This is a genomic window from Salipiger marinus, assembly GCF_035481585.1.
GTDB classification, from domain to species: domain Bacteria; phylum Pseudomonadota; class Alphaproteobacteria; order Rhodobacterales; family Rhodobacteraceae; genus Salipiger; species Salipiger marinus.
On sequence record NZ_JAYKSL010000002.1, the window covers coordinates 1 to 53,419 of the forward strand.

At 65.3% G+C, this 53,419-nt stretch carries 65 protein-coding genes and 1 other RNA gene (1 of these 66 cut by a window edge); 10 read left to right on the forward strand and 56 right to left on the reverse strand.

The window, feature by feature from the left end; genetic code table 11:
* The 3 genes from VK682_RS03055 to VK682_RS03065 all read right to left on the reverse strand — a co-directional run.
* On the reverse strand, positions 1-1,111 hold a 1,111-nt coding region (locus VK682_RS03055; RefSeq protein ID WP_324781395.1), incomplete at its 3' end, for a hypothetical protein.
* Between the two features lie 45 nt (positions 1,112-1,156).
* Positions 1,157-4,549: a TipJ family phage tail tip protein gene (locus VK682_RS03060; RefSeq protein ID WP_324781396.1), complete on the reverse strand. Its 3,393-nt coding sequence runs from the start codon at positions 4,547-4,549 to the stop codon at positions 1,157-1,159.
* Complete coding sequence (locus VK682_RS03065) at positions 4,546-4,965, reverse strand: C40 family peptidase (protein WP_324781397.1); 420 nt, start codon at positions 4,963-4,965, stop codon at positions 4,546-4,548. The genes VK682_RS03060 and VK682_RS03065 overlap by 4 nt, the downstream gene beginning before the upstream one ends.
* A gap of 74 nt (positions 4,966-5,039) precedes the next feature.
* Here VK682_RS03065 and VK682_RS03070 point away from each other — a divergent pair, with 74 nt between their 5' ends.
* On the forward strand, positions 5,040-5,378 hold the full coding sequence (locus VK682_RS03070; protein ID WP_324781398.1) for a hypothetical protein: 339 nt from the start codon (positions 5,040-5,042) through the stop codon (positions 5,376-5,378).
* A gap of 69 nt (positions 5,379-5,447) precedes the next feature.
* On the opposite strand, the gene VK682_RS03075 is transcribed toward VK682_RS03070, so the two are convergent.
* From VK682_RS03075 to VK682_RS03280, 42 genes are all read right to left on the reverse strand, one after another.
* Complete coding sequence (locus VK682_RS03075) at positions 5,448-5,933, reverse strand: hypothetical protein (RefSeq protein WP_324781399.1); 486 nt, start codon at positions 5,931-5,933, stop codon at positions 5,448-5,450.
* Between the two features lie 41 nt (positions 5,934-5,974).
* The gene (locus tag VK682_RS03080) at positions 5,975-6,400 is read right to left on the reverse strand and encodes a hypothetical protein (protein ID WP_324781400.1); all 426 of its coding nucleotides are present in this window, start codon (positions 6,398-6,400) and stop codon (positions 5,975-5,977) included.
* Entirely contained in the window at positions 6,397-10,683 is a 4,287-nt protein-coding gene (locus VK682_RS03085; protein ID WP_324781401.1) for a phage tail tip lysozyme, read from the reverse strand. The genes VK682_RS03080 and VK682_RS03085 overlap by 4 nt, the downstream gene beginning before the upstream one ends.
* A complete protein-coding gene (locus VK682_RS03090) occupies positions 10,683-10,982 on the reverse strand; it encodes a DUF1799 domain-containing protein (RefSeq protein WP_324781402.1) in 300 nt (99 codons plus the stop codon). Before VK682_RS03090 ends, VK682_RS03085 begins: the two co-directional genes overlap by 1 nt.
* A gap of 65 nt (positions 10,983-11,047) precedes the next feature.
* On the reverse strand, positions 11,048-11,425 hold the full coding sequence (locus tag VK682_RS03095; protein ID WP_324781403.1) for a hypothetical protein: 378 nt from the start codon (positions 11,423-11,425) through the stop codon (positions 11,048-11,050).
* A gap of 149 nt (positions 11,426-11,574) precedes the next feature.
* A complete protein-coding gene (locus tag VK682_RS03100; RefSeq protein WP_324781404.1) occupies positions 11,575-12,501 on the reverse strand; it encodes a phage tail tube protein in 927 nt (308 codons plus the stop codon).
* Positions 12,498-12,698, reverse strand: a complete 201-nt coding sequence (locus VK682_RS03105) for a hypothetical protein (RefSeq protein ID WP_324781405.1) — start codon at positions 12,696-12,698, stop codon at positions 12,498-12,500. Before VK682_RS03105 ends, VK682_RS03100 begins: the two co-directional genes overlap by 4 nt.
* A gap of 1 nt (position 12,699) precedes the next feature.
* Entirely contained in the window at positions 12,700-13,134 is a 435-nt protein-coding gene (locus VK682_RS03110; RefSeq protein WP_324781406.1) for a phage tail terminator protein, read from the reverse strand.
* A complete protein-coding gene (locus tag VK682_RS03115; protein WP_324781407.1) occupies positions 13,134-13,556 on the reverse strand; it encodes a gp436 family protein in 423 nt (140 codons plus the stop codon). Before VK682_RS03115 ends, VK682_RS03110 begins: the two co-directional genes overlap by 1 nt.
* Positions 13,553-13,819 carry a DUF2312 domain-containing protein gene (locus VK682_RS03120; RefSeq protein WP_324781408.1) on the reverse strand — a complete coding sequence of 89 codons (267 nt, stop codon included), beginning with the start codon at positions 13,817-13,819 and terminating at the stop codon, positions 13,553-13,555. Before VK682_RS03120 ends, VK682_RS03115 begins: the two co-directional genes overlap by 4 nt.
* Positions 13,807-14,166, reverse strand: coding sequence for an Acb2/Tad1 domain-containing protein (locus VK682_RS03125; protein WP_324781409.1), 360 nt, complete (start codon positions 14,164-14,166; stop codon positions 13,807-13,809). The genes VK682_RS03120 and VK682_RS03125 overlap by 13 nt, the downstream gene beginning before the upstream one ends.
* A 69-nt stretch (positions 14,167-14,235) precedes the next feature.
* The gene (locus tag VK682_RS03130; RefSeq protein ID WP_324781410.1) at positions 14,236-14,724 is read right to left on the reverse strand and encodes a hypothetical protein; all 489 of its coding nucleotides are present in this window, start codon (positions 14,722-14,724) and stop codon (positions 14,236-14,238) included.
* 10 nt (positions 14,725-14,734) lie between these two features.
* The gene (locus VK682_RS03135) at positions 14,735-15,691 is read right to left on the reverse strand and encodes a major capsid protein (protein WP_324781411.1); all 957 of its coding nucleotides are present in this window, start codon (positions 15,689-15,691) and stop codon (positions 14,735-14,737) included.
* 10 nt (positions 15,692-15,701) lie between these two features.
* Complete coding sequence (locus tag VK682_RS03140) at positions 15,702-16,043, reverse strand: hypothetical protein (RefSeq protein WP_324781412.1); 342 nt, start codon at positions 16,041-16,043, stop codon at positions 15,702-15,704.
* Positions 16,044-16,055: 12 nt separating this feature from the next.
* Positions 16,056-17,201 carry a hypothetical protein gene (locus VK682_RS03145; protein ID WP_324781413.1) on the reverse strand — a complete coding sequence of 382 codons (1,146 nt, stop codon included), beginning with the start codon at positions 17,199-17,201 and terminating at the stop codon, positions 16,056-16,058.
* Positions 17,202-17,494: 293 nt separating this feature from the next.
* Entirely contained in the window at positions 17,495-18,064 is a 570-nt protein-coding gene (locus tag VK682_RS03150) for a phage virion morphogenesis protein (protein ID WP_324781414.1), read from the reverse strand.
* A 104-nt stretch (positions 18,065-18,168) separates the two neighbouring features.
* Positions 18,169-19,680, reverse strand: a complete 1,512-nt coding sequence (locus VK682_RS03155) for a PBECR2 nuclease fold domain-containing protein (RefSeq protein WP_324781415.1) — start codon at positions 19,678-19,680, stop codon at positions 18,169-18,171.
* 62 nt (positions 19,681-19,742) lie between these two features.
* Positions 19,743-21,140: a DUF935 domain-containing protein gene (locus tag VK682_RS03160; protein WP_324781416.1), complete on the reverse strand. Its 1,398-nt coding sequence runs from the start codon at positions 21,138-21,140 to the stop codon at positions 19,743-19,745.
* Positions 21,141-21,353: 213 nt separating this feature from the next.
* Positions 21,354-23,009 carry a phage terminase large subunit gene (gene terL / locus VK682_RS03165; RefSeq protein ID WP_324781417.1) on the reverse strand — a complete coding sequence of 552 codons (1,656 nt, stop codon included), beginning with the start codon at positions 23,007-23,009 and terminating at the stop codon, positions 21,354-21,356.
* 16 nt (positions 23,010-23,025) lie between these two features.
* Positions 23,026-23,319, reverse strand: a complete 294-nt coding sequence (locus VK682_RS03170; protein ID WP_324781418.1) for a ubiquitination-like system serine protease family protein — start codon at positions 23,317-23,319, stop codon at positions 23,026-23,028.
* The gene (locus VK682_RS03175) at positions 23,316-23,822 is read right to left on the reverse strand and encodes a DUF1804 family protein (RefSeq protein ID WP_324781419.1); all 507 of its coding nucleotides are present in this window, start codon (positions 23,820-23,822) and stop codon (positions 23,316-23,318) included. Before VK682_RS03175 ends, VK682_RS03170 begins: the two co-directional genes overlap by 4 nt.
* Positions 23,806-24,057 carry a hemolysin XhlA family protein gene (locus VK682_RS03180; RefSeq protein WP_324781421.1) on the reverse strand — a complete coding sequence of 84 codons (252 nt, stop codon included), beginning with the start codon at positions 24,055-24,057 and terminating at the stop codon, positions 23,806-23,808. Before VK682_RS03180 ends, VK682_RS03175 begins: the two co-directional genes overlap by 17 nt.
* An 11-nt stretch (positions 24,058-24,068) precedes the next feature.
* Positions 24,069-24,797 (reverse strand): hypothetical protein, encoded by a 729-nt coding sequence (locus VK682_RS03185; RefSeq protein ID WP_324781422.1) that lies wholly within the window; start codon positions 24,795-24,797, stop codon positions 24,069-24,071.
* A gap of 12 nt (positions 24,798-24,809) precedes the next feature.
* On the reverse strand, positions 24,810-25,724 hold the full coding sequence (locus tag VK682_RS03190) for an N-acetylmuramoyl-L-alanine amidase (RefSeq protein ID WP_324781423.1): 915 nt from the start codon (positions 25,722-25,724) through the stop codon (positions 24,810-24,812).
* Positions 25,725-25,793: 69 nt separating this feature from the next.
* Positions 25,794-26,162, reverse strand: coding sequence for a Mor transcription activator family protein (locus VK682_RS03195; RefSeq protein ID WP_324781424.1), 369 nt, complete (start codon positions 26,160-26,162; stop codon positions 25,794-25,796).
* 7 nt (positions 26,163-26,169) lie between these two features.
* Complete coding sequence (locus tag VK682_RS03200; protein ID WP_324781425.1) at positions 26,170-26,604, reverse strand: phage protein GemA/Gp16 family protein; 435 nt, start codon at positions 26,602-26,604, stop codon at positions 26,170-26,172.
* The gene (locus tag VK682_RS03205) at positions 26,601-26,792 is read right to left on the reverse strand and encodes a hypothetical protein (protein WP_324781426.1); all 192 of its coding nucleotides are present in this window, start codon (positions 26,790-26,792) and stop codon (positions 26,601-26,603) included. Before VK682_RS03205 ends, VK682_RS03200 begins: the two co-directional genes overlap by 4 nt.
* A gap of 12 nt (positions 26,793-26,804) precedes the next feature.
* Positions 26,805-26,960 (reverse strand): hypothetical protein, encoded by a 156-nt coding sequence (locus VK682_RS03210; protein WP_324781427.1) that lies wholly within the window; start codon positions 26,958-26,960, stop codon positions 26,805-26,807.
* Positions 26,957-27,640, reverse strand: a complete 684-nt coding sequence (locus VK682_RS03215; RefSeq protein ID WP_324781428.1) for a DUF7168 domain-containing protein — start codon at positions 27,638-27,640, stop codon at positions 26,957-26,959. Before VK682_RS03215 ends, VK682_RS03210 begins: the two co-directional genes overlap by 4 nt.
* Positions 27,641-27,646: 6 nt before the next feature.
* Positions 27,647-27,709, reverse strand: an RNA gene (locus tag VK682_RS03220) — hammerhead ribozyme type II.
* Positions 27,708-27,977, reverse strand: coding sequence for an HU family DNA-binding protein (locus VK682_RS03225; protein ID WP_324781429.1), 270 nt, complete (start codon positions 27,975-27,977; stop codon positions 27,708-27,710). Before VK682_RS03225 ends, VK682_RS03220 begins: the two co-directional genes overlap by 2 nt.
* Before the next feature lie 58 nt (positions 27,978-28,035).
* Complete coding sequence (locus tag VK682_RS03230; RefSeq protein ID WP_324781430.1) at positions 28,036-28,695, reverse strand: DUF3164 family protein; 660 nt, start codon at positions 28,693-28,695, stop codon at positions 28,036-28,038.
* A gap of 1 nt (position 28,696) precedes the next feature.
* Positions 28,697-29,062: a hypothetical protein gene (locus VK682_RS03235; protein WP_324781431.1), complete on the reverse strand. Its 366-nt coding sequence runs from the start codon at positions 29,060-29,062 to the stop codon at positions 28,697-28,699.
* Positions 29,047-29,631, reverse strand: coding sequence for a hypothetical protein (locus VK682_RS03240; RefSeq protein WP_324781432.1), 585 nt, complete (start codon positions 29,629-29,631; stop codon positions 29,047-29,049). The genes VK682_RS03235 and VK682_RS03240 overlap by 16 nt, the downstream gene beginning before the upstream one ends.
* The gene (locus tag VK682_RS03245) at positions 29,628-30,371 is read right to left on the reverse strand and encodes an AAA family ATPase (RefSeq protein WP_324781433.1); all 744 of its coding nucleotides are present in this window, start codon (positions 30,369-30,371) and stop codon (positions 29,628-29,630) included. The genes VK682_RS03240 and VK682_RS03245 overlap by 4 nt, the downstream gene beginning before the upstream one ends.
* A 66-nt stretch (positions 30,372-30,437) precedes the next feature.
* On the reverse strand, positions 30,438-32,771 hold the full coding sequence (locus VK682_RS03250) for a Mu transposase C-terminal domain-containing protein (RefSeq protein WP_324781434.1): 2,334 nt from the start codon (positions 32,769-32,771) through the stop codon (positions 30,438-30,440).
* Positions 32,768-33,232 carry a hypothetical protein gene (locus VK682_RS03255; RefSeq protein ID WP_324781435.1) on the reverse strand — a complete coding sequence of 155 codons (465 nt, stop codon included), beginning with the start codon at positions 33,230-33,232 and terminating at the stop codon, positions 32,768-32,770. The genes VK682_RS03250 and VK682_RS03255 overlap by 4 nt, the downstream gene beginning before the upstream one ends.
* Entirely contained in the window at positions 33,232-34,065 is an 834-nt protein-coding gene (locus VK682_RS03260) for a ParB/RepB/Spo0J family partition protein (RefSeq protein ID WP_324781436.1), read from the reverse strand. The genes VK682_RS03255 and VK682_RS03260 overlap by 1 nt, the downstream gene beginning before the upstream one ends.
* A 147-nt stretch (positions 34,066-34,212) precedes the next feature.
* Entirely contained in the window at positions 34,213-34,338 is a 126-nt protein-coding gene (locus VK682_RS03265; protein ID WP_324781437.1) for a hypothetical protein, read from the reverse strand.
* Positions 34,325-34,606 (reverse strand): hypothetical protein, encoded by a 282-nt coding sequence (locus tag VK682_RS03270; protein WP_324781438.1) that lies wholly within the window; start codon positions 34,604-34,606, stop codon positions 34,325-34,327. Before VK682_RS03270 ends, VK682_RS03265 begins: the two co-directional genes overlap by 14 nt.
* Positions 34,603-34,899, reverse strand: a complete 297-nt coding sequence (locus VK682_RS03275; RefSeq protein WP_324781439.1) for a hypothetical protein — start codon at positions 34,897-34,899, stop codon at positions 34,603-34,605. Before VK682_RS03275 ends, VK682_RS03270 begins: the two co-directional genes overlap by 4 nt.
* The gene (locus tag VK682_RS03280; protein WP_324781440.1) at positions 34,896-35,189 is read right to left on the reverse strand and encodes a helix-turn-helix domain-containing protein; all 294 of its coding nucleotides are present in this window, start codon (positions 35,187-35,189) and stop codon (positions 34,896-34,898) included. The genes VK682_RS03275 and VK682_RS03280 overlap by 4 nt, the downstream gene beginning before the upstream one ends.
* 148 nt (positions 35,190-35,337) lie before the next feature.
* On the opposite strand from VK682_RS03280, the gene VK682_RS03285 reads away from it, so the two are divergent.
* Together VK682_RS03285 and VK682_RS03290 are read left to right on the forward strand one after the other, a co-directional pair.
* Positions 35,338-36,057 carry an XRE family transcriptional regulator gene (locus VK682_RS03285; protein ID WP_324781441.1) on the forward strand — a complete coding sequence of 240 codons (720 nt, stop codon included), beginning with the start codon at positions 35,338-35,340 and terminating at the stop codon, positions 36,055-36,057.
* Between the two features lie 568 nt (positions 36,058-36,625).
* Complete coding sequence (locus VK682_RS03290) at positions 36,626-37,027, forward strand: S26 family signal peptidase (protein WP_324781442.1); 402 nt, start codon at positions 36,626-36,628, stop codon at positions 37,025-37,027.
* A 20-nt stretch (positions 37,028-37,047) separates the two neighbouring features.
* On the opposite strand, the gene VK682_RS03295 is transcribed toward VK682_RS03290, so the two are convergent.
* Positions 37,048-37,662 (reverse strand): hypothetical protein, encoded by a 615-nt coding sequence (locus VK682_RS03295; RefSeq protein WP_324781443.1) that lies wholly within the window; start codon positions 37,660-37,662, stop codon positions 37,048-37,050.
* 610 nt (positions 37,663-38,272) lie between these two features.
* Between VK682_RS03295 and VK682_RS03300 the strand changes: the two genes are divergently transcribed.
* Positions 38,273-38,626, forward strand: coding sequence for an aminotransferase class I/II-fold pyridoxal phosphate-dependent enzyme (locus VK682_RS03300; protein ID WP_324781516.1), 354 nt, complete (start codon positions 38,273-38,275; stop codon positions 38,624-38,626).
* A gap of 33 nt (positions 38,627-38,659) precedes the next feature.
* On the opposite strand, the gene VK682_RS03305 is transcribed toward VK682_RS03300, so the two are convergent.
* Genes VK682_RS03305 through VK682_RS03320 form a run of 4 tightly spaced genes read right to left on the reverse strand, consistent with a single transcriptional unit; the run spans position 38,660 to position 42,318 of the window.
* Complete coding sequence (locus VK682_RS03305; protein ID WP_230796256.1) at positions 38,660-39,607, reverse strand: ABC transporter substrate-binding protein; 948 nt, start codon at positions 39,605-39,607, stop codon at positions 38,660-38,662.
* A gap of 8 nt (positions 39,608-39,615) precedes the next feature.
* Complete coding sequence (locus VK682_RS03310) at positions 39,616-40,395, reverse strand: ABC transporter ATP-binding protein (RefSeq protein ID WP_207543561.1); 780 nt, start codon at positions 40,393-40,395, stop codon at positions 39,616-39,618.
* The gene (locus VK682_RS03315; protein WP_089844847.1) at positions 40,395-41,201 is read right to left on the reverse strand and encodes an ABC transporter permease; all 807 of its coding nucleotides are present in this window, start codon (positions 41,199-41,201) and stop codon (positions 40,395-40,397) included. Before VK682_RS03315 ends, VK682_RS03310 begins: the two co-directional genes overlap by 1 nt.
* Positions 41,194-42,318 (reverse strand): aryl-sulfate sulfotransferase, encoded by a 1,125-nt coding sequence (locus VK682_RS03320; RefSeq protein ID WP_230796254.1) that lies wholly within the window; start codon positions 42,316-42,318, stop codon positions 41,194-41,196. Before VK682_RS03320 ends, VK682_RS03315 begins: the two co-directional genes overlap by 8 nt.
* A 134-nt stretch (positions 42,319-42,452) precedes the next feature.
* Here VK682_RS03320 and VK682_RS03325 point away from each other — a divergent pair, with 134 nt between their 5' ends.
* Positions 42,453-43,478, forward strand: a complete 1,026-nt coding sequence (locus tag VK682_RS03325; RefSeq protein ID WP_089844849.1) for a substrate-binding domain-containing protein — start codon at positions 42,453-42,455, stop codon at positions 43,476-43,478.
* Positions 43,479-43,499: 21 nt separating this feature from the next.
* On the opposite strand, the gene VK682_RS03330 is transcribed toward VK682_RS03325, so the two are convergent.
* The 4 genes from VK682_RS03330 to VK682_RS03345 are packed head-to-tail and all read right to left on the reverse strand — an operon-like array spanning position 43,500 to position 47,511.
* Positions 43,500-44,705, reverse strand: coding sequence for an ROK family protein (locus VK682_RS03330; RefSeq protein ID WP_230796253.1), 1,206 nt, complete (start codon positions 44,703-44,705; stop codon positions 43,500-43,502).
* Positions 44,706-44,713: 8 nt separating this feature from the next.
* Positions 44,714-46,006, reverse strand: coding sequence for a TRAP transporter large permease (locus VK682_RS03335; RefSeq protein WP_230796252.1), 1,293 nt, complete (start codon positions 46,004-46,006; stop codon positions 44,714-44,716).
* Entirely contained in the window at positions 45,996-46,529 is a 534-nt protein-coding gene (locus VK682_RS03340; RefSeq protein WP_089844853.1) for a TRAP transporter small permease, read from the reverse strand. Before VK682_RS03340 ends, VK682_RS03335 begins: the two co-directional genes overlap by 11 nt.
* A 13-nt stretch (positions 46,530-46,542) precedes the next feature.
* Entirely contained in the window at positions 46,543-47,511 is a 969-nt protein-coding gene (locus tag VK682_RS03345) for a TRAP transporter substrate-binding protein (protein WP_324781445.1), read from the reverse strand.
* A 176-nt stretch (positions 47,512-47,687) separates the two neighbouring features.
* On the opposite strand from VK682_RS03345, the gene VK682_RS03350 reads away from it, so the two are divergent.
* From VK682_RS03350 to VK682_RS03370, 5 genes are all read left to right on the forward strand, one after another.
* Complete coding sequence (locus tag VK682_RS03350) at positions 47,688-48,431, forward strand: 6-phosphogluconolactonase (RefSeq protein WP_230796250.1); 744 nt, start codon at positions 47,688-47,690, stop codon at positions 48,429-48,431.
* Between the two features lie 9 nt (positions 48,432-48,440).
* Positions 48,441-49,454 carry an N-acetylglucosamine-6-phosphate deacetylase gene (locus tag VK682_RS03355; protein WP_324781446.1) on the forward strand — a complete coding sequence of 338 codons (1,014 nt, stop codon included), beginning with the start codon at positions 48,441-48,443 and terminating at the stop codon, positions 49,452-49,454.
* Positions 49,397-50,533, forward strand: a complete 1,137-nt coding sequence (locus tag VK682_RS03360) for a Gfo/Idh/MocA family protein (protein ID WP_324781447.1) — start codon at positions 49,397-49,399, stop codon at positions 50,531-50,533. Before VK682_RS03355 ends, VK682_RS03360 begins: the two co-directional genes overlap by 58 nt.
* A 111-nt stretch (positions 50,534-50,644) precedes the next feature.
* Positions 50,645-51,106, forward strand: coding sequence for an Rrf2 family transcriptional regulator (locus tag VK682_RS03365; RefSeq protein WP_324781448.1), 462 nt, complete (start codon positions 50,645-50,647; stop codon positions 51,104-51,106).
* Positions 51,096-51,986 carry an NAD(P)/FAD-dependent oxidoreductase gene (locus VK682_RS03370; RefSeq protein ID WP_324781449.1) on the forward strand — a complete coding sequence of 297 codons (891 nt, stop codon included), beginning with the start codon at positions 51,096-51,098 and terminating at the stop codon, positions 51,984-51,986. The genes VK682_RS03365 and VK682_RS03370 overlap by 11 nt, the downstream gene beginning before the upstream one ends.
* A 25-nt stretch (positions 51,987-52,011) precedes the next feature.
* Here the strand turns inward: VK682_RS03370 and VK682_RS03375 are convergent, their stop codons facing one another.
* Both VK682_RS03375 and VK682_RS03380 read right to left on the reverse strand, forming a co-directional pair.
* The gene (locus VK682_RS03375; protein WP_089844866.1) at positions 52,012-52,482 is read right to left on the reverse strand and encodes a 6,7-dimethyl-8-ribityllumazine synthase; all 471 of its coding nucleotides are present in this window, start codon (positions 52,480-52,482) and stop codon (positions 52,012-52,014) included.
* A gap of 23 nt (positions 52,483-52,505) precedes the next feature.
* On the reverse strand, positions 52,506-53,419 hold the 3' portion of the coding sequence (locus VK682_RS03380; protein ID WP_324781450.1) for a flavin reductase. The gene runs 55 nt beyond the window's last position; only the last 914 of its 969 coding nucleotides appear in the window; the start codon falls outside the window, past its right edge; it ends in the stop codon at positions 52,506-52,508.

Genomic DNA, 53,419 nt, shown 5'->3' on the forward strand with positions numbered 1-53,419 from the left:
GGCCGTTCATCACATGGTGGTTGATGTCCAGCGCCAGCGTCTCATGAACGCGCGGGCGCCGCACGGTGGGCGCCGGTTTGCTGCTTCCGTCCTGATCGCTCGCCGGAAAATAGACGTTCCCCGCGCGGTCGATCCGCTGCAGCACCTTGTCGTCCCGGTCAACCACGGTGAGGACGTTTTCAGAGAAGTCGCCATCGATGTCCGTCACGCGATAGGTGTCGGTGCCCATGCCGCCCGGAAACGCCATGCTGCCATCGCGCCGAAGAAGCTGCGCCACCAGATCGTTCTGCCCAACAACGGCCCATATGGCCTCCGAGAAGTCGGGATCGAAAACGTCCTCATCGGGCTCGGAAATTACAAGTTGCCCCTCAAGGTCATAGATGACCAGCGCCGTCCCGTCCGCATCCGCCACTGCGTAGGAGAACCCGGCAAAATCGGGATCGAGGGTCTGGATCCGCATCTCAATAGACTCCGTGCGCACGTCCAGCGCCTGCACGGCGGCGGCATCGGCCTTGCCGCCCACCACCCCTGTCAGCGCGTCGAGGTCATCCTGCCCCGCCTTGGTGGCGATGGCCGCCTCTGCTGCGGACATGGCCGCCTGCGAGGCCTTGGTGGCAATCGCCGCCTCTGCCGCGTCCATGGCCGCCTGCGAGGCGGCGCCGAGATTGGTGCGCGCCGTCCCGGCGAGCGGCCCCGACAGCTCCTGCAGCGCGCCGCTGATGCTGAGCTTTGCGCCAAGCCCGCCGCCGTCCACCCAGGTCCATTGCCCCGCGCTGGTGCCGAAGGCGGTATAGCGCCCGGCATTGTTAACGGTCTCGCTGGTCTGCGGATCGGTGTGGCTGCCGGTATCCTCGGGGCTGACCTCGGCCTGCTGGCCGATCGCCTCTGGCGCCAGGGCTGCCAGCGCCGTCCAGGTCGGGCGCAGGACGCTGGCATAAGAGGTGGCCCGGTCCAGTTCGGCCAGCCGGTCAGCCAGCGCGCCGGAGGCGAGCAGCAGCAGGGCGAGGGTGTCGCGTGGCAGTACGCCGAGCGTGCCGCCGTTATGTCCAAGCAGGTCCTCGGCATTTGCGAGGCTAGGAAGGTCGATGGTTCTGGCGCCGGCGTCAGGCATTGCGGCTCTCCATGTCAGGATTTGTGGGGAAGACGCGGCCGGGCATCACAGCACCTCGGCGGCGTAGGGGCCAGCCAGCGGGCCGCCGACTGAATTGGAGGAGACGGGCTCGACATACCAGCTGTAGGTTCCGGCGGGCAGGCAGCCGGCCGTCTCCAGAAACAGCACCGCGTCATCGACCTGCAGGTCGCCGTCGCTGCTGGCAGCCCAGCCGAAGGCAGTATTTCCTGACAGGGCGGTCAGGCGCTCGCGCTGCGGCCCGGATGCCGTGACTGCGTCGCCGGGCACGTCGGTGCTGCCGAACAGCATGGGCGTGACCGAACCTGCCGTGATCGCGGCAGTGAAGGCGATCCGATAGCTGCGGCCGGCGGTCAGGGAGACGCTTTGCCGGATGGTGTCGGCGGTGCCGGCGACATGCGCAGCTTGGCCCCCGGTCACCGCCCAGCCCGCCTCGGCCGTCCAGGCGCCGGCGGTGTCGAAGACGCTGTTCGACAGCAGGTTGCTACGCGTGGCATCGCCGTCGAAGAGGTTGAACACCGCGCCCGGGGTGGTCGGGGTGACCCCGCCCACGGCATGAGTGTCGCGGTCCAGCACATCGCCCTCGGGCACGCGGTAAAGCCGCAGGCCGGTGGTCACCGGATCGCTGCCCATCACAATCGCGAATTGCGCAAAGCCCAGCCCGCCGGTGACGGTGACCGCATCGGTCGCCAGTGCGGCCGGGATGGCGGGATCGTTGGCCCCCACGGTGATCGAGATGGTGGCCGAATATGGTCCTTCGGTGCCGCCGACCGCGATCGCCTTCGCCCGCAGCTCGACCAGCTGCTCTGTTTCATAGCCGGTGATGGTGGCGCCGCCCGCCGACACCGGCACGATCAGCACGGTCCAGTCGGGAGCCCCGACCACCCGGTGCTCGATCTGGTAGCTCACCAGCAGCGCACTGGACCCGGTGCCCGGCGCAAGCAGCGCGGTGATGTCGCGCGGCTCCGGATCAGGATCGGGGTCCTCCCATTCATCCCCGGCGCCGCTGCCAAAGGAAAACTCCAGATCCAGCCCTGAGCGGATCGAGGTCCAGTAGGGCGCAGCCGGGGTCGGGGCGACGTAATCTACAGTTTCGCCGGTCCGCCCGGTCCAGGGAGGCGGCACGTAGGCGTCGATCAGCTCATCGATGATCGGCGCCGCGTCCACCATCCGGACGATGGAGGAAAAATCCTCCCCCGCCTCGATCCCTTGAATGATCACCGGCATGCTTTCCTCTGCCGCCGGCCCGAAATGGACCAGATCACCAACGGCAGGCATTGGGCCTTCGCCAGTCAGCAGCAGCGTGGCGGTCTCGCCAACGCTGGGCCAGACGCTCCGCAGTACCGACTGTCCGATCGTGTCGGTCTCCGGATCAGCCAGATGGCGGAAGCGCAGCGCATAGTCCTCTCCCGCTTCCATGGTGACCCGTTCGTCCAGCACCACCGCGCGGCCTTCAACGGCCATCACCCGGCCCGCCCATTGCACGGAGCTCAGGATGTCGTTGCTCATCATCACCAGATCGCCGGTGGTGGCGACGCGCACGCCATGTTCCTGCGTCACCTCATGCACCTCGGTGCGGTGCAGCAGCTCATAGGCGCGGCGCGTGGCCTCCCGGGCGATCTCATCGGGATCGGTCTTGCCGGTCAGCACTAGCTCTTCGGTGAGCGATATCGGCCCCTCATAGCCCGGCCAGCGCACGATGCGCTCGGTCTGGCGGTAGTCGTCGGTGGCATCGCGGAACTGCACCCGGAAGGCATGCGGTGGCTCGAAATAGCTGCGCGTGGTCCGGAAACCTTCGGCATTGCGGGGGTTGATGTGATCGATGACCAGCGACTGCGGCCGATCGATCACCACGCCCCAGCGGGTGCCATCATGGCGCGGTGCCGCCCGGCCTGCCGCCGCGATGACGGTCAGCGCGTCGCGCAGGCTCATGCCGTCCTCGTCGAAGACGTGGTCGAACTTCAGATCCTTCAGCCGACAGAAATCATGCCAGTCCTGCAGCAGCTCCAGATCGATCTCGGCGTCGGGCACGGGCCGCGGATTGGCTGGCGACTGCAGCGCCAGACGGAAATACGAGGCCGGGTTGCTGGTGGCGCGCGTCACCCATTCCCCGGCTTCGTGATCCCAGTCGAGAAATAGCCGCGCCGCCAGCGCGTTGAAGTTGTCGATCTGGCCATTGAACTGGTGGGTGGCCTTGGCCCGCATGGCGACCAGCGTGACCGGCTCCGGATCGATGATCGGCGGTTCGGTGCGGATGGTCTGCACCGCTGCCAGAATGCAGGTCTCCAGATAGCGATCGTTGCCGGGTGGATCGTTGAGCAACGTCACCTCGATCTTCCAGCGTCCGCGCGAGGGCAGGTTCCAGGTGTACTGCCGGAAGAAGGCCTCCCGCTGCCGTCCCAGGAACGAAAGCTGCGTGACATCCTGCCAGGGCTCGCTGTCGAGCTGGCGCTGCCTGATCCTGACCCTCACGTCATTGTCGCGCTTATCGCCCTCGCGGTTGAAACGGATCAGGCCATATGGAAAGTGGAAGATGAGCGATGCTGCAGCGGCATCGCGTCCGGTGGAGCGTATGACGGGCGTCTCGATGCTGGGCCCGTCGATCTGCTCCCCCGCGTCATCGGTGGGCCACGGGCGAACCAGTTCCGTCCCGACCCGCTCCTCGTAGATCTGCCATGGGTACAGATCCAGCGCGGTGGTGCCCGGCACGCCTGTCAGGATTTCGGTCTCCACCTCGTCATAGTCGTCGATCGAGGTGTCACCGAAGCGCAGATCGCTGAGCTCAACCGCACCGGTGCCGAAATGGAACGCCGCGCGGATATACTGCAGGTCACCGACGATCTCGCTCCAGCTGGAGGCGGCGAAAGGCGGCGCATAGCGGATCTGGCCCATAATTTCCGGAACGGTGCCATCGGGGCGCATCTCGTTTCGAAACCCTGTGACCGTGTAGCGGGCGGCGGGCGACTTGTCGGGCTCGACCGGCGGGATCAGGGCGTTGATCGCGAGATTGCCGAGGGCGGTGGCGCCGAGGACGATCAAGCCTTCAGCCACGGTTGTACTGACACCGAGCGCGGGCGCGAGAAGCCCGCCATAGGTCGCGGCCAGCGCCAGAGCCGCGACCGCGACAACGATGGTCAGCACCGACCGCAGGCCTTCATCGCCGGGCACCACCCGCATCACCACCCGCACCCCGGGACGCGGCCGGGCCAGATGCCAGACGCCGGGATCGACCGTCTGGCTGCCGCGATCGGTGACCAGCGTCACGCGGACACGGTGCCGCGCTGCCTCCGGCAGGCCCGGCAGCGCGAAGGACACCATCTGCGCGATGGTCATCTCACAGGGCAGCTCCAGATCGATCCGGCCGGCGCCGGGATCGAGCATCGGCGCGGCGATGACAGGGACTTTGTTCGGCTGGTTCATCGTGCGAGCCCTACAAGTTCGACATGGCGATAGGTTCCGGACAGCCGCGTCTTCCAGCAGCCCCGGTCAAAGGGCTCGACCTTGGCGCAATCCCGCGCGGCCAGATGCAGCATGAGCCCGTGGCGGACGACGACACCCACATGGCTCTGGAACCGGCCACGCCGGAAGACCGCCAGATCGAAGGCGATGGCGGGGCCGTTCACCGGCAGCCAGAGCGGGGATGCCGCTTCGCCTGCCACCAGCGCTGCGATTTCGGCATGCTCGCCTGCAGCCCCTTCGCCGAGGTATTCCGGCAGGCTGATCCCCAGCTCTTCCCGGTAGACAATGCAGGCCAGCCCCCAGCAGTCGCAGCCGAGGCGGCTGCGCCCGAACTCGGCATAGGGGATGCCCACGAAGCGGTTGACCCAGTCAGTCATAGAAAGAATCCTTGAACTGGCTTTGCTTGCGTCTTCGAATGCGTCGACAAGACGAAAGCGGAGGAAAGCGAACGATGACCGAAAAGAAGCGACGGGATTGGACCGCACGGGATTTTGACCATCTTGAGTTCCGCATTCGGTGCATAGAAGTGATCTTGCAGAACGTGCTTGCTGTGATGGCGACTAAGAGCCAGCTCGTGCGCGCTCCCTTGGAAGACATGCTGGCCACCACAAAAGCACTCTCCACGCAAAACGATCCACAGAGCGAAGAGGAATACAGGAGGCTCATGGTTTCGGCTGGCGTGACTGCCATGATTGAAGCGATTGATCAGCAAATGGTCGAGGAACTTGGTGGCAAGCCTCTAGCTCCTCGACCGACATTTTCAGTTGTGCCTCGATCGTCGGACGACTGATCCGCGGGACAGTTTTCTTGCCACCAAAATTGGCCAATAATCCTTTGAACGATATCATGCTCTCTCCTGTCATTGGTGCATCCCCGGATACCAGGAACGCGACAGGCGCCCCTTCGGGAACGGCTCGTTTTCCCGCTCCTCGCGGGTATAGGTCAGGGTGATTTCCGTCCCGGTGATCGCGACCGAGGTGATCTGCAGGCCGGTCGCCTCCTGTTCCACCAGATCGGGCGACGAGGCATAGACCTGCGCGAGGCAGATCGTGGCCAGATCGGTGTAGGACCGGGCCAGCTTCGAGATCTCGGGGCTGAGGTTGTCGAGCACCAGCGATCCCGCCGCCGGCGCGTCCTTCAGGTCAGAAGGCAGTATCGCCGAGGCGACGATGAAGAGGTAAGGCTCCGTTTCGGGATCGGCGCCGCGCCAGGTGGAGCGCGTGCCGCGGATTTGCCCCGCCGGCGTCTGCTCGATCAGATCGGCACTGTCCGTCGACAGCCGGATCGGCACCGACAGCGCGGGATGCGTGATCTCGATCAGCACCACGGGTGTTTCGTCAGACATCGCCGCATCAGCGGCCAGACGAGCATTCAGACTGACACGTCTCATGAGGGCATCACCACGATTGAGAAAGAGAAACGGAATTCGATGCCGACAACGCTCTGTACAGGTGCCTCGTCGCCGAAGGAGACGGTCCAGAGCTTTGACAGCAGCAGCGGCTGGCCTTCAGGGGTCAGCAGCGGGCCGCCGGTGGGGGTCAGCAGCGCCCAGCCATCGGTGGTGGGATCGGGCATCCGGAAGAGCGTGCTGCCGAAACGGGTCTGGTTTTCCCAGAACTGCTCGAAGACCGCGACCTGCCAGCGGCTCAGCAGGATCGACAGCGATACCGTCTGCGGCACGGCCGAAAACCGCCGCCGCCAGCGCGGCGGACCGGTCTCACCCCGGCGCTTCAGGCGCGGGTCCGCCCAGGTCCGGGACCAGGTGTTGCGCTCGGGGCGCGGCAGCTCTGCGGGCCAGACGGGATACGTCATCGCCGCACCGGCCCGGACTTCACGCCCATCCGCTTCAGCTGCTTGTTCATCGGGTTGCCCGGCTGCCGGATCGCCGCCGCCCCCTGCTGCCCGACCGTCATGATCATCTGCCGCCCGCCGCGCCCGTCGGGCTGGATCTCGGACTGGATCTCCTGACCGGAATAGTTGTTGACGGTGATCGGGATCGGGCCAAACGCCTGCTGCGGCGCGGGGGCGGAATTCGCGAGCACTGGCACGCTGGCGACAGACTGCACATAGCCGCCGGCCTGATAGCCGCGCAGGACACCCTTGCGCAGGGCCTCAAGGTTCCTGACACCTATCCGCCGGGTGGCGGGCGCGTCGAACACGAATTCCTCTTCATGGACGACCCCGGCCACGCGCGACGGATCGCTGCCGCCCGTGGGTCCGCCGTCCCGGAAGCCGGGGATGCCCACGGCGCCCGCAATGCCCGAGGCGACGGTCCAGAGCAGGCTTCCGCCACCGCCGCCACCGGCCATGCCCGATCCGATGCTGGACAGCAGGGACCCGATGCCCGTAGCCCCTTCGCCCAGGGCGCCAAGATCGGTGGTGGCCGTGCTGGCGGCACTGGCGAACTTGGTCATCGCCTGCTCAGCTCCGCCAAGCCGCCCGGTCCAGTTATGGGCGCCGGTGGGATCGGCAGCGGTCCAGCCTTGCGGCCGCTCGAACCCGACAAAGGCCGCAGTGGCATCCTTGACGTTGGTGGCCGCAAGCAGGCGCTGCAGCACGCCATTCTCCGAGCCCTGAAGCTCGCTCCAGACATGGCCCAGCTGCGCCTCGACATTGCCAAGTCCGCCCCTGCCGCCAACCGTGTTGAGAAGGGCCTCTCCACGCCCGGCGTGGTGCTGGAAAAGCCCGAAGGACGTGCCGCCATCGCCAACAGCCGTGGGGTTGAAGGCGCTTTCCGCCGAGACGTTGCCCATGATCGCCGCGACCTGATGCGGTGCCAGCCCCTTGTCGCTGAAGAACCGCCAGACCTGTGACTGCACCTCCTGCGATCCCGGAAGACTGCCACCTGTCAGGATCGAGCCGGGCGAATTGGCGGCAGCCCCGGGCATCTGGCCGGCGGCGCCCCCGAACCCCATGGTGCCGGCGGTGATGGTGACACTGCCGGCAGAGACGGTCATCGCGGCAACCGATGGCCCCGCAGTGGCAGCGCTGGCCAGTTCGCCGGGCGCATCCTTGCCACCAAAGATCCGGGAGATGATCCCCTCGAGCCCGCCGACATCGCTCAGCGTGCCGTAATCCGTGCCGAGGATCGCGTTCTTCAGCGGGTTGCTGACAGCAATTTCGGTGAAAAGGCCGGTCATTTCAGAGGCGAGGCTTTCCAGCGCCCCCGAGACATCGCCGGTGCTCAGCTTTCCGACGATGCCGTCGATCGCGGCCTCAGCCGAGCCCTGCACCTTGCCCCAGGCATCGCGCTGCCGCTCAAGGCTGCGCTCCAGGTCGGACAGCGCGACTTCGGTCTGACGGATTTCCTGAGCCTGCGCGCTCTGCGGATCAAGCTTCATGGAGCGGATGTTCTGCTCAGCCCGGGCCAGCGCGAGGGTGCGGGCCTGAACCGCAGCACTCTGCCCGATCAGGCCGATTTCCACCCGCAGCATGGCAAGGCGTTCACGCTGGCTGCGCAGATGCTCTTGCCCGGCCTCCGTGGCCCGCGCCGTCCGGTCGGCCTCGGCTGTCGCGGCATAGGCGCCGCGCAGCTGATCCAGCACTTCCAGCAGGCGGGTCTTTTCCTCGCCCTCCGCTGCCGCGGCTGCCGCGACCAGCGGGCGCAGGGCAAGCTCTTCCTCCAGCAGCCGGTTCGCCTCGGCGGAGCTGATAAGCCCGGCGGAGACCAGCCCGGTCAGGCGCTGGCGGATTTCCATCTCCGCCTGCATATCCGCCGCCTGCTGCCGACCTGCCGCGATTGTCTCCTCGATGACCCTGCTGCGGGCCCGGTGGACCTCCGCCTCAAGGTCCAGGATGTTGATCTCATCTTCGGCCAGCTTCAGCCGTGTCCGCCGGGCCTCCAGCTCCGCCCGGAACAGCGGGTTGCGCTCATTGGCGATCTGGATGTCCAGACGGTCCAGTTCGAGCGTGCGTTCCTGACGGTTGATCAGCGCATCGAGGGCGCGGGACTTCGCCTCGATCGAAGCACCGATTTCACCACGCTGGAAATCGTCCAGACCTGGAGCGTTCTGACCGGCCTCGAGCGACGCGATCTCGTTGCGAAGCTGCTCTTCCTGCTGAAGGCGGGCATTGGCCGGCGATGCCCCGGCAACATCCAACGAGTTTCGGCCCCTGGCCTCGGCCGCCGCGCGGCTTTGGCGAAAGCTGGCACGGGCGCGGGTCGACGCAAGTTCGAGCTCGGCTTGCGCGAGTTCGGCTTGTGCCTCGGCGCGCCGTTGCTCCCTGTCATCATCGGAAAGGCGAAGATATTTTCTGCCGCCATCAAGATCTTGAAGCCGCTTCTGGGCGGCTGCAATGCGGTCTTGCAGCTCCTCTTCTCGGCTTGGCCCGCTGAACACACGATTGATCGCACCACCGATGGCATTCCCAGCATCCGAGGCGGCTGTCTTAACATCATCCCAAGCACGACCAAGGAGCGTGGTTGCCTCTGCCGCATCGACAAGCCGGGGCTGGAGAGCGTCCAGCAGCAGTGTCTGAGCTTCGGTGCCGCGGTTCTGCTCAGCCAGGTTTCGCACCTGCCGCATGGTGGCCGCATCGATCAGCCCGTATTTCCGGTAGAGCGTGTCGGCGCCCTCGGCAGGCTTTGCAAACATCTCGGAAAGGGCACCGCCGGCTGCTGCCGCCTCAATGCCGATGGTGGCCGCAAAATCCTTGGAGATCCCGATCAGACCCTCGAAGTTCTCCGACCCGATCCGCCCCGTGCGCAGGAATTCGGCCTGCATCGACCGTGCCGCCTTGATGGAGATCCCGGCTGTGGAGGCCCCGGCCTGCGCTGCCGCCTCCAGTTCCGCCGCAGGGGCGGCGGTGGCGCGACCCAGCCCCCCGGCCGCCGTCTGCACCTCTTTCACCGAGGTCAGATAGCCGTTCCAGGCGGCGGCACCGACGACAACTGCGGCCGTGGTCGCCCCCAGCGCCAGCCGTACCGGGGTCAGCGCCGCCCGGAGCGCCCGGAACGTGTTGCCCACGCCGCCATAGATATCGATGATCTGCGGACCCTGCTGCAGCAGCACCTGCTGGATCGGCATGCCCAGAGCCAGCGTCTGGAACGTGTCCGAAAGCTGGTAGGACAGGTTGCGCGCTTCATGGGCGTTAAGGCGCATCGCCTGACCCTGACCGCGCAAGGCGGGATCGCTGCGCCGGATTTGCTCGACCGTCTGGTCATAGGAGCCGCGCAGCCGCTCCTGCACGACAATCGCCTCTTCATCGCTCAGCGCCCCGATCCGGCGCGCTTCGGAAACCTGTTCAAGTTCCCGTTCATAGCGCCGCTCTGCCGCGTAGAGGGGCATGTAGCGCCCGCGCAGATCCTCGACCTGCCGCGGCGGAGTGGCAGGCGCCTGAACCGGCGTCGGGGCCAGCACCCGGGCGGCACGTTCACGGGCGTCGGCAGCCTCGCGCGCGCTGATGGCCCCCAGCTTTTCGGCTTCGGCGATATCGCGAAGCTGGGCCTCGTACTGCCTGCTGAGGGCGAAAATCGGATTGAACTTCGCCCGCACGCCATCCAGCTCTGCCTGCCAGGCAGCCGAGGCGCGCTGGTTTTGCACAAGGGCGCTGGTCTGATCACCGATGGTGGCGGTGAAACCACTCGTGGCGCTCATGGCACCCTGCAGCGCGGTTTGCTGCTGCGACATCGCCCCGGCAAAGCCGCTGAGGGAGGAGCGCGCGGCGGCATGCGCAGAGTCCAGCCTGGTCACGGCGTCCCGGGCGCCAGCGCTGGCAAGCGCGACGCTGCCCATGGCGGCTTCCAGACTGGCGCCCCAGCCGACAGCGCCAGCCATGGCGGACTGCAGGCCGGTCATACCCTGCGCGGCAGACCCGAGCGGACGCACGGCCGCCGCATGGGCGCTGGCCAGCCCGGTCATCGCGTCTCGGGCGCGCTGATCAGAAACCGCAAGGCTGTCCGCCGATGTGGCGGCATCACGGGCGGCGGCAGCGGCAAGCTCCAGCGCGTCCGCCTGCCGCACAAGGAGTGGCGCCGATTTGGCGGCGGCTTCGCCCACCGAGGTGACCTCTCGGCGCGCTTCCTGCGTCGCGGGCTTCAGCTGACTGACATCGCCCCGGAAGATCGCGGCGATACTGAAGGTCTTAGCCGCCATCAGCTCGCCCCGTGCAGCACGTTCAGCGCTGCCGTCTCCATGACGAGAAGATCCTCGATCACCTCATCTGCAGCCTTCAGCCGCCGCATCACGACATCGACGGCGTTCATATCCAGCCCCAGCAGCACGATCGCGGTGCCGCGCACCACGGTCCGCCACTGGTTCTGGCAGGCGAGCCAGACGCAGAGACTGTTCCAGTTTGCAGGCATGACCTCGACCACCTCTTCGGACACGGGCGCATCCGCCACCGCGACATCGACCCCCATGGCAGCGAACTGGTCAGCCAGTTCGGGATCCACGGTCAGGGGCGTGCTGTCATCGACCTTCCCCAGCCGCGCGAAGGCCCATGCCCGCGCGGCGGCCTTCAGTTTCCCAGGCGGGCTTCTTCCCCCAGCAGGCTCTCGACATAGGCGCGCTCAACGCCGGCCCGGAACCACGAGTGGCTGAGCGCCCGCCGGAACAGCTCTTCGGAGAACGGGACCTGCTGCCCGTCGTCTTCATCGACCACGTCGTCCCAGCCCTTCACGACCCGCAGATACTGCGCGGTCTCGTGTTCCATGCGCTCCGCTTCGCTGGTCAGCTCGGAGAACCGCTTCTGGCTCTCCAGAACCTCTTCGCGGTTCGAGGGCTCAAAAAGCAGCTTCAGCTTCATCTCGACCAGCTTTCCGGCATTGTCGGGATCAGGCTGGCGGATGGTGACCGGCCACCAGTAGCGATAGGATTTTGCGAGCTTGAACTTCATCTGGACGTCCTCTGTCTGGTTTCGTGATGGCTGGGGCGCGCGCCTGCCGCCCTCGGGTGCTTGTCCTGACCTCTGGCGCCCGCCATCCCGGCGCCTCGGTTCGCATCTTGGGCGCAGACCCGCCCTCATCGATCCCCTTTGGAATGCCGTCAGCGGACCGTGATCGTCAGCTCGTCGAGCCCGTCTTCGGGGCAGAGCATCAGCGGCACCGTGTAATTGACGATGTTGTCCGTCTGCCCCTGCGTCGGCCGGCCGACTTCGACGGCCGGGGCCGCGATCTCGACGGTATTGCCAGCCGTGGTGCCATGGACGAGCGACAGCTCCCCCCGGGTCCGGGCCAGCGCGCGGGCGAACCAGTCGATTGTGGCGATGGACCGGGCTTCGACAACGGTGCTGCCGGTGGCCGAGCGATCGGTGATCGACATCCGCTCATCGCCGATGTTGAAACGAGGTGTAAGCACGTTGCCGCGATCCACCGACAGGCTTTCCGCCACGGCGGTCCAGCCGTGCAGTGTCATGACGGTATTTGCCTTCGACACGATGACCGGGGTGATCCAGCCGGCAGTGGTCACTGCGGGCATGGTGCCAAGGTCGGTGATGGTGCCGAGAAGCCCGATGACGGTGAAGCGGTACCGGGGGATGCCCTTGGCCGTGAAGGTGAGCGCCACGTTGGCTTGGCAGCCCAGCATGACATGCTGGACCTTGTCGCTGACAAAGTAGATCGAGCCGCTTTCAAGACCGGTTTCAACGATGCTGTATTCAACGGCAACGCCTGCATCGACGGTCTCGGAGAACCCTGCGATGCGCAGCAGCGAGCCGTATTTCGGGATATCGCCCAGGGCACCGGCGCCCGCGATCTCCACGTCGAATTCAAGCCGCGCATAGACGCCTGCCAGCAGCACGCCCTGGTTGCCGAGATAGGGCAGCATCAGGTCGCGCGTGACCTCTTCGCCCTCCATGGGCGTGAAGGTCACATTGCTGGCGATGATCGCATCTGCCGCCAGAGGCGCCGCATCGGTGGCATAAGCCGTTTCCAGCTTGTGCAGGATGGCGAGCTTTTTCCAGTGCCGGGTCATTCGGCATTCCTCTTCGCTTTACTGTCCGCTGCGGGCTTGGCCGCGGGGAGTTCGGGGGTGGGGGCAGGCTCGGGATCGGGTGGTGGCTCGCCCCCGGGCGGTGACCGCACCCCGTCAGGATCGATGCGGGTGAGTTCGCCCGTCTTGCTGCGTTCAAAGCGTCCGCCGCTGGTCGGACGTGTGGCCTTGGTCGGCATGTCAGTCTCCTGTCAGGAAGCGCGCGGTTTCCCACGTCTGGACGTAAATGCTGACACCCGTGTCGATCGGGCTGCTTTCGCCGCCGACCAGAACGCAGGCATCGGTGCAGGACGGGGGCGTCCAGCCCGCAAGGGCCCTCTCGCAATCGATCTTGCGGGTGTCGAAGGCGAGCGCGCGATCCCCGCCCATCAGCTGGTCGTAATCGCGGACCACGGTGCCCACGAGGAACTGCACCGCCACGCGCTGCCGATGACCGCCGGTGGCCAGAAGCTCCGGCCCGGCGCGTTCCCGCCACGGCATGATGATCGCGGTGCCGCTCTCCACTTGGCCGGCGCGCGCCGCCAGCGCATCGATGTCCTCGGCAATCTCCACACCGCCCGGAAAGCGGGTCGCGGGCAGTTCGGCAAGCAGGCGGGCAAGGATCTCTGACAGCATCACCAGCCCCTGAGTTTTTCGGGGGTGAAGACGGGATCGGGATGCGCCGACATGACGGTGCCGTTGACGGTGGTGGGGGGGATTTCACCCACCTCGACCGGCAGCGCGATCAGACCGCGCGACACATCTTTCAGGGCGGCAATCGCATCCTTGTAATCTTCGCGCACATGATCCGGAGCGCCATTGCGATGCAGGATGTAGCGGGCGATCGATACCGCCCAGGTGACGACGACGGCTGGAACTGAACTCAGCGGCAGCGCGTATTTGGCGCCGACATAGCCGTTGACGGTGTTGTCGGCATCCTCAAGTGCCGCAGCGATGACATCCGGATCGGGCGTGCCGTCGCGGTCCCGGTCCGCCACCTGGCGGATTTCGGCGTCGCCGGCGCGTTTGGTCAGATCGGCAAGGCTCGCGTAGGTCATGCCATGCCCAACGCGGCTTTATACATCTCGACCACCGCCTCTTCCTCGGCGATGTCATCCTTGTCCCGCTTGCGCAGCGCGATGACCTTCCGCATGGCTGCGGTGTCGTAGCCCCGGGCCTTGGCTTCGGCCATCAGCTCCTTCTGCTGTTCGGTGATCGCCTGCTTCTCGATCTCGAGCTGCTCATACCGTTCGATGAACTGCCGCAGTTCCTCTGCCGCCACGCCATAGGCGCCATCGGTCGAGCTGGTCACATCCGACATGCCAGGGCCTCCCAGGCAGCATCGATCTGCTGATCGATCGGGCCCGCGTCATAGTTGTGACGCAGACCCTGCTCGAACCCGCGGGCGAACATCTCCTTCGGCGACGGCTCGGCCGGCAGATCGAAACGCGCGGGCCGGAACACGGAGCGGTTCACGGCCATAAAGCCCTTTTCGATGTCGGTGCGCCCGATGGAAAACCAGCGCACGTCAACCCCCGGCACTGCCGCCAGCTCGTCAAGGAAGCGCAGAACGCGCTCCTCGAGCTCTTTCGAGCGGTTGACCAAGGCCACGGCATCGCCGCTGACCGGGGTATATCCTGACACCGGAAGGCCGTGGTGCTGGCTCATGATCCTGCCTCTTCAGAAAGGGGGAGCGGGGATTGCAGGGACGCCGGCAGGCGCCCCTGCGGCGCGCGGTCAGCTTTTGGCCGCCTTCGTGGTGACCTTTTTGCCGAGGGCGGGTTTTCCCGCCGGGTCGGCTCCGGCCGGCGCGTCGGACGCGCCCTGCTGCTGATCGGCGGATTGGGGGGCAGCGGTCCCATCGTCTGCGGTCTCGACACCGCGCTGCAGGTCGAGGACGCGCTCCTGCAGCAGATCACGCTGAGCCTCGGCTTCAATGGCCGCAGCCTGCAGCGCGGGGATCTGCGCCAGCGCCTCCTTGAGCGAGGCTTCAAGCTCGGCCACCCGGGCTTCTGCCGCCTCGGCACGGGCGATGGCTGCGGCAAGCTCGGCGCTTTGAGGAGCGGAGGTTTCGGCGAGCTGACTTGCAGCATCCGGCGGCGCCGCCCCTGCCGACACCAGATCGGCAAGCTGGCGGACGGACACTTCCGGAGAAGCCCCCGCGCCGTAGAACTTGCCGCCGATCTTGGCGGCCGACAGGAGGGTGACGGTGAGTTTGCGTTCCATGACCGTCCCCTTACGCCGCAGCCGCGCCGGCGTTCTGGATCAGGAAGCCGCCTTCGGCGCCGGTGATGTAGGTCCGGCGCTCCGACTTGGTCGGGTAGAGCCAGCTGTCCCGCGAGCGCTCCATGTAGGGCTGCTCGACCTGCGGATAGCCGCGCAGCTCGTAGGTGTAGCCATAGGCCGGTACCTGGTAGGTTTCGGTGGCCGTGGGCACGTAGGACAGAAGGACGTCATCCCCCCAGACATCCTGAGCCAGATCTTCGTCCGTGGCGTCTTCGGGCAGGTAGACGGCCTTGCCGACCAGAACCCGGTCCACGTCGAAATAGCTGGCCAGCATGTCGGTGGTGATGCTGTCCTTGGACGTGTACTTGAACTGCTCTTTGACCTTCGGATGCCGCTTCGCAGCGTTGACCGCCGTGGGCCCGAAGGTCAGGGTGTTGGGATAGCGTCCGATGGAACGGCGGATGACTTCCTTGCCGGCATCCACATCGGCACGAGGATCGGAGCTGTCCGAGGCCCAGCGATCGGTGCCTGTCAGGGCCATCTTGTGGTTGGCATCGTAGTTCGCGGCATCCCGCGCCAGCTGCGCTGCCTCGTGTTCGTGGCCAAGGTCGATGATGTTCATCACCCCGTTCACGGCGTTCATGCCCAGATCGATGCCTGGAACGGACGCGGCCTCCTCCATGTGCTCGAAAGGCACGGTGCCCTCCAGAGCGTTCTGGATCAGCGTCACCGGATCCGAGGCATAGCCGAACTGGACGCGCTTCTTGTCACTGCCGGGGGCGCGGCGGGTGTTGATCATCCGGAAGGCTTCCTTGCCGAAGCGGATGACGCGCATCGAGCGGTTGCCGATCGTCACGCGCGGAAACAGCAGGTGCGCGATGAACTCGGCGTTGCGATAGCCGCGGGCATGGGTCGACAGGATCGGGTCGATGACCGCCGCGGTGCGCTGGTTGAGGGGTTGGTTCATGGTCGGCTCCTCAGCGGATCAGGATTTGAACGGTCTCGCCGTCGGCTGCAGCCGTCAGCGCGCGGGCGAAGATGTTGTCGTCGGTGCCGATCACGGCGGTCCGGACGCCACCCCCGGTGGCGGTGCAGAGCGGCGCCCCGACCGCGATGGCGCCGACGGCTCTGACGGTCTCAAAGCCGAGCGCCGTCAGCGCGATGTCGAGCCCGACCTCGGTGGCCGGGTTCTGGGCCACGCCCTTGACGGGCGTGTCTTCCACCGTGATCGGCGCATTGGCAAAGCTGATGAGGTCACCAGCATTGCAGACCGCCGCCATGGTGGCGGACAGCGAGAGGATCGAATGATAGGTGCGCATGAGGATCTCCGATCAGGACACGGCGCGCACGGCGGCCATGTATTCGGTGCCGGGGTGCTGGCGCTGGTAGGCCATCGCCTTGTTGTGAAGCTCGAGCCCCGCCGGATCGACGGACTTGCCGTCGGCGGCAAAGGCGGCGGTCTTGCCAGCCTCGGCGCCAGGGCCTTCGGGCAGATCGAGCTCGCCAAAGCTGACGGCCTTCGGCTGGGCTTCCAGCACCTCGCGCAGCGCGTCCGCCGGTGTCAGCTTTGCCGTGCCTCCGGCAAAGGCCACGGTCTGCTCGCCCGGAAGCGCGTCGAAGATCGCGACCACCTTGTCGCGCGAGACCGGCAGCAGGCGGCCTTCTTCGACAAGCCGCTCGGCGAATTTCACGTGCTCGTCGTGGCGGGCGGCAGTCTCGCGGGCCGCAAGCGTCTTCTCGCGCTCCGCCAGCTCGGCCTCGCGCGCAGCGAAGGCCGGATCGGATTTGTGGGTCACGGGGATCTCCGGTTCCTGTTTCTTGGGGCGTGTGGTGGCCGGGCGGCGCGCGGGCACCGCGGAATAGCTGTGGATGCCGTTGCGGCCGTCTTCGTCGTCGAGCTCAGCCAGCCATTCGATGCGATAGGACGGCAGAACCCGGTCCGCGTCCTCGAGGCCGAAGCGGTCGATGAAGAAATCGCGCATGGCGCGGAAGATCGAGGCGGTCTCGTCGAAGCCGCGCGCGCCGAACTCGGCGGTGAAAACGGTATCGGCCTTACCGGCGAACTGGACGTTCTTCAGCCCGGCCACGGCGGGGGCAGCGGCACCCAGAAAGCCGACATGCTTGGGATACCAGGTGCCGGGCACGGGGTTGTGCGACTGGCCGGGGGAAAAGAAGGCCATGGAGACCTTCTTGAACCGGCCCGCCTTCACCAGATCGGCAAAGGCCGGTTCGATGTCATCAAGCTCGGCAAAGAGCCGATCGGCCTCCGCGTCATACTCGAACCCCTTCACCCAACCGAAAGCCGGGGCATCGATCTCGGGATGGCCCACGACGATCGGCGCAGGAGCGGTGTCCGGATCATAGCTGTCCGCGATGGCGCGCAGGTCGGCTGCGGAATAGGTGATCGGTGCGCCCTGCATCGGGGTGAAAGTGCCGGGGCGGAAAACCTCGATACGGGCGGTGAGCGGCTTGGGCATGGGTTCGTCCAGTTGTTGACGAACCACCCTTCGCATGAGCCTATTTTCAAAGTCCGCCGGACAGGTGTCCGAGGACTGCAGAATTGGCCTCTGATCTCAGGATAGAGGGGCGGACCTGACCCCCACAAGCGAAATGTCCGACCGGGTAGCGGGGATCGGGACGGAACGTGGCCGCAGAGCGATCCTAACGGGGGGCTAACGGGGGGAGCGCGGCTCGTGCGACCCGTCGCCCCCGGAAGACGCCACGCGCCTCTGTGGCGCGCTGAGGCGGAAGGCCCAAGGGGGCGACAAAATCACATAAGGAGCCAGGTCTCCGCATCCTCCATCACGCCCTCTTCGTCGGCTGCGGTGAGCCCGAGGTAAGGCCGCGCCGGGATCGTGATCTTGTGGGCGGGGATGGTGACGTCCGTGACGTGGTTGGCCTCGGATTTCTTGACGAAGCGCCGCCCCACCTGACCCGCCTCGTCTTTCTTGCGGTAAATCTTCGCCTGCCGCGCCGGCTTGTTGATCGTGCCGCCCAGCTGGTGGATGGCGGCATATTCGACAGGCGAGCCGACCCGCACCTCTTCGGCGGTGGCCTCGTGGTAGATCGAGCCCGCCAGATAGCCGCGGGCGCGCAGCTTTTTTACCGGGATCTGCTTGCGGCGCTCACGCGCCTTGACGGTGGCAGCGCGCAGGGCAGCCCAGGGCGTGCCGTCGGGCGCGTTCTCCTGGGCAAACCGATCCTTTGTTGAAGAGAGCATGCGTTCCCCAACAGCGGCGTAGAAGGGCCGCTTGTTCTCCATGCGCTGAAGCATCTCTTCCAGCGCCCGCCGGGCGTCTGCATCGCGCAGCTCCGTGTCAAAGCCGATCCTGACAGCCATGTTGAATTCTCCTCAGTTCAGCGCCATATTCCGAGAGCGGGCACGCGAAGACCGGTGTTGGTCCTGGTAGCTCCCCGTGACGACGGCCAGATCACCCTCGGCCGTCATTTTCTTTTCCAGATCAGCTTGCCACCACGTCTTCGATCGAGAAGTCCGCGATTGGGTCGCCCCTTTTTGTCGGTCGGAACATAAGCGGTCACGCCTTCCCACCAGCGCCGCCCGATCTGAAACACGACCATCAACCCGCTGTCCGGATCGACACGGATGTAGCGTCGGTCAATCAGCAGCTCCTCAATGGTCGGGTCCATCGGGTCGGGCTTGCGCGCAACGCCCAGCCAGATTTCATCCGGATCCATGAGAGCTTCCGCGAAGAGCGGCGTATATGTGGCCCGCTCCCTTTTGCCGATTTTCCACGCTCCGCTCCGATCCCGGAACAGCTGATCCGAGATCGGCAGCCGGGTGCCGGCCGGATCTTCCCAGAGCACCGCCGATCCGATCTCCGCTCCGAAGGGCTGAAGGAAGGCCCGGACATAGTCTTCCTCCGGCAAGCCCGGTTCCAGAGGCTGTGCGCTGAAGGGGCGCGAGGCGTCGATCAGGTCCTGAAGCGGCGACGGGGTGTCGATCCGGGCGCCATGGCGGCCGTCCGGCTGCAGCCCGCCCGCCTCGTCGATCAGGGCCGAGGGCACAAGCCCGCGCTCCCAGGTATCGCCGGGCATGTAGTTCCAGCCATAGCCGATGCCCTCGGGCAGCTGCACCGTCTCTCCGCTGGCCTGGTGGGTGTAGGGCCGGGTGACGATGTCCGGGGCGGTGTCCGGGCCGTCCTTGCCAAGGCGGCGCAGATCACCCTTCGACAGGGTGCGCACGCCGCAGCTGCACTTCCAGTCGTTGGGAGGGAAGTGGATGTCCCACCACGGATCGTTCCACATCAGCACGAGCCGATCCCAGGTGACATGCTGCGGGCGGGGCGACATCGGCACCCGGGTGTCCGCGTGCAGGTACTGCCAGTAGGGCCGCAGCTTCACCATGTCCGGATCGCGCATCTGGCGCAGCCGGCCCGCCATGTAGCTGGTGCGGATGTTGGTCTCGAAGATGGTCCGGATGCGCCAGTCGCGGCCGCCATTGTAGGACCAGCCGTATTTTTCCACGAGCCTGTCGAACTCGGAGGCAAAGGTGCCGATGTCATAGGTGCGCGCACCCTCGATCGCCGCGGCCTGGAATTCCTCCAGCATCGACATGTCGGTGACGCCGGCGACGACGAAGGCGCGGTCGTGATCCGCCAGCATCGCATCGGTCCAGACCTTGGTCGGCTTGCCCCGTTTCTGCGTCAGAAAATCGATCTGTTCGCGGAATTCCTGACGGGTGAAATCCGGCTCGGCAAAGGCCACCGGCACCTCGGCTTCGGCAAGAGCCGTCTCGCGCCCTTCGAGCGCTGCAAGATCCAGCACCTGGATCAGCAGTCCCGCCAGGGCGTCAGGTGTCCAGGTGGCGGCAAGATCGAGGAGCCCCCGGGAAATATCGTCCCAGCCATCTTCGGGCAGCGGATTTTCCTGGGCCGCCGTGATCAGCCGGCGAATGGCCGTGATGCGCCGCGTGAAGTGACGCTGTGCGGCCGCCACGGCCAGATCGGTGAGACGTGCAACCGGGCCTTCAGGTTCCGCGAAGCAGACATGCCTGTCCGTCAGGCTTTTTTTTTGAGCCTGGGCGCCGCGAAGGCGGGGTTGTCAGGATCGGCGGTCACGGCAGGACCGGCTGCTGCTGCGCTGCCAAAGGCGCGGCGCCCGGTGACGAGGGCGTCGATGGTGCGGTCCGACAGCTGGTCGGTGATCTCGAAGGAGACGATGTAATCACGGGCGACGGCGTCATCTTCAAAGGCAGCAGCTGCTTCGACGATCTGCCGCAGGGCCTTGTTGGTGGCCTCGGCGGCGCCCGCCTTGGCCTTGCGGCTGTTCGCCTCGGCTGTCTCGTTCTTGGGCCGCACCCGCCAGACGCTGGGGATGGCGGCGCCGGGCAGGTTGTATGCGACGATCCAGCTGAGCAGCTGCCCGCGCAGGGCGCCCGCCAGCAGATCACCGTCACTGTCGACCAGCAGATCCAGCATCTCCTGGTGGACTTCGCCCAAGGCCCGGTTGCCTCCGCTTTCCCCGACCTGCGTGGTGAGCGTCTCACCGGTGGTGCAGATGGAGATCTGCTTGTCCCAATAGGCTAGAAACTGTTCATAGCTCACGCTCCCCGAGCGACTGGCCTCGAGAAAATCGATATCCGTCCCGATGGGCACGGCAATGGCGGAGGAAGTCCGCGCGCGCTGCAGAGTGTTGAGCAGTTCGGTCTGCTGGTCACTGAGCGAGCCGTAGGGGGTTTTCCCGACGATGGTGGGGCCTGCGAACTTCTCAAGGAAATGCAGCCAGAAAGTGATGCCCTCGCGTTTGAACAGCACCGGCCAGAAGAGGCGCGTGCCCAGCCCGAGCCCATAGGGGTTGTTGCCCTTCACGCCCACGCGGTGAACGACGAACTTCCGATCGGGCAGCTCGATGCCCTCCCACATCGCGGCATAGGTCAGAAGCCGCGGCTTCCAGTCCCGATCGAAGGCAAAGCGGCGCTGATCGAGTGCCACGAGGCGTTCAGGCCGGATGCGGTTGCCGTCGCGCGCCCAGACGATCTCGCTGACCGCAAAGCCCTTCAGCGTGGCATCCAGCATGTCTTCGCAGATGAGGTCGAAGGGCAAGGCGCGCAAGAACTCTTCCACCAGGTCGGCGGCTTCCTTGTCGATGGCGCGTTCGCCACCGGGCTCGACCTGCCATTCCCGTGCCACCAGCGCCTTTTTGCGCTTCTGCAGCATGGCGAAAGCATGGGTGTCCCGTTCGATCTCGTCATAGATCTTGAGGCCCTTGCCGCCGCCCTGCTGGATCAGCGTGTCATCGACATGCTGCAGCACCCCGGTGAAGAACGGGATGGTGATGTCGTTGGCGACATTGGCAATCAGGCCACGCTGTTCGGCGGGCAGATTGCGGCGGCCCGGCTCCGCATAGGCTGCGGTCCCCTGGGCTCTGGCCTCGGATTTGCGTTTGCGGCGGCCCATGCGGCAGCTCCTTTCAGCGGACCCGAGGGTCCAGTATGCGAATGCCTCGCGCCCGGAAATCCGTGGTGGTGTGGCGCTTGCTGCAAGCTTGGGCGTCGTGATCGCGACCGCCGCAATAGCTGCAGCGAAGGTTGGCCCGGCGCGACGAGCCGCCCCATGTGTGGGGACAGGTGCGCTTGTCGTGCAGGTTCGAGCCGCAATAGCTGCACCGCATCATATACCCCCCATCCGGAAGCCACTGAGCCGGTCATCACCGATCGGGGCCGAGGCTGACTGGATCTGACCGCTGACACCGCTGCCGGCATAGATCAGGGTGTTCTGCCAGAGCATGTCGAGACAGTCCGGACCGTCATCATGATCGGCGTTCGGCCATTGCTGCAGCTGGTCGATCAGCGTGGTCTGGGTGGCGTTGAACCGGATCAGTCCGGCCTTGACCGGCGGCTGCAGGCGTTCGATGCGCAGATCCTTGTCGCCGGTGGGCGTGATCGGCACAGCAGAGATGCCAACGCCCTGGCGGGCCGCGGTGACCATCAGGGTGGTGCGCAAGAACTCCTGAAACTGGACGGCTTCCACGAACCACAGCAGGCAGTGATATTCCCGCTGCAGCGCGATCGTATCGGAAATGATGAGGTCCGGCAGCCGCTTGCGGATCGACGCCTCGACCACGTCCATACGCCCCTGCAGGCGGTCATACCCACCGATGAGGATGGCGGAGGGATCGCGCCCCTTGGCCTTCTTGCCGAGGGAGGGGTCGATCGCGCCGAAGAAGGTCCATTCCCGGATCCGCTGCACCCAATAGGTCAGGTCCCCGAACGGATTGCCCTCGCTGATCGGCTTGTTCTGATATTCGGTCTGGAAGGCTTCCCGATCCGCCGCACGCTCCAGCATGAGGAAGAGGAGCGGCTGCACCGACGGCCAGTTGACCACGGCCCCGAGATCCATTTCCGCCTGGTTGGCATGGTAGAATGCGCGGGCGGCCTCTTCGCCATCGTTCTGATAGACTTCCTCGAAGCGGTCCCACATCTCCATGTCGTCAGGAAAGCGCACCACCGCCTGAAACTCGGTGACGTTCCAGGTGGGGGCCTTGGCCGCGCGCACGATGACCGCGTCGAAGTGCAGCACAGTGCCGACCCAGACCACGTCCATACTGCCATCGGGCGGACCCACTTTCAGCGCCGCCCGGTAAATCCAGTTCCAGAGCTTCTTGCGCTGATCCGGGCTGCGGACCGCCTCGTCGTTCTCGATGTCGTCAAGAAACAGCAGGTCAGGCCGGAACGGGCCATGCCGACGGCCCCGGATCTTCTTGGCAGCGCCCAGGCCTTCGATCCTGACATTGTTGCGCGTAACGATCTCGCCCTCGCGCCACAGCCGCCCCTGTCCGCAGGCGTCAGGAAAATCGTTCTGCAGGCGGATGTTCGTGGTCAGCTCAGCCTTGATCGCCTCGACCAGCAACGCCGCCTGCTCATAGACGTCGCAAACCTCGATAATGTAGCGCTTCAGGCCGCGCACGATGCAATAGAGCGCAAACCCGAGCGACAGGTGGGTGGATTTGGAGGCACCGCGGGGGGCGATGAACAGATCTCTGACGCCCTTTTCCGAGGCGAGGATCTCCGGCACCCGCGCAAAGATGTGCTGGTGGAACAGGCTATGATCCCCGCGCACATAGTGCGGCAGGTAGGTTTCCATGAAGAACTGGAACCCGTCCTGCTCTGCCACGCGGGCAAGGCGGGCCAGCCGGGCGGCAGGATCGGCGGCAAAGGCTTCGACATTCAGTTCGATGTGCCGGGCGAAATCGTTCGCCATCTCCGCGATCTTGTCGCGGAAGTCTTTCCTGCTGAGGGTTGCCTTCAGCTTGGGGCGCCGGGTCATAGCGATTTCCTTGCCATCAGACGGGCTGCCAGTAACCGTCGCGCAGCCAGCCGTGCCAGCCGCAGTTGAGCTGACGTACCGAGGGGGTCAGCGTCGGTGCATCGGTGCGGCCATTCCAGGACCAGCTGGGCGTGGCCGCGGGCTTGGCGCCAAGTCCGATGGTGATATGGGCAACGTCACCGCACCCGCAGGGGCAGAAGAACCACAGCGCCGGGCTTTTGCCGTCTTCCGCCTCCGTGAACCAGAGGCTGCCGGGCAGAGCTGTCTCGCGATGCAGCCGACGATCGGTGAACGCGATGGCCCGGATCATGACGCATAGAGCTCGGTCAGGTGCTCGCCAAAGGGCTCGATGATCTCGAGGATGGCTGCCGCGTGCTGCGGGAATTCCTCGCGCACGAAGTCCAGAAGCTTGCCCATGACATCCTGCGCCACGCCCAGCTCCGACACCCGGGGCGCGAACTTCTTGGCGCTGGCCGCCATCTTGGTCATCGCATCCGAGAGTGAGACCAGCATCCCGAGCTTCTCCTGCACGGAGTGATTGCCGCTCTTGATCTCTTCGACGATCGACTGCGCCTGCATCATGAAATCTTCGACGACGCTGGAGACCACGGCCTCCACGCCTTCGCCCGCGATCACATGGGCGGTGCGCGCCTTGTCCCAGTCGTCGCCCTGTGCCTTCGCCGCCTTCTTCCAGCGGCCAACGGTGGCTTCGCTGAGCCCGTAGGCTGCAGCAATGGTCGCCTGGGTGAAGCGACGGAAAACATAGTCGGCCCGGGCCTTGCGCCGCAGCTCTTCGTTATTGCGCGGTGCCATTCAGCCCTCCGGCGATGATAAAGGCGATGGCGGCCGACACGAGCCCGCCGACAATGAGGCGCAGCACCCAGGTGATGCTCTGCTGGATGCCGTTGAGTTTCTCGTTGGCGTGCGAAATCTGCTGCGCCATGCCGGCCTCGTTGAGTTCGAGGGTCCGGAGCCGCCCGTCATGGCTATCGAGCCGGTTATGGGCCCGATGGATGCTTTCGGCGAAGTGGTTGGGGAAGTCGGTCATTCGGTCTCCGGTTACCGGTGGGGCCCAGACGATGGCTTGTTGCGGCGCAGCGCGTTTCCCGTCGCAAGGTTTTCGCCGTAGGACTCGATGGTGATCGAGGTGGGGCGGCGAAGTTCGACCTCGCGCATCTTGCTCTCGATGATGCTTTGCAGCACGCCCGCGCTCGGGCTCAGCGTCTTCAGGGCATCCGGGACGCTCGCCCGGACGTGGTTATCCGCGGCCTGCAGGGCGTCCGATCCTGACAGGCCCCGCGCCAGCGCCATGAGCAGGCCGGAGGCGGAAGCGGAATGCAGGGCCTCGCGCGCGCGTGCCTCTTTCTCGATCGCGACGTGGCTCCGGACGAGGCTGCCGATCCAGCCGACGATCCCGACGACGACCCAGCCCCACACTCCCTGCGGCGCCGTCGCACCATCCAGGACGGCGGCGTCGGCCTGGGTTCCGGCCATGAGGAATAGGCCAAGCAGCACGACGGCGGAGCCCTGCCACGGCCAGACCAGACGGAAATTCGGGGACTGACGTTCCCACCAGGCCCAGAAGCCGAAGATCAGCGGCGCGATCATCTGCCAGATGCTGAGGCCGCTGTCGATCACGGCTTCGGGGCTGTCCCCGAGGCCCATGGCCTGAAACAGGCCCATCAGATCGATCCCCGCCGAGTTCAGCAGCACAGTGGCGAGGAGGAGGAGCTGCGCCCAGAAGGATCGGGCCTTCCAGACGGCAAGGGTTGGGAGGGCAAGGTTCATGACCGGGATCCTTCAGAGGTGGGGTTCGGACTGGTGGGGTGAGGTGTAACTTGCGACGATCCAGCCTTCCCGACCGGCATAGGTAACGAGATGCCAAGAGCGGCCGTCGAACGTGCCGGAGCGGATCACCGGGACCACGACGCCGTCGGGGATGGCGGCGATGACGTTGGGATTGAAAGACGGCCAGCGGCGCATGTTGAGCGTGTCGCCGTTGGCTTTGATCTGCACCATCATGTCGTTGATGGCCGACAGGCTGGAGCCTTCCTCGGCTGCCGCATCCGCCGGATCGTCGCGGCCAAGGACCAGCGCGCGAACCTGCTCCAGCGGGAAAAGCGGGCCCGGATCGACCTTGCGGCCCGGGCTGACATACCAGTGCGTGGTGATGTCTTTGAGGGTCGGGATGTCGCGGAAGAGGGCTGAAAGCAGGGCGACCAGCGCGTCGATCTGTTCGACCGTGTAACCCATCCAGACCCCCGCGCCGTGCTGGGGCGTGTCGACATATTCGATGTCGAACTCACCACCGGCCTCGAAAATCTGCCCCCACCAGGCCCGGCCCTTGTCAGCGGAATACGACCCGTTCCTGAGCGAGCGGCCGAGTTCGCCGACGGTCGTCATCTTGCCCGGATTGACGAGTTCGATCCCGATCGAGAAGCCGTTGCACCCGGTGCGGCCGTGATAGCTGGACTGGCCCGCGTGATTGGCGCGGCGGTTCGTCGGCACCTGCTGGGTGACCGTCGCGTCGCGCTCGACCACGAAATGCACGCTGACCTTGCCGGGATTGGCTGACGCGAGGTAGGCGGCGGAATTGCCCTTCTCCAGCCGCCCTGCGGCGTCATGCAGAACGACGATTTCCGGCGTGATGACGTCGCCGATGTAATGGGCTTCCTGAAAGGTCAGCCCCTCGACCTTGTGGTTGATGATACGCATGTCGCCTCCGGTTTTCCGAGGCATCGCATGGGCACAAATCAAAAGTCCCCCGGACAGGTGTCCGAGGGATCAGTCTTCATCAGGGAAAAGAGAAAGCTGGCCAGGTGGCGCATTCGCAAGACGGCGGACATGCCTCTGCGAGATCCCGAGATATCTGGCAATCGCCCGGCTGTCATGACCCTTTGCGGCCAAGGCCCCGACCTCCTGACGGCGCCGCTGCACCTTGCCGTGCGGCACATAGATCGGCTGGCCGCCAAAGTGATGACAAAGCGCCGCTGCCTGCGCGTCACCAAAGAGCTCGACCAGCTCCGCCGAGGGCTTCTTCGCGAAGTAGACCTCCTGCCCGCCGTAATGCTGCATCAGCTTGAGGGCCACGCCAACCCCCAATTCCTCGGCCACGCCAAGCAGGATCTCCGGAAGGAAGGAAAGGTCGTTCATTCTGGCCTCACCGCGTCGGAATGCCGGAGCGCTGGCACCAGCTCTTCAGCGCCTCAACCACATCGTTGATCTGCGACGCCTCCGTCATCATGTCGATGTCGAGCGGCACATGCCCCCACTTCGTCTCGAACCGAGCACGGATGAAGGCATTCAGCCCCTTCGGGCCTGCAGCCTTGGCATGCCCGGCCATGAACAGAAGGCGCCACAGCACGTGGCAGTATCGGACATCGCCTCGTTTGGCCTGCGGCCGGCGCTTGGGCGTCTGAGTTTTGAAGCCACGCTTCTTGAGCGCCTCCAGAACCTTCCGGAGGTCCGCATCCGACATGTCGGACATGCTGGCTTTGCCGGTCACGACGAACTGCAGGTCATGCCGGGTGTCGCTGTCGATCCCGAGCTGCCGACAACCGGCATGGATCATGCGGTGAAGGGAACGGTCGGTCATGCCAGCCGACCTTCCAGATCCTGCGCCATGGCCCACAGCGACTGCGGCTCCCCAAAGGCGCCGGTAACGCTGCGGTTGCCCTGGGCATCATGAGAGAGCTCAAATCCGAAGGCCTCAAGCATTCCGCCAAGGGCCTCTTCAAGGATCAGCGTGCGTTCCACAAAGGATTGATCGGGGCGAAGCTGCATGTGTCTTCCTCCCTAAAGAATGAGGATGGCGGCGGCAGAGGCGGTGAAAAGCACCGTCAGCACAGCACCGAGGGCAATGACGTCAGCAGACTCGCGACGCAGCGCCGAATGCGCGGTCGTCGCGGCAAACCAGACCGCGCCAAAGCCGATGACGATCCCGACACTCATGATCCCGTCTTTCCGATCTGCTTCATCGGACGGCCGCCATTGACGCCGTGGGCGAGCTGGACGCGGTCCGCCGCACGATAGCCGGCATAGGTCGCGCCTTCGAAGCGCGGCCGGGTCGGCTTATTGGTAATGACGCCGGCCTGGGGAAAACGGACCGAGAGCACCTCACGGGACTTGGTCCATGCCTCGTCAGACATCGTTTCGGCGAACATCATCGACAGGCGGCTGCGCAGCCGCAGGACGAGACCATAGGTGAAATCCCTGACAGCCGCCCGTTTCGTGGTGATCGTGCGACGGCGCTTATATTCCGGGCTGAGCTTGAAGCCTGCGATCTCCTGATCGACCGCGCGGTTCAGAACCTCGACGAGGTAGCAGGCGATCTCCGGTCCCGGGGCATGGCCTACGAAGGTGATCACCGGCGTCCAGCTTGGATCGAACATCGTGGCGGAGTTGGTGCAGCGACCGACCATGCCCCAGAGGCTGTCGCGGGCCGAGGCCCCCTTCGTTTTGACCGGGACCGACTGTTCGTCGAACTCGACATCCTCGTCGGAAAGCCCATGTTCCCGCATCAGCGCTGCGGCCTTTTCGGCGGCGCCCATGGCTTCGGCCTCCGACGCCCCGGCGTCGCGCGCGAGGCGGCGAAGTGCCGCGATCTTTTTGCGAATGTCATCTGCTGACATCGATCCCTCCAGCTGCTCATCAGGCCCCGGCCACCACGCCGGGACGACGCCCCGAGGGGCGTTTCGCTCAGGTGGTCGGTTTGGTCGCCTTGAAGGTCAGGCGGCGGCTGGCGGGGATATCGACGAGCGCGCCGTTGCCGGGATGCCGTCCAACGCGCGCTTTGTAATCCTTGGTCTGAAAGCGCCCGAAGCCCGCGATGCTGACAGTGTCACCGGCATCTGCGCGCTCCGCGATCTTTGCATGCGCAGCATCAAGGATTTCTTTGACGTTGGTCTGGTTGAAGCCGAGCTCATCGGCCACGGCCTTGACCAGCTGGGTTTTGGAAAAGACTGCCATGGGGGTCTCCTTGGATTGAAGATTGCGCCCGAGCCGGATCACCCGGCCGGGGCTGGTTTCAGGCGTTGGCAAGGTTGATCGTGAGCGGTTCCCAGCCATCGCGATGGCTATTCCGGAAGGAAAACCGAACATACTCCTTCGCGCCCATCACATAGGCGGCGTCCCGGATGGCATCCTGTCCGCGCAGCCAACGAGAATCTTCGCTTTCGGTTCTGAGCAGAGCGGCGATGGCGGCGCGGCTGATCTGGCCCTCGCGATCGATATTGAAGGCGTTCGTGACGATCGACCGCATTTCGGCCCTGGTTTCCGAGGACCATTCATGGATGCATTCGTCAAAAAGGGCCTTCGCGGCCTGCATTTCCGGGCCGTAGGCGATCCGATCCTGCATGCGGACCTCAATCTTCCAGAGCCCGTCAAAACTGGTATAGCTGCGGTTCCCTTTGGGCCCGCCGATCGACACGCCGTATTCCTGCGACACAAGATCGTCGAAGGCGTCCAGATTGAACATGAGATGATTGCGGAAGCGGCGCAGTTGCTCCGACAGCGCCTGTGCCCATCCGAATTCCCGGCGGACCGTCTCGTCCATCAGTTTTTTGACAGGAGGGATCGCCTCGACCGGGTGCAGGCCACCCGTCGGGTTCTTCATATAAGGGCTGCCTTGGACGTCGATGATGCCATCGGGGATCGGGGCGGGGGTGAAAGCCGTTGCAGTTGACATTTCAGGTCTCCTTGGTCGGGTTGAGGGGGCAACTTCTGCAGGCGGCCCAGTGCCGAAGCCTGTCAGGATTTGAGGTGGACATCGGCGCCGTGGCGAAAACCTGACAGGCCTCCGCCGTGATGCCCTCGTGCAGGTGCGGACACATGATGCGGTCGCGATAGAGCCGCACCACGCGTGCGCCATGGCGCCTGGTGGCAAGATCCAGACTGCGCGCGGGATAGGTGCCGCTGATCAGCATGGAGATGGAGGGACGCGGGATGTCGCATTCCCGGGCGATCTGCGACACGGTCTTTCCCTTGGACCGCTGCTCGCGCAGCAGGCGCACCCATTCCAGCTCCGGAAGGTCGAGCTTCAGACCTGTTTGCACGGCCAATCCTTCCCGGTGTTGAAATCGTGGAAAGACCCGCGTTTATGGCTGTAAACCGGCGCGCGAGGGCCCGTATCCCGGATGAGCCGAAAACGGTTGAAGCCGTTCGAACCGGACGCGGTACCGGGCACTTTGCGCGCTGTCCGCATGACATACCCGGCAGCGACGAGTTGGCGCAGAAAACCGTGCAAGCTTTTGTAAGCCTTCGGCGGATCGGCGCGGGATACGACCATCGCGATATCGGGAACGGTAAATTCACGATGGATCTGCATTGCCCGCCATGCGCGCTGCCGGATCGTGTTGCGAGAGGGTTTTCGGATCGTCTTCGTCGGCCCGCTTCCGCCGCCACAAATCCTGACACCGCTCGCCACCGCCTGCGCGCCAGCTTCGGTCAGCTGGAAGCACCCACGTTCAACCCGTTCGATATATCCGCTCGCGATCAGCCCGCACGCAGCTTTGCCGACCTGAGCGTTGCTCAGGTTCAGTGCCTCGCCAATCTGTGCGATCACCTCGCAGCGGTCGCCAAGATGGTAGAGGATGCGATGCTGGTTGGTGGGCTCGCTGGTCACTTCGTCACCCCCGGAACATGGATCGGACGACCGGATTTGCGGTCGTTGGTCAGATGCTGACCCGCCATCTCGCGCAGGGTCAGGCCGTCCGTGGATGCGGGCGGGTTCCGCAGGCCAAAGCGTTCGATGGACTTGATCGCTTCGAGGATCTCGCGATTGAACCCGCCGGTCGCGCGGTGGACAAAAGCCGCAAGATCGGCGGCCACCGGAACTTCGCATTTCGCCGCCAGAAACTCGGTGACCTCTTCGACGGTGGCCGGTTCAAACCGCACATAGCGGCTGATCCGCGACGCGGTCTGCGGGTAGCGCGTCAGGTTGTCCCTGATCTTGCCCATACCGACCAGGATGAACGGCACACCGGAAATGTCGGTCAGGTCGCGGATGGTATCGACCAGCTTGCCCTTCGTGGACACGTGGTCGGCCTCATCAACCACCACCACAAACTGCCGCTGGACCACAGCCGCATCGCGCGACCGCTCGGCCAAGGCGGCCAGACAGGCGTTGAAGCGCTGCTGATGGCCGCGCGGCGGGTTCATGATGCCCATGGATGTCAGCATCTCGCCCAGCATCCAGTACGGGTCCCAGTCCGTCTTCGCCCGCAGATAGGTGCAATCTTCATCATCCGCCCAAAGCGACAGGATGGTGGTCTTCCCGAGGCCCGGCGGGCCATCGACGATGATCAGCCGGCATTCTGCAGAGCCGCGCATTTCAAGGTCGCTCATCGCGCCCAGAAAGCGCATGTAATTCCGGGTTTTCACGAAATCGGGTTTCATGTAGTCTCCTCTTCGTTGACTGCTCGTCACAAATCAGGCGGCGGACCTGAGAAGGTCGTCCAAACTCGACAGGTCCACGCCTGAATTCCTCAGCACCTCCTGACCGGCCCGGCTGGCCATGACGTCGCGCAGCAGGCGCACCCGCCCGGGTGTCAGCTGCGACGGATCGGCAAGGCATTGCAGCGCAAGCTCGGCATCGGGATTGATCTGCGCCGACTGGGCGCGCCGGGCGGGCGCCGCCGAAGGCCGGGCAGGAAGTTTCTCCGCCTCCGGCACCCCCAAGGGCGCCATGTCGATCACCGCACCCGCAGGCTGGTGATCCAGAATGAGCGGGGCGTTGCGCTCCTCGACGATGCCTTCACGCCGCAGGTCGTTGCGCTTCAGGCGGCCCTTTTCCCGACGCTCCATGGCGCCTTCCAGGAAGGTTTTGGGCATGTAGCTGACCTTGTTGCCACCAAACGCCGCGACGCAGATGAGCTTGCCGACCTCGCGCGTCTCGGGATCGATTTCCCGGACCCAGACCCTGTCAGCCTGGTTATAGTCGTAGCCGACATAGACCTCCTGCTGGTGATAGGGGTTCAGATCGAGGCTGAAATATTCGTTGGTCCAGAGCTCTACCAGGCACCGGTGGACGGTCCGCTTTTCGTAGGGGCGGAACAGGTCGTCCATGGTGAACGGATCGACGAGAACCGGCTCGAAGCCCTGATCGACGTGGTATTGCCAGTATTCGTTCGGCGACATGAACCGCAGCCGCCCGGTCTCGGGATCGGCGAAGCGGGGCAGTTCGCTATGGGGCCGGTTGTTGTAATCGTCGATCCGGCGCTGGCATTCCTGACGGAAATCCTGCCAGCTCATCAGCAGATTGGAATAACCGAACTCCCGGCGATCCGCCTTGATCTGTTTGTCGATCTTCTGGCGGGCTTCCTTGTCCATCTCCTCGCCCAGATAGGTCGGCAGTTCCCGGGCGAACGGGATCCAGATGCTTTGATGTGACCGTTCGATGTTGCCCTTTGCCTGCGATCCATAGGGCAACGCATGCATCTTCGTGATGTCGAGGCGGGCCATCAGGCCATTGCCTTCATTGTCGAAGGCCTTGTTCTTGTAGCCAGCGCCCCGGTCGAAATAGACGACGGCGGGGATGCAGTGATCGGCACACGCGTTGCGCAAGGCTTCCGTGACCGCGATCACGTTTTCCTTGCGCGAAATCGCCCAGCCCACCGCCCGGCGGGTCGCGACATCGATGATCGTGGTGATCTCGGGCCGCATCGGAGCGCGCGACCCACCCGGATCTTCGACACGCGCGTCAAAGGTGTGGCCGTCGCCGACATAGATGGTGCCGGGCAGGATGTCGCTGGTATCCCGGGACACGAAGGCCATGCGCGCCCGCAGGGTAAGGCGGCCCTCGCGCCCCTTGTTCTTCTGGATGTGATCCAGCTTCTCGCGCAGGATGTATTCGACCTGGTTGATCGACAGCGGTTCGGTGCCTGCCGGAGCGGCCGCGACATAGTCCCGGTGAACCTCGGTGATCTTCGGCTTCGCCGGGCGGGCATAGCCCCGCATGAAGCGCCAGAAATCATCCGGGATCGGCTCTTCCTGTTTGGTCGGCGCGGGCGCCAGCGCCACGAGGCCGCCTTCCTGATAGGACTTGAGCCAGTCATAGAGGGTGGTTCGGCTGACCTTCTGGAAGGCGTGGCCCTTGCGTGGCCGGTTGTTGGCCTGCGCGAGCAACTCCTCGGACACGCCGAAGCCGAAGGGAAACCGGCGATCCGCCGTGCGCCGCTTCTTCGGCTCGTCAAGCGGCGGAAGCGCCGCCATGGGCGATCCCTCTTTCAGCTTCAGCTTGTGTTCAAGCGTCAGGAATTCGCCGGTATCGCGAACCTGACACGCCTGAAGCCATGCCGCATGCCCCTGCTGCGCGAGGATGAAATCCCTGATTGCGGCGCCATGCTTCATGCCCCAGCGGCTGGCATAGGCGATCACAGCGGTCAGGACCTGCCCGCGCGCCTCGGCAATCTTGCGCTGCGAGGTGGAAACCTCGGTGGCGGGCTCGTCCGCGCTGGTGAAAGACACCGCGCGGCTGGCGACCTTGTCCGCCTGCATCATGCGTTCAGCGGCCAGAAGGCTCTCCAGCCGGGGCACCACCGCGATATGGTATTCAAGACCCCCGCCGCCTTCTTTGCCTGCGCGCTTTCTGCAGCGCGACGGCGGCAGGTCGCCCCATCCCTCGCGCTTGGCGTAGCGGATCACACCGCTCTTTGTATGCGGAAACGCCTTGTATCCGAACCGTTTGGCCAGTTCGGCCAGCTCAGCGGCGGTAAAGAATTCCTGAAGATGTGACCGGATCACCGGCAGCGACATATCGTTCATCGTCTTACCTTTATTTCTGCTTCCAAGAGCCGCTCCTGCGCCTCCAACTCCTGTCTCTTGTCCCGGAGGAGCTGCAGCCGGATCATCTTGGCGTATTCCGATGCGATCACGGTCAGACCGAACTCGCCCGGCGCGAAGCCCAGCAGGTCTTTGACGCCGGTGGCGTGAACCAGAGCGATGAAGGCATCGAGCGGGATGCGGTGGTCCTCTGAGCCTTCAGAGGACCATTTGTTGAGCATCGCTTCGCTGACAGTCCGGCCCAGATAATCCGACATCCCCCGGGCCACGGCTGCCCGCGTCATCCCGTCATCCCGGGCATCGCGCAGGGCCTGGCCGATCAGCCGGGCGATCTTGTTATCCAGCCGCCCGCGGCCCGTGACCTCGGGACCATAGCCGACGGCAACCTGAGGCGGCTGCCAGTCGAAGAGGTCCTTGGTCAATGGGTCGCGGTGGCGGCGCATCAGATATGTCCCAGCCGCTTGAGCGAGGCGATCACCCGATCGGCTTCCGCCGAAACCACCATGTCCAAGGCAGCATCGGGCAGTTTGCCGAAGGCCTCACGGACAGCCTTGAAGCGCTTTTCCGTCGACACCTCGGACACGCCGCCAGCGAGGGCCTCGATGGCGCCCGCCACGTTCGATGCCTCGGTCTCGGGATCAAGGATCACATCGAGAACCTGCTGCTGCTTGCGGGGATCCAGCTCGCTCAGCGCCTTGAGCTCAGTCTGCTTGCGCGCCACGGCGGTGCCGACCAGCTGCTGCCGGACGGTCGGCGCGAGGTTGGTCCAGATCTTGACGGCCAGGTTGATGGCGCGCTTTGACAGTCCGACCTTCTCGGCGGTATCCGCCGCAAAGCCGAAGACTTCGGCCTTATCATCGGAAATGGGAAAAGATTTCCCATTTGCCCGGCGACCCGGTTGAGACGCACCAGGGTGCTGTGCGTCGTAGATGCATTTCAGTTCAAACAGATGCTGGCAGCGGTCGAGGGCGGAAAGCTCGGCGCGGCCGAGGTTCTCCATCACCTCTTCCAGCCGCGCAGCCTCGTCGGTTTCAGCGGTGGACAGCCGGGCGGGGATGATCTCTGCGCCGTTGATGCGGAAGGCCTGATAGCGATGCAGCCCCGCCACCAACCGGTAGCGGTCACCGACCTGCCGGACCGTGATCGGGTGCATCAGACCCTGCGCGGCAATGATCGCGGCCAGTGCCTCGGCAGAGGCCGCGTCATAGCTGCGGGCGCGATCGTCAGGAATGTCGATCTGCGCCAAGGGCAGATCGAGGTACGTCATGGTGGTCATGTTTTGCCTGTAGTGAGGAAGTTAAGCAGCGGGCGGCGTGCGTTGGCCGCCCGACGCTGCAGTCTCAGAAGAACATGCCGGAGAGCGCGGCGGCCCAGATGAGCGCGCCCACAAAGCTGAACGGAAGGAACCACCAGCCGGACGGCATCACAGCACCTCGGGGTCAAAGGCGCCGAGACCGGCAGCGATCCCGAGCCCCATCACGAGGAGCGCGAAGATCAGAAGCGCGCCGATCACGTCGTCGAGCCCGACAATGACACTACCGATCCGCATGTGTGATCTCCACGCGCGGCATCGCCTCAGTGGCCTTCGAAAGCGCATCCATGATGCCCAGATCATCAAGGTCCCCGAGACGGATCGTCAGCAATTCGGCAGTGTGGACAACTAAGCTCTCCAGCTCTTCGATGACGGCGTTCAGAATGGTCGGATCATGGTCGAGCTCATCCTGCTGTTCACGCGTCTCTGCCAACGCCTTGGTCAGGATGGAGATCACCTGAGCGTGGGCGCGAAACTTGGCGAAAGTTCTGACAGGCGACGTCATACCCGCATCCCCCTGACACCCGCACCGAGCCCCTCTTCGAGAAACCTCAGCTTTGTCCCCTTCGGGGTGATATGCGCGTGGATTTCCTCGCGGTTTGCCTGCTCGATTGCTTCCTGCTTCAGAAACCCCTGAATGCCGCGCAACGAGAGGAGCAGGCGGGACAGCGTCTCCGGATCGGGTTTCACGCCGCCCGCGAGATAGGAGATGACTTCGCCGACATCCCGTGCCGAGGCGCGAAATTCCTCGGACGAGATGTCAGGAACAGCCGCTGGTCTGGACGAAATGCCGGTCATGCCGCCCGTTCCTTGTCAGCAGCACGCTGCGCTTTTGCCCTTGCGATCAGGGCCTCATTTTCCGCAGAAAGGATCCGGGACTTCCTGATGGGATACCGATCCGGGAAAAGCTCCGCGGGCTTGACGCCGAGATAGTCGGCCAAGGCCCGTTCTGCGGGGCGAACAGCGCGGCACCACACCTGCCGCATGTGGCTCGGGTCGATACCATTGAGTTCGGCAAGGCCGCTCAGGGTCATGCCGCGCTCTTCCAAGGCGCACTTGATCCGGGCTTTCGTCCAGACTTGGGTCATTAGGGAGACCTCCTGTTCTAGAGCCGATGCCGCAAACATCGGCTCTTATTCGGGTTAAGAAGCGCAACAGCGGCACGCGTAAGCAGGCCGCATAAGAAAGGATTAACAGGGTTTTTCTGTCTAGTAAACAGAGATTTCCTACTTTGATATGGGACGACAACCGATCTCGAAGACACCGTTCGCTGAGCGTCTCACGTCGGTGCGCAGCGCTTTGGGCGCTAAGGACAGAAAGTCTTTTGCCAAGATTTTGGGGATGAACGCTGAAACGTTGGGTGGCTATGAACGCGGTGACACCGAGCCCGATCAAGCCTTTCTGGCGCGCTATAAACAGGACTTCTCTGTTAATCTCAACTGGTTACTCACCGGCGATGGCGAAATGTTCCAAGGTCAGGGCGGAGGAGCGCAGCCAGAAGTTCTTTCTTCCCCACCTGAGGCCAATCAGTCGGACATGATCCGCCTTCCGGTCTACGACGAGGTTTATGCATCCGCTGGCCACGGCGCGCTCCCGATTTCGGAGCGCGCCGATGGCGTCATGGCATTCGAGCGGCGCTTCTTGCGCGATCAGGGTGCCACCCCCGAACAATGCTCACTGATCTGGGCACGAGGCACCAGCATGAGGCCTACCATCCCAGATGGATCAATTCTGGTGGTGGATCACAGTCAGCGCTCCGTCGAGCACGGCTGCATCTATGTATTCAGCGTCTCTGATCGACTCGTCGTCAAGCGCGCGAGGTGGCGCATGGACGGTCATTTGGAGCTGGTTTCCGACAACACCGCTGAAGGCTACCCCGTCGAAGCTTTTGGACCGGAGACTGCGGATGACCTTCACGTCGTCGGCAGGGTCGTATATTTTTGCCGGGCACCTTGATGAAGCTCGCCCCATATTTTGTTGATGTAGTCGGCTCTGGTGAGCCTGTGGATGTGATGCCCTACGTAATCGAGGCGATGGCTTCCTGTCCGTATCGACACGATTTCACACCAATCGAAATAGCGAAGCTGTTAGAGCTAGTCGCTCGAGGAAAGTACATCTCGGTTGACGTTCTAGACCGCATCGAAGGTCGCATGCTCGATGCCATAACAGGAAGGGTTATCCGATGGCTTCAAAGCGAGCAACGGATCGCACAGCTAACTGAGCGCATGTCAGATGACATGAGATACCTACCGTATGTTGAAGTTCATTACTTCAAGGGCGATCCAGTCTGCGCGGGCGTCGAAAAATTGTCTGGCCGCTGGCTAAGGCAGGACGAACTGGTCAGGTTTCCCCTAGCCGATTGCGATCAGGAAAGGTGTTCATGTGGATATCATGCCTGGACGAAACATAGCGGGCGCAAACGGCACCCGGCCCGTTCCGACCCATTTTGAGACACCAGCGCGTCGTCAGTCGCGCGGTATGCTGCAGTAGAGCATCGAAGCCCAAAACCTAAGGTTGCAGAAAAATGAATATATTGAGCTTGGCATCAGCACTCGTGATCGCCCTCTCGCCACTAGCGGCTTCGGCAAACGAGGTCACACCAGGCGAGGCCTACTCGTTGTCGGAGGCAGAGCTTGCAAGGTTCGACATGGTGGTTGCGAGGGGGCTCAGAGACCCCGGAAGTGCTATGCTTCGTGATGTCATCGCGGTGAAAGGTGATGACGGTCAGATCAGTGTGTGCGGATTGGTGAATGCAAAAAATGGCTATGGCGGGTACTCTGGAGACCTCCCATTTATGGCCTTTCTCAAGACAGACGGTGATCTATTTTCAATCGGAGACGACGAGATCATGTACGGCGCAATCGAGACCATATGCTCGTCTGTACGAAAAGTGTATTTCGGCTCATCGCCTGCACAGGGCAATTGAAAGCTGGAGCCGAAGTATGGTCAGTACCTGACCATCAGTTGCGCCACCTCGCTCGCTGGCACATAGGTCATGAGGTTTCCCCAGTCGTCGGGCCCTTCGACGTCCTGGGAGACCCAGTCTTCATCTTCCGCCCCTCTGGCGTCCGTCACATACAGAGCGACCGATCCATCCGCTCCGAACGAACAGGATCTGGTGGGCAGGGCCGCAAAGCGATCGAGACGATCGCACATGAGCTGCGTTCCGTCCTTTCGGCGCACGATGATCTGAGACGGCCGCAGCGCCGGGTTCACCCGCAGTGGGTCCCAGGCCGTTTGGTGCCGATCTGATGTTGAAACGCCGGCGGCCCGCAGAAGACGGTATGCCAATGTGCTTCCCCACCGACGCCACAGCATGGCCACCAGGCACGTAATGACGATGCTGGATGCGGTTGCCGCCCAGACCGACCCGCCAGGTGCGGCGACAGCCATCGCCGTTATCCGAGCCACGACCGCGAAGACCAGCGAGCCGAAGATGACGTCGGCGCTGCCGTGGCCTCGATCAAGACCAACGGAGGCTATCCGGTAGCCCAGAAACCCGGCCGCCAAGACCACTATGGTGTCAGTGGGCAACTGAAGAAGGGATGCGACGTCATTCATGCGAGAACCTCATTTGGCGACAAGGTAGCACAGACGGCGGAACGAGGAATCCCTGGGATGGTGTCAAGATCGGCCGCGACCCTGAGTGGCCAGAGGCGGGGCTAGAACTGCCGATTTTGACCGCGCCTCTGCCGTCAGGAACTGGCCTGACGGTACCGATCCTGACACTTCGCGTGGTCACACCTTAATCGTCGCCAAGTCACGACTGAATTTTATCTAACCCGTTGTTTAGTAATAGTTATTGTAAGGTGTGACCGATTACGCCAAGGAGTGACCGCTTGGTCACCCCTTGGCGTGCTATCTCGGAAAATTATGAGGCCGCCAAGCTTCCTTTACTTCGGAATAGTGATCGCGGAACCCGACAATTTCCTTAATGTTGGTAGTACGTTACCTGATGCGTGATTTTTGTAGACCAAATGTCGATCGGATGCGCGATCGAACCGCCCAGATCGCTCATTTCCATCCACTAACTTGCACTTCCGTCCGGAAACGAACTTCGCATGATCTGCGGATTTTCCCTTTTCTTTTATGCTCTTAATGGGCGATTTCCTCGATCATCGTTCTGTCCGGAAGTTAGTCCCCCCCTACACCAAGCCCCATCGCCGCCGAGATCGTGGGCGCGGCGCTGAGCGATGGCAGCTATCGCAAACATGTGGAGGGGGTCCGGCGGCGGCTGTCCCGCGCGCGAAAGGAGGCTGCCGCGCGGCTGGCCGATCTGGGCATCACGCCATGGCTGATGCCGCGCGGCGGCTTCTATCTGTGGTGCCACCTGCCCGAGGGCCGGGATGCCGCCGCTCTGTCGCGGGCGGCGCTGCGCGAGACTGTGGTGCTGGCGCCCGGCAACATCTTCAGCCCGGCGCAGACGGCGGCGGGCTTCATGCGGTTCAATGTAAGCCAGATGCCGGACCGCGCGTGGCAGGTTCTGGCGCATGTGCTTGCCGAACCGCCGGACCGGCCCGGCTGACCACGCGGGCCAGCCGGACCGGGGCTGCGGCGCTTAGTTCAGCGTCACCACCTCGGGGGCGGCGGCGGCAAGCGGGCCGGGGGCAAGGATCGCGGCGATGTCGGCGGTGGTCGGCACCTCGGCGCGGATCACGCCCTGACCGACGATCCACGCGGCCTCGCTCGCCAGCAGTTCCGGCAGATCGGGGGCCAGCACGGTGCCGAATTCCATATCGGCCCACATGCCCTGCAGCGTCTCCACCGACACGTTGCCGCTGAGCGAGGCCGAAACCCTGTCCGCCGCCATGGCGGGATCGGCGGCGACATCGGCATCAGCCCGGACCAGCGCGCCCAGAAAGGCGGTCAGATCGGCATCGCGCGCCAGCATGTCGGGGCTTGCGGCCAGAATGTAATGCGGCTCGTAGCTGCCGGGGCGCAGTTCCAGATACCGCGCGCCAAGCGCGTCCTTGGCGCCCTGATAGAAGGTCGGGAAGGGCACGATGGCGTCGACATCGCCGCGCACCAGTGCCGGGACCAGATCGCCGGGGGCGGCATTGATGACCTCTGCCGAGACCCCCGCCTCGGTCAGCGCCGTGGACAGGAAGTAATCCACATTGGTGCCAAGCGTGGTGCCGATGCGCTTGCCGTCCAGATCGGAGAGACTGTCGAGCGGCGACTGGTCGCTGTTGCCGATGATCCGGCTGCCGGTGTAGCGGGTCAGATCGGCCACGATGGCAAAATCCTGACCGGTCAGCGCGCCGGTGGCGGCGGGAAATTCCGCCATGAAGGCGATGTCGACCTGCCCGCCGAGCAGCGCCTCGAAGGCCTCGCGGCCGGAGGCGAAATTGACCAGCGCGACCTCCAGCCCCGCCTCCTCGAAATAACCTTCGGCCAAGGCGACATCGACCTGCGGCGTCTGCGGGTTCGGGGTCCAGGCAAAGGTGATGGGATCCGCAGCGGCGGCGGCGGGGATCAGCGACAGGGCAAAGATGGCGTGTTTCATGACAGTCCTCATGCGCGGGAGTGGGGGGAAGTGGGGTGAAGAAGCTCGATGATCTCTTCGCGGATCGGCAGCAGCACCTCGGCCTGCGCGCGCAGCGACCGGGGGCGGGGCAGATCCAGCGGATAGTCGCGCAGGATCCGGCCCGGGGCCTGACTCATCACGCAGACGCGGTCGGCGAGCAGCAGCGCCTCGTCAACGTCATGGGTGACGAACAGCACGGTGGCCCGGTGCTTCTGCCAGATGTCGATCAGCAGGCGGTGCATCACGATCCGGGTCTGGGCATCCAGCGCGCCGAAGGGTTCGTCCATCAGCAGCACCTTGGGGCCGGAGGCGAAGGTGCGGGCGATGGCCACGCGCTGCTTCATGCCGCCGGACAGCTCCTGCGGGAACTTGCGGGCGTGATCCGCCAGATTGACCTCCTCCAGCGCAGCCATGGCCCGGTCCTGCAGCTCTGCCTTGGGCAGGCCCAGACGTTTCAGCGCGAACTTGACGTTGCCAAGCGCCGTGAACCACGGAAACAGCGCATATTGCTGGAAGATCACCCCGACATCGGGCCGGGGGCCGGAAATGCCGGTGCCGTCCAGCGTGATGGCGCCGCTGGCGGGGGTGACGAAGCCCGCGATGGCGTTCATCAGCGTGGACTTGCCGCAGCCGGACGGGCCGATCAGCGCGGTGAAGCTGCCGGGCGCCAGATGCAGCGTGGTGGGGGCCAGCGCCGTGACCGGCCCCTCCTTGCCCTTGAAGGTGATCGATACCTGATCGACGCGGACATGACCTGACATCGCCATCACCCCTGCTGCCAGTGGACAAGTTTGCGGCCCGCCCATCGGACCAGCAGATCGACGCAGGCCCCGAGCGCGCCCAGAAGGATCAGCAGCGCGAACATGCGGTCGGTGCGGATATACTGCCGTGCTTCCTGCAGCCGGTATCCCAGCCCCGAGGACGCGCCCGACAGTTCCGCCGCCACAAGGCTCAGGAACGCCAGCGCCACGCCCAGCCTCAGCCCCGCCACGATATGCGGTGCGGCGGCAGGGATCACCACGGTCAGGAATTCCCGCTGCCGCGACGCCCCCAGAGAGCGCGAGGCGCGCAGATAGATCTCGGGGATGTATTCCATGCCGTGATGGGTGTTGAACCAGACGGTGAGAAACACGGTGTAGGAGACGACGAAATATTTCGATCCCTCGCCGATGCCGAACCAGACGATCGCCACGGGCACCAGAGCGATGGCCGGGATCGGGCGCAGCAGGGTCAGAAAGGGGTTCAGCAGCGCGCGGACCAGCGCCACCCGTCCCGTCAGCAGGCCCAGCGTGACCCCCAGCACCGACCCGATGGCAAAGCCGGTGGCCGCCCGCCGCATCGACACGGCAAGATCGGTGGCAAGCGTGCCGTTCTCCGCCATCTCGACCCCGGCCTGCCAGACCGACAGCGGCGAGGGGAAGATCTGTTCCGGCACCAGCCCGGCGGCGGTGACAAAGAACCACAGCATCAGGATGAAGCCGAAAGACAGCAGCGGTCGGCCAAGGCCGGTGGCCCCTGCCAGCCCCATGGCCAGCAGCGGCCGGACCCGCCGCGGGGAAGCAGGATCAGCCATGCGCGCGCTCCTTCAGCCATGGCAGCGCCGAGGCCGGGTAGCGATGCGCGCGGAAGCAGCTGTTATGCTCACCGGTGATGAACTGGGCCAGCGGTTCGGGATAGGCTGCGAAGTCCGGGATGACATATTCCCAGACCACCGCGCCCTCTGGTGTGACCTCGAACAGGCGGCCAAAGGCGCTTTCGCAGATGAAGGTATTGCCGTTCCACAACCGCTGGCAGCCGCCCATATAGGGCGAGAAAAACGCCATCGGCAGCGGATCGGCATAGGACCACACGACCCGGCCCGAGCGGTCGAATTCCAGCGCCCGGGAAAACGGCGAGGTGGATCCGGTGCGCAGGTTGCCATTGTCGAAGACAAGGATGTTGCCGCCTTCGGTTTCCACCGGCGTGTGCTGCTGCGCCACGACGTCGGGGCCGACATGCCAGACCACCGCGCCCGTCTCTCGGTTCACGGCCACCACGCCGGAGGTGGTGCGCAGGCTCAGCAGCATCAGCCCGTCGCTGGTCACCGACACGCCGTTGACCATCGGCCAGTGGCGGCGGTCGAAATTGGCATGGACGGGAAAATCGGCGGGATCGAGGTGATCCCAGATCCGCCATTCCCACACCACCTCGCCCGCGCGGTTCACCTCGCGCAGGATGTCGGACTGGATGATGCCATCCGCCCCGTCCTTGCGCGGATCGCCCCCGGTGACGCGGGCGGCCTTGTCGGCGGGCAGCGGCGCCGCAACGGTGTAAAGCAGGTTGCCGTTGGGCAGCCAGTGCGCGTCATGGTGGTGATAGATGTCCTCGTGCCGCCAGACGATGTCGCCCTCGGGGGTCGCTTCGTAGAAATCGCCGCCATGCCACAGATCCCATGCCGGATAGAGCGCCGCCGAGGTGGCGTGGCTGCCATTGTAGCCAAGGTTGCCATTGGGCAGGATCACCGCATCGCGGCCCGGGCGCACCGGCATCTGCCAGCGATGCGCGGAATTTCCCTCGATATCCACCAGATCGACCCGGCCTCCGCCGGTCTGGGGCGCAAACAGCGTGTAGCCGCCTGCGGTGCGGTCCCGGTCGATGGCGGTGAGTCCGGTCCTGCGACGGCGGAGCGTGGTTTGGTCAACAGCGGTCATCTGGGCCTCTTAAAACGATTTAACCAAGCGTTACGGACGATTCCGCCTTGAGTAAAACGTTTTAAAGGTCGAGGCTGGCCTTAAAGAAGCGCCCGCTGATAAAACGGGCAGAATGATGAATGGCAAGGCAGGATATGGACAGACCAGCGGGGCGGCGACCGACCGTCAAGGATGTGGCGAAGCTTGCCGGGGTGTCGCAGGGCACGGTGTCGAATGCGCTGTCGGGGATGCGCGGGGTCGATCCGGTGACGCGGCAGCGCATCGATCAGGCCGTGGCGCAGCTTGGCTATGTGCCCAACCTTGCGGCCCGGCGCATGCGCACCGGCATGACCCATGCCATCGCGGTGATGACCTCGATGCCTGCGGCGGTGTCGGCGGGCAGTTCGCGGCTGGGATTCCTGATGGAAATCGCCGCCTCTGCGGCGATTCACGCGCTGGAGCATAATTCGGCGCTGGTGCTGGTGCCGCCGGTCGCCGATCCCGCGACCGCGCTGCGCAACGTGGCCATGGACGGCGCGATCATCATCGAGCCGCAGCGCGACGACGCCTTCCTGTCGCTGCTCCGGCAGCGCGGCCTGCCCACCGTGGTGATCGGCCAGCCTGCACAGGACGATCTGCCATGGATCGACATGCATTATTCGGAAACGGCAGAGATGCTGCTGTCCCATCTGCTGCAGCAGGGCTCGCGGCGCATCGCGCTGATCATCGGCGCCTCGCAGCGGGTGTCGCAGGGCATCACCGAACAGGTCTATCACGCGCAGATGCAGCGGTTCGGCATCGCGCCGCGCGTGATCCGTGTTCCCGAGGCGGAGGGGGAAGAGGGCGCCTATCGCGTCACCCGCGCGCTTCTGCAGCAGGATCCCGGGCTCGACGGCATCTTTGCCCCGGTGGATGCCTTCGCCTCCGGCGTGATGCGGGCGCTGCGCGAGGAAGGGCGGGCGGTGCCGGGCGAGGTGCGCGTGGTGACCCGTTACGACGGTCTGCGCGCGCGGGAGGAACGCCCGGCGCTGACCGCCGCGAACCTGCATCTGGATCAGGTCGCGGCCATGGCCACGCGCGTGCTGATGGATCTGATTGCCGGACGCGAGATCGCGCATTGCACCAAGGGCCCGAGCCCGTCGCTGGTCATCCGCGATTCCTCGGCAGTGCAGGGCGGCTGACAGGGGCCGCGCCGTCTGCCCTCAGCGCGCGCCCTGGCTCCGGGCGCTGCGCAGCGGACGGGCGGCGGGGGCCGGGGCGCTTGCGACCAGCGCGCGCAGGGCGGTGTCCAGCGGCTCGCGCAGCGCGCCCAGCAGTTCGGACTGGGCGCTGCCATCGCTGACCGACACCCGCACCTTGTCGAGAGAGCGCAGCATCGGCGCCACCTCCAGCGTCTGGACGAAGCGGCTGAACACTTCGGGGTTCTGCACGAAAGGCCCGGTCAGGATCACCCGGTCGGGGAACAGCAGGCGGCAGAGATTGGCGGTCACCCGCAGCATTTCCGACAGGGCCGCCTGCACCACGCGCGAGTCGCGCAGATCCATGCGCGCCAGATGGGCGGCGATGGCATGTTCGCTGGCGGGCAGGCCGGGGAATTCGGCGGCCAGATCCGACCGGATCGCCCAAAGGCCCGCGACGGTTTCCAGACAGTCGCTGTTGCCGCAGTTGCAGCGCAGGCCGCGCCCGTTGCCAAGGCCCCAGTGGCCGATCTCGCAGAACCGGCCCCGGCTGCGGTTCACCACCTCGTTTCCGGCGGCATAGGCGGCGCCGATGCCGTGGCCCCAGTGCAGCAGCAGCGCGGTCTCTTCGGGGCCGTGGTTTTCCTGCACGCGCAGCCCCGCCATTTCCGCGTCAAGGTTGCGGATCAGCCAGACCGGGCAGCCGAACCCGTCCAGCGCTGCGCCAAGGTCCAGATTGCGCAGCTGCGGCCAGCGCGCCGAGACGCACCAGATCTTGCGCCCCACATCCAGCAGCCCGGACATGGCGCAGACGATGGCCGCAAGCTCCACCTGCGGGGCAAACAGCGCGGCGGTTTCGGTCACAAGCTGGCGCAGCGTGGCGGCGATGCTGGCGCTGTCGCTGTCCATCGGCGGGGCGGCGGTGATCTGGCCCAGCACCCGCAGATCCAGATCCACCGCGCTTGCCACCAGCGTCTGGTCCATCACGGTGACGAACACCGCCCCCAGCCGCTGCTGGTTGAAGGACAGCACGGCGGCGGGGCGGCCCTTGCCCCGCCCGCGCGCGCTGTTTTCGTGCAGAACCTCCTGCGCGATGAGCTGGCCCACCAGATCCGACACCGAGGTGGAGCGCAGGCCCAGCTGGCGCGAGATCTCGCCCCGGTTGGTCGCGTGGCCGCTGCGCACCAAGGAGGCGACGGCGATCAGGTCATCGGTGCGGGCAGTGTCCATGGCAGGCGTCATCGCATCAGGGCAGGCAGGGTCATCGTCAGCGCCGGCACATATGTCACCAGCAGCAGGACCACAATCATGGCCGCGTAGAAGGGCCACATCTGCCGCACCGCCGCGCCCATGCGGATCCGCGCGATGCCACAGCCGACGATCAGCGAGGTGCCGACCGGCGGGGTGCAGAGCCCGATGCCAAGGTTGAGGATCATCATCACCCCGAAATGGATGGGATCGACCCCGACCTTGGTGACGATGGGCAGCAGGATCGGCGTCAGCAGCAGGATCAGCACGCCCATGTCCATCAGCATCCCCAGCACCAGCAGCAGCAGGTTGATGGCCAGCAGCACGAAGATCCGGTTTTCGGAGATGAAGAAAATCCCCTCCGCCAGCAGGGCCGGGATGCGCAGATAGGACAGCAGGAAGCCGAAGACCGAGGAGGTCATGATGATCGCCGTAACCATGGCCAGCGTGGTCAGCGTGGTGGTGAAGATGCGCGACACCGCCACCCGGTCGAGGCTGCGATACCAGAACAGCGTGACCAGCAGCGCATAGACCACCGCGATGGCGGCAGATTCCGTGGCGGTAAAGATGCCGGACAGGATGCCGCCGATGATGATGACGATGGTGAAAAGCCCGATGGCGGCATCGGCCAGCGCCTTCATGCCGCTGCGCAGGTCATAGCGCTGGCCCATCGGGTGGCGGTGCCGCTTGGCCATGATCGCGCAGATCACCATCAGCGAGGCCCCCAGCAGGAAGCCCGGCACATAGCCCGCAAGAAACAGGGTGGAGATCGGCAGCCCCCCGGCGGCAAGCGCGTAGAAGATCATGTTCTGGCTCGGCGGGATCAGCACCCCCTGCACCGAGGAGGTGATGGTGACCGACACCGAATAGCCCTGCGGATAGCCCGCCTTGGTCATGGCCGGGATCAGGAACGACCCAATGGAGGCGACATCGGCCACGGAGGATCCGGAAATGCCCCCGAACATGGTGCTGGCCACCACATTGCCATGGGCAAGCCCGCCGCGCAGGCGCCCCACCAGCACATCGGCAAGCTTGACCAGCTTGTCGGAAATCCCGCCCTCGGTCATGATGTTGCCGACGAGGATGAAGAAGGGCACCGCGAGGAAGGTGAAGGAATTCAGCCCGTTGATCATGCGCTGCGCGACCAGGAGCAGCGGCAGGCCCAGATGCAGCGCCGTGGCGAGCGAGGCGAGGCCAAGCGCGAAGGCGATCGGCACCCGCAGCAGCATCAGCCCCAGAAAGCCACCCAGAAGCAGCGTGATCCCGATCCAGTCAACCGACATGATGCGCCTCCGGATGGTCCGAAACATCCGCGTCCGGCATCGACACGTCGCGAAGCAGGATGTTGCCAAGCGCGTTCAGGATGCCAAGACCCCCGCCCACCGTGGCGGAATAATACAGCAGCGCCTTCGGCCAGCCCGAGGCGGGCAGCACCTGCACCCCGGTCAGCGCGATCAGATCCTGCCCGTAATACATCACGCTGAACATGAATCCGGCCATGGCCAGCTGCGCCAGGTAGTCAAGCGCCAGCGCCAGCGGCAGGGGCAGCAGGTCGCGCAGGAAGGTGATGGCGACATGTTCATGCCGCCTGATCCCCACCGCCACCGCCAAGAGCCCGAACCAGATCAGGAACAGCAGGGCGATTTCCTCTGACCAGCTGGTCGGGCTGTTCAGGGCGAAGCGCAGGAACACCTGCGCCACGGTGACAGCCGTGATCGCCACCAGAAGCAGGTGGCAGATCAGGGCGGCCAGCCGGTTGAGCCCGTCGAGTGCGAAGGCCAGCTGGCCGCGCCATGCTGTTGTCATGCCAGACCGCCGGTTACTTTGCGGCCCGGATGCGCTCGAGCAGCGGCATCAGATCGGGAAATTCCTCGTAGATCGGCTGCACCGCTTCCTGAAATGGCGCGTTGTCGATCTCTGTCACCGTGGCGCCGCCTTCGGTCACGGTCTGGCGGGCCTGCTCGTTGGCCTCGCGCATCAGGTCGCGTTCATACATGGCGGCATCGACGGCGGCGCGGGTGATCGCCTCCTGCTGTTCGGGCGGCAGGCTGTCAAAGCGCATCTTGTTCATCAGCAGCAGCGCGGGCGGGCTGAGATGCGCGTCCTCCACGTAATTCGGCGCCACCTCGTAATGGGCGGAGGTGTGGTAGGAGACGAAGTCATTCTCCGCCCCGTCGATCACCCCGGTCTGCAGCGCGGAATAGACCTCGCCATAGTTCATGGGCGTTGGCACCGCCCCCAGCAGTTCCATCATGCGGATGGAGATGGGCGCGGGCTGCACCCGGATCTTGAGCCCCTGCATGTCGTCGATGCTGGCAATCGTCTTGCCCTCGACCGTGTAGAAGGACCGCGATCCGGCATCCATATAGGCAAAGCCCTTCAGCCCGACCTCTTCGAGATCGGCCAGCACTTCGGCGCCGATGTCGCCGTCCAGCACCTTGTATTTGTGATCCCAGTCCGCGAACACGTAAGGCAGGGTGAAGGCGCCCATGGACGGGCTGACATTGGCAAGCCCCACCGAATTGACGCGGGTGAAGTCGACGATCCCGGCCTGCGCCTGTTCGATCGTCTCGGGCTCCTGACCCAGCTGGGCGCCGGAGAACACCTGCACCTCGACCTCGCCGCCGGAATACTCCTTCACCAGATCGGCGAAGTGATACATGGCGACGGTGACCGGGTTGCTGTCCGGCTGGTTTTCGGCCAGCCGCAGCACCGTCTGGGCCGAGGCAGCCCCCGGCAGGATGGCGGCGCTGGCCAGCAGGCCGAGCAGGGCGTGACGCATGTTCATTGGAAATCTCCCTATTGGATTCTTGTCTTTGGCCCAGCAAAGCGCGCGATCTGCCTTCCGTCAATATATTTGAACATCTTCGTTCTAAAAAAGTGCCGCAAGCCCATGGATCAGTTGACAGGGGAAATCATTGTTGATTTTTATATCGCAACGCAGACGTTCAAAAAGGTGAGCCGATGAAGATTGTTGTGCATGACGACAAGGCGGCGATGGGCCGCGCGGCGGCGGCAGAGGGCATTGACGCCATCCGCGAGGCTCTGGCGCGGGACGGGCGCGCGGCGATCATCGTCGCCACCGGGATGAGCCAGTTCGAGATGCTGGAGGAGCTGGTGCAGGCCGATCTGGACTGGAGCAGGATCACCGCCTATCACCTTGATGAATATGTCGGGCTTTCGCGCGACCACCCTGCCAGCTTCCGCGGCTATCTGCAGACGCGCTTTGTCGAGAAGGTGGGCGCGCTTGGCGAATTTGTCGCCGTGGATGGCGATGCGCCCGACCTGCAGGCCGAGATCGCGCGGCTGAACGCCCGCATCGCCGCTGAGGACATTGCCGTGTGCTTCGCCGGGGTGGGCGAGAACTGCCATCTGGCCTTCAACGATCCGCCCGCCGATTTCGACACCGACGCGCCCTATCTGGTGGTGGATCTGGATGCGGCCTGCCGCCAGCAGCAATATGGCGAAGGCTGGTTCCCGACGCTGGAGGATGTGCCGGCGCAGGCGATTTCCATGTCGATCCGCCAGATCCTGAAGGCGCGCAAGATCATCCTGACCGTGCCCGACGCGCGCAAGGCCAAGGCCGCGAAGGCCGCGCTGGAAGGGCCGGTGACCAATACCGCGCCCGCCTCGATCCTGCAGACCCATGTCGATGTCAGCGTCCACATGGACCCGCCCGCCGCGTCCCTGCTGGACGCCAAGGGCTGAGGCGGGGCGGTGCGGACCGAGGGGCTTTTTGATCTGCAGGTGAACGGCTATGGCGGCGTCGATTTCAACGACGCCGCGCTGACCGCCGACCGTCTGGATCACGCGCTGGCGGCGATGCTGGACGATGGCGTGACCGGCTGTCTGCCCACGCTCATCACCGCCACGCCGGAGCAGCTGCGCGACCGCATCGCGGCGCTGGATGCCGCCGTGCAGGACAGCCGTCTGGGTCCGCTCATGGTGCCCGGCTATCACCTTGAAGGGCCGTTCCTGAACGCGGGCGAGGGCTATCACGGCTGCCACCCCGCCGCCGCGATGTCCGATCCCGACTGCGCGCTGGTGGCGGACCTGGAGGCGGGGCTGTCCCGGCCCATCCTGCTGCTGACGCTGGCGCCGGAACGTCCGGGCGCGCTGGACGCGATCCGGCACTGGGCGGCGGAGGGCAGGACGCTTGCCGTGGCCCATTCTGCGGCGGATTTTGCCTGCGTGCGCGCCGCCGCCGATGCCGGGCTGAGCCTTTCGACCCATCTGGGCAATGGCCTGCCGCAGATGCTGCCCAAGCTCGACAACACGCTGCTGGCGCAGCTGGCCGAACCCCGGCTTGCCGCCTGCCTGATCGCCGATGGCCACCACATCCCGCCCGAGGCGCTGCGCACGCTGATCGCGCTGAAAGGGCCGGAGCACTGCATCCTTGTCAGCGATGCGGTGGTGGCCGCCGGGATGCCGCCGGGAGATTACAGCTTTGCGGGCATGGGCGTGCGGCTGACCCCCGAAGGCCGCGTGGTGCAGCCTTCGGGCACGGGGCTCGCGGGGTCGGCGCTGCGGCTGGATCAGGCGGTGCGCAATCTGGTGGACTGGTCCATCGCCCCGCCCGAGATGGCGGCGGCCATGGCAGGATCCGCGCCGCGCGCCGCACTGCGCCGCACGTTCGACCGGCACGGCATCACGCTTGATCCCGGCGAGGTGACATGGTCCGACGCGCTGCGCCCGCGCATCAGCCGCAGGCCTGCGGTGCTGCGGCGATGAGCGGCGCGGCGCCCCGTCTGGGCGTGGTGGGCTGCGGCACCTATGGCCAGCAGATCCTGCGCTGCTTTGCCGCCGAGGCCCGGCGCGGGCGGGTCACGCTGGTGGCGCTCTGCGATCCCCACGCCGACCGCCGCGCCCGGGCGGAGGCGGAATTTGGTCTGCCCGGCTTTGCGGAGGCCGGGCAGATGATGCAGAACTGCGCGCTGGACGCGGTGGCGGTGGCCACACCCGACCATCTGCATGCCGGGGTGATCGAGACGGCGGCGCGCCATGGCCTGCATGTCATGGTTGAAAAACCGCTGGACGTGAATCTGGCCCGCGCCACAAGGCTCGCCGACAGCTTCGCCCGCGCTGACCGCATCCTTTATGTGGATCAGCACAAGCGGTTCGATCCCGGCCATATCCGCCTGCGGCAGGATCTGGCGGCGGGGGCCTTCGGGCGCCCGCTTTACGGCAGCGTGCATATGGAAGACCGGATCGAGGTGCCCGAGATCTGGCTGCGCGACTGGGTCGGGCACAGCTCACCTTCGTGGTTTCTGGGGGTCAATTTCTACGATCTGGTCACATGGCTGACCGGGCTCGCGCCGCGCCGGGTCTATGCCACCGGGCAGAAAGGCGTGCTGGAGCAGCGCGGCCTGCCCGGGATCTGGGACAGCGTTCAGGCCAAGGTGGACTATGACACCGGCTTTTCCATGCATTACGATCTGTCGTGGATCCTGCCCGCCTCCTTTCCCTCCATCGTCAATCAGGGCATCCGCATCGTCGGATCCGAAGGTCTGGCCGAGGTCGACAGCCAGCAGCGCGGCTATTTCGCCGCCCGCGCCGATGCCCCCGGAGCGCTGGAGGGGAACCCTTTCGGCGTTCTGGAACATGACCATCCGCTGTTTGGCCCCGTCACCGACGGTTATGTCTTCGAGGCGATCCGGCATTTTCTGGACGTGCTTGCAGCATGGCGGGACAGGGGCTCGGCCCGGGCGCTGGCCGGGCGCTATCCCGATGCCGCCTCCGCGCTGACGGCGATCCGTCTGGCCGAAGCGGTGGACCGCAGCCTTGCCAGCGGCGGCATCGAACCGGTCTGACCCCCGCCGCGCCTTGCGCACCCCCTAAAGTCATGGTGCCATCCGGGCGGGAGCGTGCCGCCCCGCAGATCGGTCTTGTGCCGCGCCGCGAATCGTAACATATAAAGTTACATGAAAAGAGACAGCCGCCTTTCCTCCGTCCTTCACGCGCTGCTGCATATGGCAGAGCACCGGGCGCCCATGACCTCGGACCAGCTGTCGCTCTGCCTCGGGACCAATCCGGTGGTGGTGCGGCGCAGCATGGGCTTCCTGCGCCGGGCCAAGATCGTGTGCTCTGACCGGGGCCATGCCGGGGGCTGGCGGATCTGTCGCGACCTTGCCACGATCACGCTGCGCGACCTTTATGCCGCGCTGGAAGAGCCGGAGGTCTTTGCCCTCGGCCATCGCAGCGAGGCGCCGGAATGCCTTGTGGAACAGGCAGTCAATGCCGCGCTGGATCAGGCCTTCGCCGAAGCCGAGGCGCTGCTGCTGCAGCGGATGGGAGAGGTCACGCTGGCCGATCTTGCAGAAGATTTCACCCGGCGCCATGCGGCCCGCAGCACCCGACAGGGGGAGCACACACATGACACATGATCTGATCGTCATCGGCGGCAGCTATGCCGGGATGGCGGCCGCGCTGCAGGTGCTGCGCGCGCGGCGGCGGGTGCTGGTGATCGACGCAGGGCTGCGCCGCAACCGCTTTGCCCGCCATGCGCAGGGCTTTCTGGGACAGGATGGCGTGCCGCCAGAGCAGATCGCCGCCGAGGCGCGCGCGCAGCTTATGGCTTATCCCGGCCTGACATGGCTGGAGGGCGAGGCGGTGGCGCTGCACGGCGCCCGCGATGCGTTCGAGGTCGTGCTGGGGCAGGGGCAGCGGGTCGCGGGGCGCCGGATCCTGTTTGCCACCGGGGTCCGCGACGCGCTGCCCGCGATCGAAGGGCTGGAGGATCGCTGGGGGCGGTCGGTGTTTCACTGCCCCTATTGCCACGGCTACGAGCTGGACGGCGGCGCCATCGGCGTGCTCGGCAGCAGCCCGATGTCGGTGCATCAGGCCGAACTGCTGGGCGACTGGGGCCCGGTCACCTTTGTGCCGAACGGCGCGGTGCCGCTGACCGAGGAGATCCGCGCGACCCTGTCGCAGCGGGGCGTCACGCTGGACGAGACGCCGGTCCTGCGGGTGGAGGGCGAGGCCGACCTGCGCCTTGCCGATGGCCGCCTCCTGTCCTTCGCGGGGCTTTTTGTCGTCACCACCGTATCGTCCGCAAGCCCGCTGCCGGAACAGATCGGCTGCGAGATCACGCAGACCGCCATGGGCAGCATCCTGCGCACCGACGGCTCCAAGCAGACCTCGATCCCCGGCATTTACGCCTGTGGCGACGTGGCCCACCTGCCGCATTCGGTGTCGCTGGCCGTGGGCGATGGCGCCATGGCCGGGGCGCAGGTGCATCGCTCGCTGGTCTGGCCCGACATGTGACGCCAGACCTGTGACCCCGCCCGGGTCAGGAGCGGACGAGGCCCATGGCGCGGATCGGCATGGCGGCCCGGGCAACGGACAGCGCCGCCTCTGCCGCCTCCATCCCCTTGATCCGGAAATGATTTTCGAAAAACCCGATGTGATCCGGGGTCGGCTGGAAATGATGCGGCGTCAGCGAGACCGACAGCACCGGCGTGCCGGTTTTCAGCTGCACCTCCATCAGGCCGGAAATCACGGCGGCGGCGACAAAATCGTGCCGGTAGATGCCGCCATCCACGACAAGGGCAGCGGCGACGATGGCATCGAACCCGCCCGCCTGCGCCAGACCCTGCGCGCGCAGCGGCAGCTCGAAGGCGCCGGGGACGTCGAACACCTCGACCGTCGCCTCCTGCGAGGTCTGGGCGAGCCGTTCGTGGAAGCCGTCAAGCGCGCGGTCCACGATGCTGGCATGCCAGTTGGCCTTGACGAAGGCGAAGCGGAACGGAGCGGCGGGCATGGGAATCTCCTTGTGCGAGGATGTTACGCGGGAAGGGCAGGGGGCCAGCCCCGGCTGTCCGAGCGGGCGAGCGCCCCAAGCAGGTCAAGCAGGACGCGCGCATCCTCTTCGGCGAGGCGGCCCAGCAGATCGGCTTCGGCGGCCCGGATCGCGGCCACCACCCGGATCAGGGTATCGCGCCCCGCTTCGGTCAGATGCAGCGCCGGATCGGGCGTGTCCGGCTGCGGATCCATGCGGACCAGCCCGCGTTCGGCCAGCGCCGCGCAGTCGCAGCGCCCCACCTCCGCCCCCCGCTGAGAGGCCAGCGGCAGGACATGGGCCAGCGGCAGGCCGTCGCGATGGCCCAGAAGCGTCAGCACCGCATAGTGCGGATCGGTCAGGTCCAGCTTCGCCCGCGCCTCGACAGAGGCGGCGCGCAACTCGTGAAAGCTGCGCGACAGCAGCCAGGCCAGATTGCCCGCGCCCAGCGTTTCGGGGCGTTCGGGCGCGGCGGGGGAGGCGCGCTGCCGCACCAGCCGCCCGTATCTGCCGCCATGGAACAGCAGCGGTGCTGCATCAGAGCGCTGAAATCCGCTGACCTCTCCGACAAAGATCACGTGATCGCCGCCGTCATAGCGATAGACGGTGCGGCATTCGAACCGTGCGGCGCAGTGCCGGAGCAGCGGAATGCCGTCCGCGCCGCGCTCGGTCTCGAGCCCGGCAAAGCGGTCGGCGGATTTGCCGGCAAAGCGCCCGGACAGCTCGTCCTGATCCGCCGCCAGCACATGCACCGCAAAATGCCGCGCCTCGGCAAAGGCGGCATGGCTGCTGGAACTGCGCGCGAGGCTCCACAGGATCATCGGCGGATCAAGCGAGACCGAGCTGAAGCTGTTGGCGGTGCGGCCGATATCCTCCCCGGCCGCACTGCGTGTCGTGACGATGGTCACGCCGGTGGCGA

What these genes read in the sequence shown, in the direction of transcription:
- VK682_RS03060 (WP_324781396.1), bottom strand. Translation starts at nt 4,549, where the DNA reads ATGAACCAGCCGAACAAAGTCCCTGTCATCGCCGCGCCGATGCTCGAT.
- VK682_RS03065 (WP_324781397.1), bottom strand. Translation starts at nt 4,965, where the DNA reads ATGACTGACTGGGTCAACCGCTTCGTGGGCATCCCCTATGCCGAGTTC.
- VK682_RS03070 (WP_324781398.1), top strand. Translation starts at nt 5,040, where the DNA reads ATGACCGAAAAGAAGCGACGGGATTGGACCGCACGGGATTTTGACCAT.
- VK682_RS03075 (WP_324781399.1), bottom strand. Translation starts at nt 5,933, where the DNA reads ATGTCTGACGAAACACCCGTGGTGCTGATCGAGATCACGCATCCCGCG.
- VK682_RS03080 (WP_324781400.1), bottom strand. Translation starts at nt 6,400, where the DNA reads ATGACGTATCCCGTCTGGCCCGCAGAGCTGCCGCGCCCCGAGCGCAAC.
- VK682_RS03085 (WP_324781401.1), bottom strand. Translation starts at nt 10,683, where the DNA reads ATGGCGGCTAAGACCTTCAGTATCGCCGCGATCTTCCGGGGCGATGTC.
- VK682_RS03095 (WP_324781403.1), bottom strand. Translation starts at nt 11,425, where the DNA reads ATGAAGTTCAAGCTCGCAAAATCCTATCGCTACTGGTGGCCGGTCACC.
- VK682_RS03100 (WP_324781404.1), bottom strand. Translation starts at nt 12,501, where the DNA reads ATGACCCGGCACTGGAAAAAGCTCGCCATCCTGCACAAGCTGGAAACG.
- VK682_RS03105 (WP_324781405.1), bottom strand. Translation starts at nt 12,698, where the DNA reads ATGCCGACCAAGGCCACACGTCCGACCAGCGGCGGACGCTTTGAACGC.
- VK682_RS03110 (WP_324781406.1), bottom strand. Translation starts at nt 13,134, where the DNA reads ATGCTGTCAGAGATCCTTGCCCGCCTGCTTGCCGAACTGCCCGCGACC.
- VK682_RS03115 (WP_324781407.1), bottom strand. Translation starts at nt 13,556, where the DNA reads ATGACCTACGCGAGCCTTGCCGATCTGACCAAACGCGCCGGCGACGCC.
- VK682_RS03120 (WP_324781408.1), bottom strand. Translation starts at nt 13,819, where the DNA reads ATGTCGGATGTGACCAGCTCGACCGATGGCGCCTATGGCGTGGCGGCA.
- VK682_RS03125 (WP_324781409.1), bottom strand. Translation starts at nt 14,166, where the DNA reads ATGAGCCAGCACCACGGCCTTCCGGTGTCAGGATATACCCCGGTCAGC.
- VK682_RS03130 (WP_324781410.1), bottom strand. Translation starts at nt 14,724, where the DNA reads ATGGAACGCAAACTCACCGTCACCCTCCTGTCGGCCGCCAAGATCGGC.
- VK682_RS03135 (WP_324781411.1), bottom strand. Translation starts at nt 15,691, where the DNA reads ATGAACCAACCCCTCAACCAGCGCACCGCGGCGGTCATCGACCCGATC.
- VK682_RS03140 (WP_324781412.1), bottom strand. Translation starts at nt 16,043, where the DNA reads ATGCGCACCTATCATTCGATCCTCTCGCTGTCCGCCACCATGGCGGCG.
- VK682_RS03145 (WP_324781413.1), bottom strand. Translation starts at nt 17,201, where the DNA reads ATGCCCAAGCCGCTCACCGCCCGTATCGAGGTTTTCCGCCCCGGCACT.
- VK682_RS03150 (WP_324781414.1), bottom strand. Translation starts at nt 18,064, where the DNA reads ATGGCTGTCAGGATCGGCTTTGACACGGAGCTGCGCGATGCAGACGCC.
- VK682_RS03160 (WP_324781416.1), bottom strand. Translation starts at nt 21,140, where the DNA reads ATGGGCCGCCGCAAACGCAAATCCGAGGCCAGAGCCCAGGGGACCGCA.
- terL (WP_324781417.1), bottom strand. Translation starts at nt 23,009, where the DNA reads ATGACCCGGCGCCCCAAGCTGAAGGCAACCCTCAGCAGGAAAGACTTC.
- VK682_RS03170 (WP_324781418.1), bottom strand. Translation starts at nt 23,319, where the DNA reads ATGATCCGGGCCATCGCGTTCACCGATCGTCGGCTGCATCGCGAGACA.
- VK682_RS03175 (WP_324781419.1), bottom strand. Translation starts at nt 23,822, where the DNA reads ATGGCACCGCGCAATAACGAAGAGCTGCGGCGCAAGGCCCGGGCCGAC.
- VK682_RS03180 (WP_324781421.1), bottom strand. Translation starts at nt 24,057, where the DNA reads ATGACCGACTTCCCCAACCACTTCGCCGAAAGCATCCATCGGGCCCAT.
- VK682_RS03185 (WP_324781422.1), bottom strand. Translation starts at nt 24,797, where the DNA reads ATGAACCTTGCCCTCCCAACCCTTGCCGTCTGGAAGGCCCGATCCTTC.
- VK682_RS03190 (WP_324781423.1), bottom strand. Translation starts at nt 25,724, where the DNA reads ATGCGTATCATCAACCACAAGGTCGAGGGGCTGACCTTTCAGGAAGCC.
- VK682_RS03195 (WP_324781424.1), bottom strand. Translation starts at nt 26,162, where the DNA reads ATGAACGACCTTTCCTTCCTTCCGGAGATCCTGCTTGGCGTGGCCGAG.
- VK682_RS03200 (WP_324781425.1), bottom strand. Translation starts at nt 26,604, where the DNA reads ATGACCGACCGTTCCCTTCACCGCATGATCCATGCCGGTTGTCGGCAG.
- VK682_RS03205 (WP_324781426.1), bottom strand. Translation starts at nt 26,792, where the DNA reads ATGCAGCTTCGCCCCGATCAATCCTTTGTGGAACGCACGCTGATCCTT.
- VK682_RS03210 (WP_324781427.1), bottom strand. Translation starts at nt 26,960, where the DNA reads ATGAGTGTCGGGATCGTCATCGGCTTTGGCGCGGTCTGGTTTGCCGCG.
- VK682_RS03215 (WP_324781428.1), bottom strand. Translation starts at nt 27,640, where the DNA reads ATGTCAGCAGATGACATTCGCAAAAAGATCGCGGCACTTCGCCGCCTC.
- VK682_RS03225 (WP_324781429.1), bottom strand. Translation starts at nt 27,977, where the DNA reads ATGGCAGTCTTTTCCAAAACCCAGCTGGTCAAGGCCGTGGCCGATGAG.
- VK682_RS03230 (WP_324781430.1), bottom strand. Translation starts at nt 28,695, where the DNA reads ATGTCAACTGCAACGGCTTTCACCCCCGCCCCGATCCCCGATGGCATC.
- VK682_RS03245 (WP_324781433.1), bottom strand. Translation starts at nt 30,371, where the DNA reads ATGCGCTTTCTGGGCGCGATGAGCGACCTTGAAATGCGCGGCTCTGCA.
- VK682_RS03250 (WP_324781434.1), bottom strand. Translation starts at nt 32,771, where the DNA reads ATGAACGATATGTCGCTGCCGGTGATCCGGTCACATCTTCAGGAATTC.
- VK682_RS03255 (WP_324781435.1), bottom strand. Translation starts at nt 33,232, where the DNA reads ATGCGCCGCCACCGCGACCCATTGACCAAGGACCTCTTCGACTGGCAG.
- VK682_RS03260 (WP_324781436.1), bottom strand. Translation starts at nt 34,065, where the DNA reads ATGACCACCATGACGTACCTCGATCTGCCCTTGGCGCAGATCGACATT.
- VK682_RS03265 (WP_324781437.1), bottom strand. Translation starts at nt 34,338, where the DNA reads ATGCGGATCGGTAGTGTCATTGTCGGGCTCGACGACGTGATCGGCGCG.
- VK682_RS03270 (WP_324781438.1), bottom strand. Translation starts at nt 34,606, where the DNA reads ATGACGTCGCCTGTCAGAACTTTCGCCAAGTTTCGCGCCCACGCTCAG.
- VK682_RS03275 (WP_324781439.1), bottom strand. Translation starts at nt 34,899, where the DNA reads ATGACCGGCATTTCGTCCAGACCAGCGGCTGTTCCTGACATCTCGTCC.
- VK682_RS03280 (WP_324781440.1), bottom strand. Translation starts at nt 35,189, where the DNA reads ATGACCCAAGTCTGGACGAAAGCCCGGATCAAGTGCGCCTTGGAAGAG.
- VK682_RS03285 (WP_324781441.1), top strand. Translation starts at nt 35,338, where the DNA reads ATGGGACGACAACCGATCTCGAAGACACCGTTCGCTGAGCGTCTCACG.
- VK682_RS03290 (WP_324781442.1), top strand. Translation starts at nt 36,626, where the DNA reads ATGAATATATTGAGCTTGGCATCAGCACTCGTGATCGCCCTCTCGCCA.
- VK682_RS03295 (WP_324781443.1), bottom strand. Translation starts at nt 37,662, where the DNA reads ATGAATGACGTCGCATCCCTTCTTCAGTTGCCCACTGACACCATAGTG.
- VK682_RS03305 (WP_230796256.1), bottom strand. Translation starts at nt 39,607, where the DNA reads ATGAAACACGCCATCTTTGCCCTGTCGCTGATCCCCGCCGCCGCCGCT.
- VK682_RS03310 (WP_207543561.1), bottom strand. Translation starts at nt 40,395, where the DNA reads ATGGCGATGTCAGGTCATGTCCGCGTCGATCAGGTATCGATCACCTTC.
- VK682_RS03315 (WP_089844847.1), bottom strand. Translation starts at nt 41,201, where the DNA reads ATGGCTGATCCTGCTTCCCCGCGGCGGGTCCGGCCGCTGCTGGCCATG.
- VK682_RS03320 (WP_230796254.1), bottom strand. Translation starts at nt 42,318, where the DNA reads ATGACCGCTGTTGACCAAACCACGCTCCGCCGTCGCAGGACCGGACTC.
- VK682_RS03325 (WP_089844849.1), top strand. Translation starts at nt 42,453, where the DNA reads ATGGACAGACCAGCGGGGCGGCGACCGACCGTCAAGGATGTGGCGAAG.
- VK682_RS03330 (WP_230796253.1), bottom strand. Translation starts at nt 44,705, where the DNA reads ATGGACACTGCCCGCACCGATGACCTGATCGCCGTCGCCTCCTTGGTG.
- VK682_RS03335 (WP_230796252.1), bottom strand. Translation starts at nt 46,006, where the DNA reads ATGTCGGTTGACTGGATCGGGATCACGCTGCTTCTGGGTGGCTTTCTG.
- VK682_RS03340 (WP_089844853.1), bottom strand. Translation starts at nt 46,529, where the DNA reads ATGACAACAGCATGGCGCGGCCAGCTGGCCTTCGCACTCGACGGGCTC.
- VK682_RS03345 (WP_324781445.1), bottom strand. Translation starts at nt 47,511, where the DNA reads ATGAACATGCGTCACGCCCTGCTCGGCCTGCTGGCCAGCGCCGCCATC.
- VK682_RS03350 (WP_230796250.1), top strand. Translation starts at nt 47,688, where the DNA reads ATGAAGATTGTTGTGCATGACGACAAGGCGGCGATGGGCCGCGCGGCG.
- VK682_RS03360 (WP_324781447.1), top strand. Translation starts at nt 49,397, where the DNA reads ATGGTCCGACGCGCTGCGCCCGCGCATCAGCCGCAGGCCTGCGGTGCT.
- VK682_RS03365 (WP_324781448.1), top strand. Translation starts at nt 50,645, where the DNA reads ATGAAAAGAGACAGCCGCCTTTCCTCCGTCCTTCACGCGCTGCTGCAT.
- VK682_RS03370 (WP_324781449.1), top strand. Translation starts at nt 51,096, where the DNA reads ATGACACATGATCTGATCGTCATCGGCGGCAGCTATGCCGGGATGGCG.
- VK682_RS03375 (WP_089844866.1), bottom strand. Translation starts at nt 52,482, where the DNA reads ATGCCCGCCGCTCCGTTCCGCTTCGCCTTCGTCAAGGCCAACTGGCAT.